This window comes from Anabaena sp. AL09, assembly GCF_001672255.1.
GTDB classification, from domain to species: Bacteria; Cyanobacteriota; Cyanobacteriia; order Cyanobacteriales; family Nostocaceae; genus Dolichospermum; species Dolichospermum lemmermannii.
The window spans coordinates 1-57,671 of the sequence record NZ_LJOQ01000106.1; the positions used below are offsets into that span (position 1 = coordinate 1).

61 protein-coding genes and 2 pseudogenes (1 of these 63 running past the window's edge) are annotated in these 57,671 nt (G+C 37.2%); 32 read left to right on the forward strand and 31 right to left on the reverse strand.

The features are described from left to right. Positions 1–34 precede the first annotated feature (34 nt). The 5 genes from AN490_RS21680 (at position 35) to wecB (ending at position 6,307) form a co-directional block, all read left to right on the forward strand. On the forward strand, positions 35–652 hold the full coding sequence (locus AN490_RS21680; RefSeq protein ID WP_300006931.1) for a tetratricopeptide repeat protein: 618 nt from the start codon (positions 35–37) through the stop codon (positions 650–652). A 66-nt stretch (positions 653–718) separates the two neighbouring features. Continuing rightward, complete coding sequence (locus tag AN490_RS21685) at positions 719–1,381, forward strand: sigma-70 family RNA polymerase sigma factor (protein WP_300006933.1); 663 nt, start codon at positions 719–721, stop codon at positions 1,379–1,381. 3 nt (positions 1,382–1,384) lie between these two features. Beyond that, complete coding sequence (locus AN490_RS21690) at positions 1,385–2,506, forward strand: DUF1822 family protein (protein WP_300006935.1); 1,122 nt, start codon at positions 1,385–1,387, stop codon at positions 2,504–2,506. A gap of 175 nt (positions 2,507–2,681) precedes the next feature. After that, a complete protein-coding gene (locus AN490_RS21695) occupies positions 2,682–5,120 on the forward strand; it encodes an ABC transporter substrate-binding protein (protein WP_300006937.1) in 2,439 nt (812 codons plus the stop codon). Positions 5,121–5,197: 77 nt separating this feature from the next. Then, positions 5,198–6,307 (forward strand): non-hydrolyzing UDP-N-acetylglucosamine 2-epimerase, encoded by a 1,110-nt coding sequence (gene wecB, locus AN490_RS21700; RefSeq protein WP_271822227.1) that lies wholly within the window; start codon positions 5,198–5,200, stop codon positions 6,305–6,307. Here the strand turns inward: wecB and AN490_RS21705 are convergent. Both AN490_RS21705 and AN490_RS21710 read right to left on the reverse strand, forming a co-directional pair. Further along, the gene (locus tag AN490_RS21705; RefSeq protein ID WP_300006940.1) at positions 6,304–6,909 is read right to left on the reverse strand and encodes a peptidoglycan-binding domain-containing protein; all 606 of its coding nucleotides are present in this window, start codon (positions 6,907–6,909) and stop codon (positions 6,304–6,306) included. The two genes, wecB and AN490_RS21705, sit on opposite strands and share 4 nt — an antisense overlap. Positions 6,910–7,077: 168 nt before the next feature. Beyond that, positions 7,078–7,926 carry a M23 family metallopeptidase gene (locus AN490_RS21710; protein ID WP_300006942.1) on the reverse strand — a complete coding sequence of 283 codons (849 nt, stop codon included), beginning with the start codon at positions 7,924–7,926 and terminating at the stop codon, positions 7,078–7,080. Between the two features lie 366 nt (positions 7,927–8,292). On the opposite strand from AN490_RS21710, the gene AN490_RS21715 reads away from it, so the two are divergent. Continuing rightward, positions 8,293–9,132, forward strand: coding sequence for a prephenate/arogenate dehydrogenase (locus AN490_RS21715; RefSeq protein WP_300007271.1), 840 nt, complete (start codon positions 8,293–8,295; stop codon positions 9,130–9,132). Positions 9,133–9,335: 203 nt separating this feature from the next. Here AN490_RS21715 and AN490_RS21720 read toward each other — a convergent pair whose 3' ends face one another. The 9 genes from AN490_RS21720 to ychF form a co-directional block, all read right to left on the reverse strand. Further along, on the reverse strand, positions 9,336–9,893 hold the full coding sequence (locus AN490_RS21720) for a cysteine hydrolase family protein (RefSeq protein ID WP_300006944.1): 558 nt from the start codon (positions 9,891–9,893) through the stop codon (positions 9,336–9,338). Positions 9,894–10,135: 242 nt separating this feature from the next. Further along, on the reverse strand, positions 10,136–10,762 hold the full coding sequence (locus AN490_RS21725) for a hypothetical protein (protein ID WP_300006946.1): 627 nt from the start codon (positions 10,760–10,762) through the stop codon (positions 10,136–10,138). Between the two features lie 222 nt (positions 10,763–10,984). Next, positions 10,985–11,548, reverse strand: coding sequence for a hypothetical protein (locus tag AN490_RS21730; protein ID WP_300006948.1), 564 nt, complete (start codon positions 11,546–11,548; stop codon positions 10,985–10,987). A 40-nt stretch (positions 11,549–11,588) separates the two neighbouring features. After that, a complete protein-coding gene (locus AN490_RS21735) occupies positions 11,589–11,993 on the reverse strand; it encodes a hypothetical protein (RefSeq protein WP_190385423.1) in 405 nt (134 codons plus the stop codon). A gap of 36 nt (positions 11,994–12,029) precedes the next feature. Next, a complete protein-coding gene (locus AN490_RS21740) occupies positions 12,030–12,872 on the reverse strand; it encodes a hypothetical protein (protein ID WP_300006952.1) in 843 nt (280 codons plus the stop codon). A 111-nt stretch (positions 12,873–12,983) separates the two neighbouring features. Continuing rightward, positions 12,984–13,415: a hypothetical protein gene (locus tag AN490_RS21745; RefSeq protein ID WP_300006954.1), complete on the reverse strand. Its 432-nt coding sequence runs from the start codon at positions 13,413–13,415 to the stop codon at positions 12,984–12,986. Positions 13,416–13,593: 178 nt separating this feature from the next. Then, complete coding sequence (locus tag AN490_RS21750) at positions 13,594–15,168, reverse strand: hypothetical protein (RefSeq protein ID WP_300006956.1); 1,575 nt, start codon at positions 15,166–15,168, stop codon at positions 13,594–13,596. A 127-nt stretch (positions 15,169–15,295) separates the two neighbouring features. Then, positions 15,296–16,822, reverse strand: a complete 1,527-nt coding sequence (locus AN490_RS21755; protein ID WP_300006958.1) for an aminotransferase class V-fold PLP-dependent enzyme — start codon at positions 16,820–16,822, stop codon at positions 15,296–15,298. A gap of 479 nt (positions 16,823–17,301) precedes the next feature. Beyond that, positions 17,302–18,393, reverse strand: coding sequence for a redox-regulated ATPase YchF (gene ychF, locus AN490_RS21760; RefSeq protein ID WP_300006961.1), 1,092 nt, complete (start codon positions 18,391–18,393; stop codon positions 17,302–17,304). A gap of 101 nt (positions 18,394–18,494) precedes the next feature. On the opposite strand from ychF, the gene AN490_RS21765 reads away from it, so the two are divergent. After that, positions 18,495–18,869, forward strand: coding sequence for a hypothetical protein (locus AN490_RS21765; protein ID WP_213719984.1), 375 nt, complete (start codon positions 18,495–18,497; stop codon positions 18,867–18,869). A gap of 147 nt (positions 18,870–19,016) precedes the next feature. Here AN490_RS21765 and AN490_RS21770 read toward each other — a convergent pair whose 3' ends face one another. Genes AN490_RS21770 through AN490_RS21780 form a run of 3 tightly spaced genes read right to left on the reverse strand, consistent with a single transcriptional unit; the run spans position 19,017 to position 21,258 of the window. Continuing rightward, on the reverse strand, positions 19,017–19,337 hold the full coding sequence (locus tag AN490_RS21770; RefSeq protein ID WP_300006964.1) for a hypothetical protein: 321 nt from the start codon (positions 19,335–19,337) through the stop codon (positions 19,017–19,019). Between the two features lie 37 nt (positions 19,338–19,374). Beyond that, positions 19,375–20,016: a HEPN domain-containing protein gene (locus AN490_RS21775; protein ID WP_300006966.1), complete on the reverse strand. Its 642-nt coding sequence runs from the start codon at positions 20,014–20,016 to the stop codon at positions 19,375–19,377. A gap of 15 nt (positions 20,017–20,031) precedes the next feature. Next, entirely contained in the window at positions 20,032–21,258 is a 1,227-nt protein-coding gene (locus tag AN490_RS21780; protein ID WP_300006968.1) for a DUF262 domain-containing protein, read from the reverse strand. A gap of 114 nt (positions 21,259–21,372) precedes the next feature. Here AN490_RS21780 and AN490_RS21785 point away from each other — a divergent pair, with 114 nt between their 5' ends. The 8 genes from AN490_RS21785 (at position 21,373) to AN490_RS21820 (ending at position 26,896) form a co-directional block, all read left to right on the forward strand. Then, positions 21,373–22,839 carry an aminotransferase class I/II-fold pyridoxal phosphate-dependent enzyme gene (locus tag AN490_RS21785; RefSeq protein WP_300006970.1) on the forward strand — a complete coding sequence of 489 codons (1,467 nt, stop codon included), beginning with the start codon at positions 21,373–21,375 and terminating at the stop codon, positions 22,837–22,839. A 155-nt stretch (positions 22,840–22,994) separates the two neighbouring features. After that, a complete protein-coding gene (locus AN490_RS21790; protein WP_015083256.1) occupies positions 22,995–23,330 on the forward strand; it encodes a cation:proton antiporter subunit C in 336 nt (111 codons plus the stop codon). Continuing rightward, the gene (locus tag AN490_RS21795; RefSeq protein WP_300006973.1) at positions 23,327–24,766 is read left to right on the forward strand and encodes a cation:proton antiporter; all 1,440 of its coding nucleotides are present in this window, start codon (positions 23,327–23,329) and stop codon (positions 24,764–24,766) included. Before AN490_RS21790 ends, AN490_RS21795 begins: the two co-directional genes overlap by 4 nt. Further along, positions 24,763–25,149, forward strand: coding sequence for a Na+/H+ antiporter subunit E (locus AN490_RS21800; protein WP_300006975.1), 387 nt, complete (start codon positions 24,763–24,765; stop codon positions 25,147–25,149). Before AN490_RS21795 ends, AN490_RS21800 begins: the two co-directional genes overlap by 4 nt. After that, positions 25,146–25,403 carry a hypothetical protein gene (locus tag AN490_RS21805; protein WP_213713698.1) on the forward strand — a complete coding sequence of 86 codons (258 nt, stop codon included), beginning with the start codon at positions 25,146–25,148 and terminating at the stop codon, positions 25,401–25,403. Before AN490_RS21800 ends, AN490_RS21805 begins: the two co-directional genes overlap by 4 nt. Further along, complete coding sequence (locus AN490_RS21810; RefSeq protein WP_015083252.1) at positions 25,400–25,678, forward strand: monovalent cation/H(+) antiporter subunit G; 279 nt, start codon at positions 25,400–25,402, stop codon at positions 25,676–25,678. Before AN490_RS21805 ends, AN490_RS21810 begins: the two co-directional genes overlap by 4 nt. Then, positions 25,671–26,237: a DUF4040 domain-containing protein gene (locus tag AN490_RS21815; RefSeq protein ID WP_300006979.1), complete on the forward strand. Its 567-nt coding sequence runs from the start codon at positions 25,671–25,673 to the stop codon at positions 26,235–26,237. Before AN490_RS21810 ends, AN490_RS21815 begins: the two co-directional genes overlap by 8 nt. Next, the gene (locus tag AN490_RS21820; protein ID WP_300006981.1) at positions 26,234–26,896 is read left to right on the forward strand and encodes a Na(+)/H(+) antiporter subunit B; all 663 of its coding nucleotides are present in this window, start codon (positions 26,234–26,236) and stop codon (positions 26,894–26,896) included. Before AN490_RS21815 ends, AN490_RS21820 begins: the two co-directional genes overlap by 4 nt. Before the next feature lie 175 nt (positions 26,897–27,071). On the opposite strand, the gene dusB is transcribed toward AN490_RS21820, so the two are convergent. Then, positions 27,072–28,124 (reverse strand): tRNA dihydrouridine synthase DusB, encoded by a 1,053-nt coding sequence (dusB, locus tag AN490_RS21825; RefSeq protein ID WP_148760110.1) that lies wholly within the window; start codon positions 28,122–28,124, stop codon positions 27,072–27,074. A gap of 110 nt (positions 28,125–28,234) precedes the next feature. On the opposite strand from dusB, the gene AN490_RS21830 reads away from it, so the two are divergent. Continuing rightward, on the forward strand, positions 28,235–28,729 hold the full coding sequence (locus AN490_RS21830) for an NINE protein (protein WP_148760112.1): 495 nt from the start codon (positions 28,235–28,237) through the stop codon (positions 28,727–28,729). Between the two features lie 4 nt (positions 28,730–28,733). Here AN490_RS21830 and AN490_RS21835 read toward each other — a convergent pair whose 3' ends face one another. The 3 genes from AN490_RS21835 to thrC form a co-directional block, all read right to left on the reverse strand. Beyond that, positions 28,734–29,219 (reverse strand): DUF2996 domain-containing protein, encoded by a 486-nt coding sequence (locus AN490_RS21835; RefSeq protein WP_300006986.1) that lies wholly within the window; start codon positions 29,217–29,219, stop codon positions 28,734–28,736. A 277-nt stretch (positions 29,220–29,496) separates the two neighbouring features. Continuing rightward, the gene (locus tag AN490_RS21840; RefSeq protein ID WP_300006988.1) at positions 29,497–29,772 is read right to left on the reverse strand and encodes a MoaD/ThiS family protein; all 276 of its coding nucleotides are present in this window, start codon (positions 29,770–29,772) and stop codon (positions 29,497–29,499) included. 89 nt (positions 29,773–29,861) lie between these two features. Beyond that, entirely contained in the window at positions 29,862–31,166 is a 1,305-nt protein-coding gene (gene thrC / locus AN490_RS21845) for a threonine synthase (RefSeq protein ID WP_168651363.1), read from the reverse strand. A 414-nt stretch (positions 31,167–31,580) separates the two neighbouring features. Here thrC and AN490_RS21850 point away from each other — a divergent pair, with 414 nt between their 5' ends. The 5 genes from AN490_RS21850 to lepB all read left to right on the forward strand — a co-directional run bounded on the left by AN490_RS21850 (position 31,581) and on the right by lepB (position 33,825). After that, positions 31,581–31,862, forward strand: coding sequence for a hypothetical protein (locus tag AN490_RS21850; RefSeq protein WP_300006990.1), 282 nt, complete (start codon positions 31,581–31,583; stop codon positions 31,860–31,862). A 77-nt stretch (positions 31,863–31,939) separates the two neighbouring features. Continuing rightward, on the forward strand, positions 31,940–32,434 hold the full coding sequence (locus AN490_RS21855; protein WP_300006992.1) for a LysM peptidoglycan-binding domain-containing protein: 495 nt from the start codon (positions 31,940–31,942) through the stop codon (positions 32,432–32,434). Further along, positions 32,431–32,613 carry a hypothetical protein gene (locus AN490_RS21860; RefSeq protein WP_213720009.1) on the forward strand — a complete coding sequence of 61 codons (183 nt, stop codon included), beginning with the start codon at positions 32,431–32,433 and terminating at the stop codon, positions 32,611–32,613. The genes AN490_RS21855 and AN490_RS21860 overlap by 4 nt, the downstream gene beginning before the upstream one ends. Next, a complete protein-coding gene (gene grpE, locus AN490_RS21865; protein WP_300006995.1) occupies positions 32,606–33,097 on the forward strand; it encodes a nucleotide exchange factor GrpE in 492 nt (163 codons plus the stop codon). Before AN490_RS21860 ends, grpE begins: the two co-directional genes overlap by 8 nt. Positions 33,098–33,252: 155 nt before the next feature. Further along, positions 33,253–33,825 carry a signal peptidase I gene (gene lepB, locus AN490_RS21870; protein WP_300006998.1) on the forward strand — a complete coding sequence of 191 codons (573 nt, stop codon included), beginning with the start codon at positions 33,253–33,255 and terminating at the stop codon, positions 33,823–33,825. Here the strand turns inward: lepB and AN490_RS21875 are convergent. From AN490_RS21875 to AN490_RS21885, 3 genes are all read right to left on the reverse strand, one after another. Further along, on the reverse strand, positions 33,782–33,922 hold the full coding sequence (locus AN490_RS21875) for a hypothetical protein (RefSeq protein WP_300007001.1): 141 nt from the start codon (positions 33,920–33,922) through the stop codon (positions 33,782–33,784). The genes lepB and AN490_RS21875 overlap by 44 nt on opposite strands. Positions 33,923–33,933: 11 nt before the next feature. Continuing rightward, positions 33,934–34,464: a ComEA family DNA-binding protein gene (locus AN490_RS21880; RefSeq protein WP_300007003.1), complete on the reverse strand. Its 531-nt coding sequence runs from the start codon at positions 34,462–34,464 to the stop codon at positions 33,934–33,936. Positions 34,465–34,568: 104 nt separating this feature from the next. After that, positions 34,569–34,940: an NINE protein gene (locus AN490_RS21885; protein WP_168634424.1), complete on the reverse strand. Its 372-nt coding sequence runs from the start codon at positions 34,938–34,940 to the stop codon at positions 34,569–34,571. 385 nt (positions 34,941–35,325) lie between these two features. Between AN490_RS21885 and AN490_RS21890 the strand changes: the two genes are divergently transcribed. The 3 genes and pseudogenes from AN490_RS21890 (at position 35,326) to AN490_RS21900 (ending at position 38,707) form a co-directional block, all read left to right on the forward strand. Beyond that, a complete protein-coding gene (locus tag AN490_RS21890; RefSeq protein WP_366925061.1) occupies positions 35,326–36,252 on the forward strand; it encodes a DnaJ domain-containing protein in 927 nt (308 codons plus the stop codon). Positions 36,253–36,416: 164 nt separating this feature from the next. Further along, positions 36,417–36,719, forward strand: a complete 303-nt coding sequence (locus AN490_RS21895) for a DUF1825 family protein (RefSeq protein WP_213720015.1) — start codon at positions 36,417–36,419, stop codon at positions 36,717–36,719. 520 nt (positions 36,720–37,239) lie between these two features. Next, a pseudogene (locus tag AN490_RS21900) lies at positions 37,240–38,707 on the forward strand (reverse transcriptase domain-containing protein). Between the two features lie 80 nt (positions 38,708–38,787). Here the strand turns inward: AN490_RS21900 and AN490_RS21905 are convergent. Then, on the reverse strand, positions 38,788–38,979 hold the full coding sequence (locus AN490_RS21905; RefSeq protein ID WP_300007005.1) for a hypothetical protein: 192 nt from the start codon (positions 38,977–38,979) through the stop codon (positions 38,788–38,790). Then, positions 38,969–40,918, reverse strand: coding sequence for a transglycosylase domain-containing protein (locus AN490_RS21910; protein ID WP_300007007.1), 1,950 nt, complete (start codon positions 40,916–40,918; stop codon positions 38,969–38,971). Before AN490_RS21910 ends, AN490_RS21905 begins: the two co-directional genes overlap by 11 nt. A 173-nt stretch (positions 40,919–41,091) precedes the next feature. Here AN490_RS21910 and tyrS point away from each other — a divergent pair, with 173 nt between their 5' ends. Next, positions 41,092–42,282 carry a tyrosine--tRNA ligase gene (gene tyrS / locus AN490_RS21915; protein ID WP_300007276.1) on the forward strand — a complete coding sequence of 397 codons (1,191 nt, stop codon included), beginning with the start codon at positions 41,092–41,094 and terminating at the stop codon, positions 42,280–42,282. A 147-nt stretch (positions 42,283–42,429) separates the two neighbouring features. Next, positions 42,430–42,546, forward strand: a pseudogene (locus AN490_RS21920) (Uma2 family endonuclease); the annotation flags it as partial. 74 nt (positions 42,547–42,620) lie between these two features. Here the strand turns inward: AN490_RS21920 and AN490_RS21925 are convergent. Next, complete coding sequence (locus AN490_RS21925; RefSeq protein ID WP_300007009.1) at positions 42,621–43,946, reverse strand: ATP-binding protein; 1,326 nt, start codon at positions 43,944–43,946, stop codon at positions 42,621–42,623. 196 nt (positions 43,947–44,142) lie between these two features. Between AN490_RS21925 and AN490_RS21930 the strand changes: the two genes are divergently transcribed. Together AN490_RS21930 and AN490_RS21935 are read left to right on the forward strand one after the other, a co-directional pair. Next, on the forward strand, positions 44,143–45,339 hold the full coding sequence (locus tag AN490_RS21930; protein WP_300007011.1) for a fatty acid desaturase: 1,197 nt from the start codon (positions 44,143–44,145) through the stop codon (positions 45,337–45,339). Positions 45,340–45,671: 332 nt separating this feature from the next. After that, positions 45,672–46,442 carry a TSUP family transporter gene (locus AN490_RS21935; protein WP_213720021.1) on the forward strand — a complete coding sequence of 257 codons (771 nt, stop codon included), beginning with the start codon at positions 45,672–45,674 and terminating at the stop codon, positions 46,440–46,442. On the opposite strand, the gene AN490_RS21940 is transcribed toward AN490_RS21935, so the two are convergent. Then, positions 46,422–46,652 (reverse strand): hypothetical protein, encoded by a 231-nt coding sequence (locus AN490_RS21940; RefSeq protein WP_300007014.1) that lies wholly within the window; start codon positions 46,650–46,652, stop codon positions 46,422–46,424. The genes AN490_RS21935 and AN490_RS21940 overlap by 21 nt on opposite strands. Before the next feature lie 597 nt (positions 46,653–47,249). Here AN490_RS21940 and pyrF point away from each other — a divergent pair. Both pyrF and AN490_RS21950 read left to right on the forward strand, forming a co-directional pair. Then, the gene (gene pyrF / locus AN490_RS21945; protein WP_300007016.1) at positions 47,250–47,966 is read left to right on the forward strand and encodes an orotidine-5'-phosphate decarboxylase; all 717 of its coding nucleotides are present in this window, start codon (positions 47,250–47,252) and stop codon (positions 47,964–47,966) included. Between the two features lie 409 nt (positions 47,967–48,375). After that, a complete protein-coding gene (locus AN490_RS21950; RefSeq protein ID WP_300007018.1) occupies positions 48,376–49,026 on the forward strand; it encodes a hypothetical protein in 651 nt (216 codons plus the stop codon). Positions 49,027–49,093: 67 nt separating this feature from the next. Here AN490_RS21950 and hemJ read toward each other — a convergent pair whose 3' ends face one another. The 6 genes from hemJ to AN490_RS21980 all read right to left on the reverse strand — a co-directional run bounded on the left by hemJ (position 49,094) and on the right by AN490_RS21980 (position 56,351). Beyond that, a complete protein-coding gene (gene hemJ, locus AN490_RS21955; RefSeq protein ID WP_148760141.1) occupies positions 49,094–49,672 on the reverse strand; it encodes a protoporphyrinogen oxidase HemJ in 579 nt (192 codons plus the stop codon). A gap of 121 nt (positions 49,673–49,793) precedes the next feature. Then, on the reverse strand, positions 49,794–50,927 hold the full coding sequence (locus AN490_RS21960; RefSeq protein ID WP_300007021.1) for a restriction endonuclease: 1,134 nt from the start codon (positions 50,925–50,927) through the stop codon (positions 49,794–49,796). Continuing rightward, entirely contained in the window at positions 50,908–51,801 is an 894-nt protein-coding gene (yhdJ, locus tag AN490_RS21965) for an adenine-specific DNA-methyltransferase (protein WP_300007023.1), read from the reverse strand. Before yhdJ ends, AN490_RS21960 begins: the two co-directional genes overlap by 20 nt. A 241-nt stretch (positions 51,802–52,042) precedes the next feature. Next, positions 52,043–52,894 carry an alpha/beta fold hydrolase gene (locus AN490_RS21970; protein ID WP_300007025.1) on the reverse strand — a complete coding sequence of 284 codons (852 nt, stop codon included), beginning with the start codon at positions 52,892–52,894 and terminating at the stop codon, positions 52,043–52,045. A 271-nt stretch (positions 52,895–53,165) separates the two neighbouring features. After that, positions 53,166–54,854 (reverse strand): TrkA family potassium uptake protein, encoded by a 1,689-nt coding sequence (locus tag AN490_RS21975; RefSeq protein ID WP_148760148.1) that lies wholly within the window; start codon positions 54,852–54,854, stop codon positions 53,166–53,168. 249 nt (positions 54,855–55,103) lie between these two features. Beyond that, positions 55,104–56,351 (reverse strand): OFA family MFS transporter, encoded by a 1,248-nt coding sequence (locus tag AN490_RS21980; RefSeq protein ID WP_300007028.1) that lies wholly within the window; start codon positions 56,349–56,351, stop codon positions 55,104–55,106. A gap of 235 nt (positions 56,352–56,586) precedes the next feature. On the opposite strand from AN490_RS21980, the gene AN490_RS21985 reads away from it, so the two are divergent. Both AN490_RS21985 and AN490_RS21990 read left to right on the forward strand, forming a co-directional pair. After that, positions 56,587–56,793 carry a hypothetical protein gene (locus tag AN490_RS21985; protein ID WP_300007030.1) on the forward strand — a complete coding sequence of 69 codons (207 nt, stop codon included), beginning with the start codon at positions 56,587–56,589 and terminating at the stop codon, positions 56,791–56,793. 193 nt (positions 56,794–56,986) lie between these two features. After that, positions 56,987–57,671 carry the 5' portion of a pirin family protein gene (locus AN490_RS21990; protein WP_300007032.1) on the forward strand. The gene runs 32 nt beyond the window's last position, so the window shows 685 of its 717 coding nt (coding positions 1–685); its start codon is at positions 56,987–56,989; its stop codon lies beyond the right edge, outside the window.

Below are 57,671 nucleotides of genomic sequence, written 5' to 3' on the forward strand. Positions count from 1 at the left end.
TCTGAAAAGTTCTTAATTGAAGAAGGAAAACAAAATGAAATTATCAAAATTAACAAGTTTGGTTTTTGTGTTAGGAGCAATATTATATAGCTCTAAAGTTAATGCACAAAATGTGCCGAATATTTTAGAGTCAGGAAGAGAATCAAGATTACTGTTAGTACAAGTTAATTCTCAAGATCCAAAATTTTACATCAAGCGTGGTGAAGCCCGATTGGAATCAGGAGATGTGAAAGGGGCGCTTGAAGATTTCAACCAAGCCCTACGTCTTAATCCTAATGATGCCGAGGCTTACAATAACATAGGTATTATTCGCTTTCAATCAGGAGATAAGAAAGGAGCAATGGAATATTTAAATAAATCCCTAAGTCTTGATCCTAATGATGCAGTAGTCTACAGCAATCGAGGCTTTCTCCGTAATGAATTAGGAGATATGAAAGGAGCAATTGAAGATTTCAACCAAGCCCTAAATTTTAATCCTAACTTTGCAGAAACCTATCTCGCTCGAGGTGCTACTTTTGCTTTATTAGGAGATAAGAAAGGGGCTATTACCGATTTTCAGAAAGCATCTGCACTATTTCAGCAACAAGGAAAAATAGCTGAATATCAATATACTCTCAATTTAATTCTGAAGATAAACATTGAGCCAAAATAGGCAAAAATGTTTTTGCTGCTTTATAGCAATCTTAAGAATATATCACGATTAAATTAACCTAATCAAATGGATGAATTAGAAGCAAAAATCCTCCAACTTATTCAACAAACCTGTCAACATCCTAGTGGTAGTATTGCTCGTCAAAAAGGACTCAATCAGATTATTTTATTAATTCAAAAAACAGGTAAATTATTGCGCGGTACAGGTATACCTGATGCCGAAGAAGCTTTACAGGAAACTTGGTGGTTTTTTTGCCGTAATCTTTGTGAAGCTACTAGCGCAAAAGAACCTTATAATCCTGATAAAAGTAGCGTGATTACTTGGATTAACAATTACTTCAGTTATCGGTTACAAGATAAACGGATTAGTTATTATGAACAAAAAAGTAAATTCGATTTTTTCTTAGAAGAAAATGAGCAAATAGATCCTGCAAGTTTAATTCCTGCACCTACAGAACCAAGACCAATATTAAATGAAATTCAAGAATGGTTAAAAACAAATTCTTCAGAACTAAAACGTATTCATATCCGAAATCGTCCAGATGTTAATAGTTACATTTTAATTACTCGTCGTTTACCACCAGAAAAATCTTGGCTAGATTTATCTGTAGAGTTTGGTATACCTGTAGCAACTCTTAGCAATTTCTATCAACGTCAATGTTTTCCCCGTCTGCTCAATTTTGGTAAATCCCAAGCTTATTTTGATAGCGAAGGTTACTTTGATATATAAATTATGAATTATCCTACTGAACAACAAAGCATTTCTATTCCTATTTCGGCAAAGTTCCGAGATACAGCTTTACAATTTGCCCAAGAACAACCAAATCCAGAAAAAGCAAAACTCGTATATCTGAATACTTTAGCTGTACAAGTTGTGAATAACTACTTGCAAATGTTAGATATTTCTACTACATTAGAAGCTAGTCATAGTTGGGATTATTGGGGAAGAATAGCTGGAAATGTAGCAGATTTATTATTAACTGGAATTGGACATTTAGAATGTAGATATATCAGAACAGGAGATCAGATTTGTTATATTCCTCCTGAAGTTTGGCATCATCGTTTTGGTTATGTGGTAGTAGAAATTAATCAAACTTGCCAAGAAGCCAAAATCAGAGGATTTTTACCCCAAGTTACCACAACAGAAATTAAACTAGAACAGTTACAACCATTAGAACTTTTCCTAGAACATTATCATCAATCTTCGGGTATACAATTAAGACAATGGTTAGAAGGAATATATACATCTCAATGGCAAAGTATTGAAGAATTAGCCTTACAAAAAACTTCGCAATTAGCCTTTCGTTCTGCAAAAGTGCGGGGGTTTGAAATAGATACACCCAAAAAAGTTTGGCAAGTGATTGAACAATTATATCCCCAGCGCAGTTGGAAGAAAATCTTACCATCAACATTATTAGAAAATTCAGATGTAGAAGTAATGGATATTCTTGTTCATCTTTTACAAACTACAAATGATGAAGAAATTCGTTGGACTCTAGCAGAGATTTTATGGACGATTAGACCAAATCATTCTGTTATAGATGCTAGAAGAATTATGGATTTGGGAATGCAGTTAGCAGGACATCCTGTGGCTTTAATGGTGGCTATATTACCCAAACTAGATAAAACTTTTGCGGTACTTTTGCGGGTATATCCCATGGGAAATCAAATTTATTTACCAGCAGATTTACTATTATCAGGATTATATGAAAATGGCCAGCCATTTTTAGAAGTTAAAGCCAGAGAACAAGGAGATAATTACATTCAATTAAAATTTTGTGCTGAAATGGGTGAAAAATTCCAAATCCGGGTTACGCTAAATAATGCAACTATTACGGAAAAGTTTGTCATTTAACCAGACAAATAAATTAGTTGTAGGTTGGGTTGAGGCTTTGCGAAACCCAAGCAATTCGCAAAGATGTTGGGTTATGCCTACGGCACGCTACGCGAACACGTTGTTCAACCCAACCTACATGAACTATTATAAAAAGTTTGTCATTTAACTAGACAAATCAATTAGGGTAAAAATAGTGGGTAAGCTGATCATATTCGAGATTGGGGAAGGTAGTTTTGAAAAAGGATTTCCTGTAAAAATCAGAATTGGGGAAGACGGTAAACCCCATTTCGCAGAAATTTCTGGCAGGTTTCCACCAGATTTAGAAATTCCTCAAACTTATTATGAATGGCAATCAGCTTATTATCAATTGCCTGGTAATTGGTTAATCACTGTACCTCAAACTCAAATTACCAATGTATCTACTACAGAAATTTGTGATACTGCTGCTAAAAAATTCCAGTCTAGTTTTAATAATTGGTTAAATCAACCATCTGTGAGAAAATTAGAACGGCAATTTTTACAAAAAATCGGTGATTGGCATAATGTCAGATTTATTTTACAAACACAAGATTCACTTTTAAGAAGACTTCCTTGGCATTTGTGGGAAATATTTCATACCAGTCATATTCAACCTGAAGTTGTCATTAGTTCTGAGTATGAACCATCCAAAATTAAATTAAAAAGTCCGGTAAAAATTCTGGCTATTTTAGGTAATAGTCAAGGGATTGATATTCAACCAGATTTACAAGCATTAACAGCAAAATTACCAGGGGCAATTATTGAACCTTTGCTGCAACCTTCGCGTCAAGAACTTGTTAATAAATTATGGTATCAACCTTGGGATATTTTATTTTTTGCCGGACATAGTTGCAGTCAAGAAGGTGATAGTTGGGGAGAAATTCAAATTAATGACAATGAAACTTTATCACTTTTACAGTTGCGTCATACTCTGGGATATGCTGTCAAAAAAGGATTGAAGTTAGCAATTTTTAATTCTTGTGATGGTTTAGGATTAGCGCGTAATTTAGCTGATTTACGCATACCTTATACAATTGTGATGCGAGAACCTGTTCCTGATATTGTTGCTCAACATTTTCTAGAATATTTTCTCACAGTTTTTGCGTCTGGTGAATCTTTATATACTTCTGTACAGCAAGCGCGTGTGCGGTTACAGGAAGAATTAGAAAATCAATATCCTTGTGCTTCTTGGATACCTGTAATTTTTCAAAATCCAGCCGCAGCATTACTCAAATATCCCCAACCCCGAAATTTACAAAAGATGGCTTTACAGTCAGCAATAGCGACGATATTATTAGTAATTATCGGTACTATTTCATGGCTGAGTTTTCAGGAAATAAAATTGCGAAATCGGTTTAGTTATGGGGAGAAAATATTATTTAATTCTCCAACTAATTTGGATAAACAAGCAGCTATAACAGCATTTTGGTGGAAAAATTATAATCTGGCAATTAAAAAATTTACCACCTATTTACAAGATTATCCTAATGATCCAGAAGCGAGAATATATTTAGAAAATGCGAAGGTTGGAAATAAAGAAGTAATCAAAATTGGTGTAGCTGTACCGATAGGTAGTAATCCTCCCGTAGCACAAGAAATCCTGCGAGGAGTCGCACAAGCTCAACAGGAGATAAACAATGATAGTGGGGTGAATGGGAGGTTTTTACAAATTCAAATTGCTAATGACAATAATAACCCAGAAATAGCTCAACAAATAGCGGCAAGATTTGTCAAATATAAAGATATTTTAGCTGTAATTGGTCATAATAGCAGTGATGCTACCGTACCAGCTTCTAATATATATCAATCTGGCAAATTGGTGATGATTTCCCCAACCAGTAGTTCTACAAAATTAACTGACCGTGAAGATCAAACCAATGGTAATTATATTTATAGAACTGTAATTAGTTCTCATGTAATTGCGGAAACTCTGGCGGAATATGCCAAAAATAATGATAAAAGTAAGATTCTTATTTGCAGTGATTCTCAAGCAACGGATCAATCTTTCATTCAGGCTTTTATTAATACTATTAATAACAGAAATTTAGAATTAATTAGTGATATTCATTGTGATTTTTCTGCTAATAACTTTCAAAGTGATAAAATTATTCAAAATGCTATTAATCAAAATGTCAACACTATTCTGCTGAATCCTCATATTGATAGAATGAATCAAGCTCTGGAAATTGCTAAAAGTAATCAAGGTAAGTTATTATTATTAGGAAATCCTAGTTTACAAACACAAACAACTTTGGCTGCTGGTAATGCAGTTAATGGTATGATTATGGCAGTTCCTTGGCAAATTAATGATTTAGAAAATAAAGAATTTGTCAAAAGTGCTAATCGGATTTGGGGTGAACAAATTTTAATTACTTGGCGGACAGCTACGGCTTTTGATGCTACTAAAACAGTAGCTATTGCTATGGAAAAAAATGGTAATACTAGAATAGGTATTCAACAAGCTTTAAGTCATAACTTTGCTTTTTCAGGTGTGACAGGGACAATCAAATTTTTATCATGGGGCGATCGCGATCGCATCGGTAAGGCTATGTTAGTTCAAGTACAAGTAGACTCCCAATCATCTACAGGCTATAGTTTTATCCGAAAGGAGTAGACAATAATTTGGTATAATTAGGTAAAAAATTAATTACCGTCTAGGAAAATTAAAAGTAAATTGTAATTATTTAACTAATGACTAATCAACACCGCATTGGCATCATTTTAGGAACTCGTCCCGAAGCTATTAAACTAGCACCAGTAATTCAAGTTTTTCAAAATTCTCCAGATTTTGAATTGCAGGTAATTCTCACAGGACAACATCGAGAAATGGTTGAACAAGTGATGCAATTGTTCAAACTCAAAGCCGATTGGAATTTAGAGATTATGCAGCGACAACAATCTCTTAATGATATTACCTGTAGAAGTTTACAAGGTTTAGAAGCATTATTTCAAGCCCAAAAGTTAGATTTTGTAATTGTGCAAGGAGATACAACAACAGCTTTTGCAGCCACCTTGGCAGCTTTTTATCAAAAAATCCCTGTCGGTCATGTAGAAGCAGGTTTAAGGACTGATGATTTATTTAATCCTTTTCCCGAAGAAGCTAATAGAAGATTAATTTCTCAACTGACCCAATTACATTTTGCTCCCACTACTTTGGCTGTGGAAAACTTACAAAATTCTGGGGTATTGGGAGAAATTCATTTAACAGGAAATACAGTCATTGATGCTTTATTAAATGTGGCTGCCAAAAAACCAGTTTGCAATATACCAGGTTTAGATTGGAGCAAATATAGGACAATATTGGCAACAGTTCATAGACGGGAAAATTGGGGATCACCGTTGCAAGACATCGCTGAAAGTTTTTTACAAATTTTAGAGCAATTTCCTGATACAGCCTTATTACTGCCATTACATAAAAATCCCACAGTTAGAGAACCATTGCAACAGTTGTTAGGGAATCATTCCCGCATTTTCTTAACAGAACCCTTGGATTATGCCGAATTAGTGGGAGCTATTGAGCGATCGCATTTAATCTTAACTGATTCCGGTGGCTTGCAAGAAGAAGCCCCCAGTCTGGGTAAACCAGTGTTAGTTCTCAGAGATACCACCGAAAGACCAGAAGCAGTCACCGCTGGGACAGCCAAACTCCTAGGGACACAAACCGCAAATATCGTCACAGCCGCTAGTGAACTACTCAGCAATCCCGACGCTTACAGCAAAATGGCCACCGCCATTAATCCGTTTGGCGATGGCCATGCAGCAGAACGCATCCTACAAATTGTCAAAAATTACTTAGGCTAAATCCCTAAAGCTCTCCGAGTTTGATAACCAACAACACCATCTACACGCAGTCCGTTACGTCTTTGGAAGTGACGAACTGCATTAATGGTTCGTGAACCGTAAACGCCATCAACTCTAATCCCTAAAGCTCTTTGGATTTCTCTGACTCGTTTGCCTCTTGCGCCATATTCTACCGTTACCCTACCCCCAACACCGTAGCCAGAACGATATCTGCGGTGAGAACGTCCAGGAGTATTACCAATCCATCTTTCAGCAGCATAGTATCCTCGGTAACGTCCCGAAGAAATTCTCGCAAATCCATTTCTAACACTACCAGTTTCACCAATGTATGTACCATTGCGGACACAGGCTACAGATGAATTTGCAGTGCTAGGTCCGGTGCGAATATAAAGACAATTTCCATTTGTGCTGGCATATTCAGCCGAAGCAAACTGCATTTGAGTCACTGTAGCTAGTAATATAGTCACACCAGCCAAAGTTAACCATGCAGAAGATTTAAAAATTTTCCGCCAATTAAATGACGATTTCGGAAGACTTAATGCAAAATTTTCATTTGTTCTTTCATCCTCTATATACATATAGGAATAAGCCAAATATTCCATAATCATCTGCTCCTTTATGTGAAATTTTGTGATACTTTTGTCTAGTTTTAATCTTCATTGATTTTATACTTCTTTATGACAATATGTTGGCTAATATATTCCGCCATTTGAACTGTCACATCAGGTATTTGTAATGAAATCATCAATTACATAAAGAGGTTAGTATTTTTATTTCCCTAAACCATGAGAAGTGAGAAAACTATCCGCACGAATTGGACTCCCATTGCGCCAAATTTCTATTTTTTCTGGACTAATTAAGTAGGAAAAAGTCCCATTATCTGCCTGATATTTGTTATTGTCAAGCTTCCAAGCCCGAATTTTTAAAACTTGACTTGGTTCTTGTTTCAATTTCCCCACATAAAATAACTGACCATTTTCTTCACAAACTTTTATACTGACCGTTGTGGTCTCCCCTGTCATAACTGTAGTTCCATCACAATCAGTATTATTACTTGCAGATAAACCTGGTTGTAGAATTGGGGTAATTGGTTTATTTACTGGTGTTTTTGCGATGGTGGCAGACGGTAATAAACTGAGAGGATTACTAGCTAAACGACCATCTGCATAAAATTCAAAATGCAAATGAGGGGCGGTGCTATTGCCTGTTGAACCCATTTCGGCAATAATTTGACCTTGTTTGACCTGTTGACCTTTACTTACTAATAAACGGCTATTATGTCCGTAAACTGTTACATTGCCATTAAAATGTTTAATTTCGATAAAATTGCCTAATCCCCAATCATCCCAACCAGCTTTCACGACTGTACCAGCAGCAGCAGCTAAAATTGGAGTCCCTTTTGCACCCGCAATATCAATTCCCTCATGCTGATATTTACGGAAACCTTGGGAAAGAATCCCTTGGGTCGGCCAAATTAAGTTAGCAGTAGGTGCGGGTGTGGGGTTAATTAGAGAAACTGTCTGAGTCAAAGCTGGGGAAACTTTACTTACAGCCACGGTACAGGATATTAAAGCCATCAAAGCATAATCACAAAAGCGGTAGATATTAACTTTTTTCATCAGTTTCTAGCCTAATAATTGCTATAGCAGCGAAAAAGAAGTCAAAGCTGACTGCTGTAAATGGAAAAATGCTATAGTTATTTGCTATTTCAGTCTCAAATGTGTCACATCGGGACAATTTGCTAGTTAAATTTACGACTCGTGCAAACTTACTATTCCCAAGATGCTTAGATTTTTTCGATTTATGGACATTACTAAAATTTGATTCTGTTAGGTTAAGACCACTAAAGTTGACAACCGATTCTGCCTAGGTTGCGATTAATTCTGCTTCTAAATTCATTAATCTACCCTGCTATTGCCAACTTTGAGAGTTGGAGTTGGTAAAGTATTGAGAGAACAAGTACAAATTAAATTTTCCAGATGACGATGAAAATTGGTATTTTAGGACTGGGACTTATAGGCGGTTGCTTAGGTTTCGATTTACGTTCGCAAGGACACCATGTTTTAGGTGTCAGTTGTCGTCAATCAACTTGTGAAAAGGCAATTAACCTTGGTAGCGTTGATCAAGCGTCGTTGGACTTGAGCTTGTTGGCATCAGCCGAAGTTGTATTTATTTGTACCCCTATAGGATTGATAGTCCCCCAAGTGAAAGAGTTGATCACTCATTTACCAAAGGCTGCTATTATTACTGATGTTGGTTCAGTTAAAATGCCTATAGTTGAGGCAATTTCTCCTGTGTGGGAAAATTTTGTCGGTGGTCATCCGATGGCGGGAAAAACAGACGCGGGTATAGAAGCAGCACAGCGAAATTTATTTGTTAATCGGCCTTATGTATTAACGCCTGTGGCAACAACACCTAGTAATGCTGTGACAATTGTAGAGGAAATTGTGCGATCGCTCGGTTCTATTATCTACCATTGTCAACCAGAACAACATGACCGCGCTGTGAGTTGGATTTCTCATTTACCTGTAATTGTGAGTGCCTCTTTGATAGCAGCTTGTTTAAGTGAAACAGATCCAGAAATCGCGGCATTAGCCCAAAATTTTGCTAGTTCAGGGTTTCGGGATACGAGTAGGGTTGGGGGTGGAAATCCCGAATTAGGGGTAATGATGGCGCAATATAATCGCCAAGCATTATTAAATTCACTATATCAATACCGGGAAAATTTAGACGAATTTATTCATATAATTGAGGGGAAAAACTGGGAATTGTTAGCAGAAAAGATTAAATTAAATCACCAAGCACTTCACAACTTTCTAGAATAGGGGCTGCTGAAAAAGTTGTAGGTAAGCTGTTACGCAGCCAAATTGTACAATCGTAATATGGCTGAATTTTGTGATGCGGGCATCATTCTCGCCATGATTATACTATACAAATTAAATGCGTTACAGCTTAATAGCGATGTCTGCATTAATTGAATGCTATCGCTAATTCAGGAAAAGAAAGGTCCAAAAATGCTGATTAAAACTTAGGTCAAAGCTGAAATGGCTATCGCTTCCTTAGTTGAGACAACCTGAGCATAGGCAAAGCCAAGTGCTGACATAAAAGCACAGTGAACTTCTAAAGCAGGTGTAATATGACCATAGAATTCAAGATTTCTAGCTGCACAAGCATCGTGAGCAACAATACAGTCGAAACCTAAATCATTTGCAGCACGAGTTGTGGCATCTATGCACATATTACTCATAGCCCCACAAATCACTAATCTTTCCACCCCAGCATTATGTAAATCATCAAGAAGAGTAGTCTGACGAAAACTGTTCGGGAACTCCTTGATAATAATCTTTTCGTTTTCCTGGGGTTTCACAGATTCATGAATCTCAGCGCCATAGGTGTCAACAACAAAAAATGGTGCGTCAGGATTCTTGGCAATATGTTGAACATGAAAAATTGGTTGCTTTCTCTCACGAAAGGCAGTTAGAAGCCTTCCAGCATTGAAAGCTGCTATATCCATGCCGACAAGTTCCCATTTACCACCGGGAAAATAATCATTTTGAATGTCAACTAGAACTAGTGCTGTTTTCACGTCATTATCTCCTTAAAATTTGACGATAACTCTCTTTTAACACAGAACTTATCAATTATCAATCTTCGTTTCCATCGGCTGATGATATGATCCCAGATTTTATTTTTACGTAGGTGAACAAAATAAAAATGAGGTGTATTGCGTTTTGTAAAATGGCTGAAACACAATCAGAATATCGCATTGAGACAACTTTACATACCGTTACATACCTTTAAATTTTCCTGTTGACCTACTTAGTCTAGCTAAATTCTATATGACATTAACTTACAACTTGTAGATTCTTTAATAGATGAAAATATTTTCTCACCTTTAAAGATATAGGAGTCATAGCTGAGTGTTACTTGTTCTTGAAAGCCTATTTTCCGAAATAGATTTTGAGATGCAATTCCAGTGAGTTCAGAAATAGCCACAGAAAAATAGTTCAGTTTGGCTAACCTTAAATTCTCCCTGATTAAATTCGTAGCAATTTTTTGATTTTTGTATTCATCTTTAACTCCTAATAAAAAAATATGTAAAGTCTGAAATAATTCCCAGTAATAATATTGATATTTATCAAAATAACTATATTTTAACTCCTGGGAAAACTTGTGAATTGCTGCAAATTTATGACTGAGTTCCTGAGTATAAGGGGGAATAGTCATCAAATGTTCTGAGATAACAAAACCAACAATAATTCCATTATCTTCCGTCGCAACAATAGAAAGTCTATCCACAATTGCTTTCCTCAAATAAGCTTCAGCTAATAGTCGAAATTCTTGATAATTTATCTGCAAACTTTTAGTTATCGGTTCATTATTCACAAATAACTGAGAGCATAAATCAACAGTTTGTTCAAAGTCCTGTGATTCAATAATGCGGAATTTTACCATTTATAGATTATCAATAATTTTAGGATTTATAACACAAATAGTTAAGGCTAAATAGCAGGGCTTGAAAAACCCAAATATTTAGCAATTTAAGTTTTGTATTGTGGGCAAAGATGCCCACAACCTATGTACAATCAGATGCAATTTAGCTCATCTAATCATTACATCTGTCTCTGATTATGTCATTTGATATAACTGACAAACCAGAAATACTACTAACAGAGATTAGTATTGTCCTGCGGACAGATCAATTATTTTCAAAGAGGGCTTTTCCTGAGTATGCAAATACAATTTCTCCTTTTTGCCTTCCTGCTCCAGTTCAAGGACAAATCTGTAATTATAAACACCAGGTTTTAAAGTGCTTAATACCGCCCCTGCCCAATAATAATAAACTGGGCAATAACGATGACGCATCATATCTGGACCACCATAAACCTTCAACTCAGTGCAGATTTTGGTTTCAGAAAATTCCTCAGCGTCGCCTTCTTGTTGACTGTCTAGGAAAACAATGTTATTAATTTTTGGCATAGGTGGCCATACGCCCTCTGGACTCTTTTCCATATCCATAGGATAGATAATCCAATTCAGAACCTGCCCTGGTTTACAGACAGTTTGTAAATGATCTGTTCCCTGTCCTTGCCCCCCTACGCTGTTGTCCATCATGTACAGGGTGTTTTTCAGGCTTCCCGTTCTCACAGCTTTATGAACGTCTATGACAGTGACTATATTCAGTTGCACTGAATTTAGCTGTCCAGGATTTTGCTTCTTGAGAGTAGACTTATCTGACATGGTTTTCCTCTTGCTTAGTTAAATTATGATTCTCGGCAGTTTAGGCATCTTTACCCACAAGATGGAGAGGGGAAGCGGTAGCTATAGACTCTGCCCGAGTTCCTACTTTAAATTTGATGGTGTAAGGAATTGATTGAATGCCCTTTTTCACCGTTCCAGACCAGTAGGAGACATCTGTACCTTCATAAACCTTCTTTTGTGGTTCACAGTATTTCTTGTCAATGATGATTTCATCAATGGCGGCATAGGCTTCACATTCTAAGAATGTTACTGTCCAAACCAATACATCTCCTACTGACACTATGGTTTTTAAATTCTCTGTACCATGGCCTGTAGAACCAGATGCTTTCTCAGTGTCTGTAAAATAGACTTGTCCGCTCAAGGAATCAGTTGCCAATGCACCCACAACATCTATTACACTGGCGATCGTTATTGTTTTTGCCATAATCTGTCTTCCATTTTTTGAAATTGCGTTTGAAAATCAAGCAGTTATCATCACTTTGGGAATTGGCAAGTATCCAATACCTGCATTTGTAAACCCATTCTTCTTAGGATCATTGGAGATCTTGATATAAGCATCATGGGTAAAATCTACTGGTACCCAAGCCCAAGCCCCATTCTCACGAGATAGTTTATACAACTGTATATGCATTGTATAAGCATAAGTCCCTGGTCTGGATGTATCTATAGATGCAGCCCAGTACCAGCCATCTGTCACCATATCAGGAGAGCCATAGGCAGCAGGATAAATGACATTTTTATCAACTGCTTCGCCGGTGATGTTTGTAACGATGGGATTGAGAGAATTGATTTCCGGAATTTTCCCATCGACCTCAGTCACAAGGTTTCCTGTGACATCCATAATTTTTTGTCCAAGATGGCCAATGTCCTGATTAACGTTACTCTTTTTACTCTGAACTTGAGTCTTGACACCGACAGCTTTCGAGATCTTTTGTAATTCCTGGACGACACTAGAGATGTTTTGTTTGTCAGCATTAGCACCGGTCAGTCTATCTGTAAGGGCTTGTATCTCTTCAAGTACCTTAAGATCGCTATTTTTCGACTTGTCTGATAAAAAGCTCTTGGGCAAAGTAGGGGGTAAAGAACCAACTCCATAGGGCAGCCAGTTCAAAACCTGCTCATTAGCTTGAGAACCATCACAGTAACTAGTACCATTAATTGCAGAAATCAATTTGCCAGTGCCTAAACCTTCAGACCCCTGCAATTTCATGTTGTCGAACAGGTAAGTATTACCTTCCAAAGTGTTGGCTTCTATGGCCGCTGCCACATCAATCAACAATATTATTCCCAACTGTTGGCTCATAAAGGTTCCTTTTTCTCTGAGTTCAAGTTTGTTTTCACTGTTTAACGCCTAGTCCAAACTGTCTATAAAGTGCTATTTTTACAGGCGTTTTTGTTGTTTATGAAGCTGAGGTTAAATGCACTTCAAAGCAGGAGTATCTACATACATCAGACAGTTTTTACCTTCATACATTTGCAACTCAAATCTATAGCGATAATCTACGCCAGGTACAAGGTAATATGGGACAACTCCAGACCAAACATTTAAATGCAGCTTATCGCTTTCCAGTTTTGTAGGGTCATCTGGAAGCGGTTCAACACTAGTACCATCTGGGTTAAGAAAGGTAATCTTTCTGATAGCTACTGGTGTCTGCAAATCAAGAGCTAAAATTGTCCAGTGAATAGTTTGTCCTGGGTGACACAGGGTAACTAAATTGGTTGTTCCCTGATTTAGACTACCCAGAGGGCTATTGTCCACCATGGAAAGATTACCATTTAACAGCGTTCCACCCGAAAGTGATTCAATGACATCAACAACACAAAATATGCTGATCTTTGACTCCATAATTTTCCTCGTTATTTTACTTGAAAAAAAACAGTCGTTGACACTCCCCCCAAGTGAGAGGATTCTTGTTAAGCTAACCTGAAAAAGTCCAGGATTTACTATTTACAAGCCTACTAGAATAATAAATCTAGGGTTCGGGCGTGACATTCCCTACCTTGTAATCCATATCCTGCCAACTTTAGAAAATATCTCTGATTAAAGGTACTTTACTTAGTGGAGTTCTATAAATCTCTTCTGACCACCTTTTTACAAGTTTTATCTCAAATTTATAGCCACTATTTTCAGTGTAATACACATTAGCTTCTCCTATATTAAAAATAGATAAAGAGTGCATTAAGGATTGGATAAATAAACGCTTGATTCCTTCAATTCCCAGCATATTATCCATTCTGATAAACAAGGTTTCTATATCGTCTACCGAAGCGATTAACTGCAAGGTTTTTGTTGTTCGATGGTTAACAAACTGCATTTCGTGAGCCAGTGCTTCCAAGTCAAAAATACCAATTGCTTTCAATTCATGACAGAGAGAAGCGTAAACTTGGGGAGCAGAATATTGTGTGTCGTTAATGTGAATAATATCTCCACTACGACCTAAAAATTCAAATTGTTGGGTTTTTAATTCTGGTTTATCTATATTAGGACGACGTATCACCCTATCTCCAGATTTGAACCTCAGAAATGGTGCTTCATGGCCATGAAGTCGAGTTACAACTAACTCACCTTCCTCTCCAACTTTAACCCAACGACCCTCACTATCCACAACCTCAACCAAATGTAACCCTGGAACAGTAGCTAAATAAGGAACTTCATGGCGCAACTGTAAGCCAATAGCTTCGTTTTGAACTGTAGCAAAGTAACTCAAAATCTCCAGATTAGGATAAAGCTCTTTTAACTCAAGTCGTTTGCGATATGGTAATACTCCACTACCGTACATTGCTACACGAAAACTTTTTCTAGCTTCTTCATGTAAACCAACACCAAGGTCACTCAGGATTGCTATTCCTGCGGAAATTGCCATAATTGCTTTTGGACCGGGATAGGACATAATGTGGTGATAAACTTCCCTCATGACCGGACCAGCACCAAGATAGTTAATTCCTGGTATATTCTGTAAAACACCTCCAACCATTGTTCCGCTACTCCACATTTGAAAATCCGCTAAGGTGGTAGCAACCCACTTAGGATCATCTCCTGCTAAGTAATCAGCTAACATATGTTCGCCGATGAATTTACCAGCAATTTTGTATGTATCTTGTAATTCTCGTAATGAGTAAACCATTTCCGCCGGTAAACCAGTTGTAGTTCCACCACTGGCGACAATTTCAAAACCGCCATGACTTAAAGGAACAACTAAACCTGGTCTTGAGGATGAGAATAACTCACTCATAGTGGTCTTGTCAGAAATCGGTAATTGCTGCCATTCTTCAAAATTGCGGGGAGCTTTTTTTAACCCTGACTTCTCAATCATGTCTTTCCAAATAGGATTGAGCATGAGAGTATTTGTCATTTGCTGTAACCGCCGCAATACTAAGGCATTTTGAATTGTCTCTTCAAGTCCACTGTATGATCTATCTAATAGGCTTTCACATTTGTTGATTTTCTCGAAAAATGAAGGCAGTTTGACTACTTCATCAATTGATTTTGGCTCTAGTTCATCAAGGGGAATTAATTTATCGATTAACTCTTCACGATAAGTAGATACTGTCTGACTTTCGGTATCTATACTTGTTTCTCTCTCTTGATATTCTAACACTTTTTTCTCCTGTTATTTATTAGGTTTACAAAAAGCTATAAAAGCAGTTTTTCGGTATTTTTCGCCTGTTTAAGCCTAATTATTGAAAATTTACAGCTTTTTACAACAGTCACTCATTTACTGACTATTAATTTTCAACTAAGTAAGTTCCGCTAATTAATTCCAATCCAATTTTTCTAATTTCATCTAGCAATTCATGAAAGTGATTAGTATTAATTCTGTGATTCATGAAAACGACACGCAAAGAGTTAATTCCATCAATTTCTACCTTAGAGATGAAAAATTTTCCTCCTTCCCTAATTCTATTTCTAATTGCTAACTGAAAATCAGACAACAGATTATCGCTCACATTAGAAGGTACATATCGGAAACAAAGGATATTCACCTCTGGTTGATGAATAGTCTGGAAATCTGGTTCCTGTTTGAGTATTTGATAGGCTTCTTGGGTCAACTGACATAAATACTCGATCTTGTTGGCAAATATGTCCTTTCCATAGAGTGCCCATAATACCCACAAGTTCATGATTAAGGGTCTTTTAGTGCATTCAAAATTCTGTTCTGCACTATCGAATTGAGTATAGATATCAGGAACTTTTTCAAAGACATAACTAGCGTTCTGACGAAATGCTCCATAGCTCTTTTCTTTATTCTTATAGAAAAGAAGGGTACACACCCCAGGTAAAAACATCATTTTGTGAGCGTCTAAGACAAAGGAATCTGCCTTTTCAATTCCTTTTAATTTGTGGCGCAACTGGTCAGAAACCAGTAAACTAGCACCATGAGCGCCGTCAATATGAAGCCAGATATTTTTCTCTTTGGTGATTTGTGCTAATTCATCAATTGTATCAAAAGCACCTACGGAAGTAGTTCCTGCTGAAGCTACCACACAGAAAATCTTTAGCCCCCGTTTCTCTGCTGCTTCTAGGGTAGGACGTACCTGGTCTATACAGATTTGTTTTTTCTGATTAATTGGTAAACGGATAATTTGATTTTCTCCGATTCCCATAATCCCCGCAGCCCGACAAATGCCATAATGTGCATCTTCACTCACAGCAATGGCCGGACGATATTGATCTCCCAATGCAGAAATACCTTCTGACCAAATCTGGGGAAATTTTTCGTTTCTAGCTGCTAAAAGAGCGGTTAAATTACCTAATGTCCCCCCGGAGGTGGTCACCATGGCAAAAGTATCAGGATTCCAACCAATAAATTGGTTAAACTCATCGGCCATAATCCGCTCAACTACGTTGGGTAATTGCCCTGCTTCATAGAAGGAGGAGGGTTGACTGACGATGGAACTAATTAAATCAATCAGACCGGCTAGGGGAATTATACCAGAAAATTGTCGGCCCATATAACCGGGTGAGTACACTTGTATTCCGGTTTTAATGTATAAATCAATAATTGCTTCTAGCTTTTCTTGATTACATAAAGCCTGATCGTTCTGTCCCTGATTCATGATCTCTTTTGCTGTTTGGGACAAGTCATAAGGATTACTGAGTGCTAGTCCTCTGATTGATGAGTCAGCTAAGTATTTTTCTAATTTGGATACAACTATCTCAGCGCTTTGCCGAAATAATTGATCATCAAAAAGCCCCTCATTGGTGATCAAGTTCTCTGTATCTTTGGTGATCAATTTCTCTGTATACTGCATAATTATCTAGCCTTAGTCTTGGTAATTGTATGCACGATAAACTTTTTATAGATTACATAGCAATTATCAGTTTGTCAAGTATATCTACTAAATTTTTTACTAATAAACGCAAAATCTGTAACTAATGCTAAGATGGATGGTCTGTACTAATAACACTTGCGTAGTATCCGTAGATATGGTGTTAAAAAAATGACTGCATCTGTTTATAGATGATATTAATGTGATTTTGTACACTATTGGCGGGCAAGATACCCGCACCATAAGAGTTTAATTATTCATATCTGTACTTTATAATAGCGGGAACTGCTGTAAGTCATTGGGACTTGTTATTAAAGATGAAGATTGAGAATTGAATTTAAGCTGTAAAAAAGACCAGGGAAGACATATATTTTCGGTGTTAGGTAGACAGAAACCCACCAGACAAGAATTTATTTGGATATATGTCTTGGCTAATTTAAACTGTGTTAATTCATTAATTGCTAGACATTAAATCGGAATAACATTACATCACCTTCTTGAACAATATACTCTTTTCCTTCACTTCTAACTAAGCCTTTTTCCTTGGCTGCACTCATTGAACCATGAGTTACTAAATCATGATAAGCGACCGTTTCTGCACGAATAAATCCCCGTTCAAAATCAGAGTGAATAACTCCTGCGGCTTGAGGTGCAGACATTCCGGCGTTAATTGTCCAAGCGCGGGTTTCTTTTGGTCCACAGGTGAAATAAGTCCGCAAACCTAATAGAGTGTAAGTTGCGCGAATTAAAGATTTTAAACCACCTTCTTTGACACCTAAAGATTCCAGAAAATCAGCTTTATCTGCTTCTGGTAATTCTACTAATTCCGCTTCTACTTGAGCAGAAACAATGACAACTTGGGCATTTTCGACCGCAGCAACTTCTCGAACTTTTTCGACAAAATCATTACCTGTGGCTAAATCTTCTTCAGAAACATTAGCAGCGTAAATAATTGGTTTATTGGTAAGTAGTCCTAAGCCTTTGATAATTTCCGATTCTTCGGCATTCAAACCAACTTGACGGACAGATTTGCCTTCATTTAAAGCAGCGGCTAATTTTTCGAGAATTTCTACTTCAACCTGGGCATCTTTGCTAGTGCGTGCGAGTTTGCGACTTCTATCAATCCGTTTTTCAATTTGGAATAAGTCAGATAAACCAAGTTCTAAATTAATGATTTCAATATCTCGCGCTGGGTCAACAGAACCGGCTACGTGAATGATATCATCGTTTTCAAAACAACGGACAACATGAACTATGGCATCAACTTCCCGAATGTGGGATAAAAATTGATTACCCAGTCCTTCTCCTTGACTTGCACCTTTGACTAAACCGGCAATATCAACAAATTCAACACGGGCTGCTAGGATTTGTGCAGAACCAGCAATTTTTGCGAGAACGTCTAACCGGTCGTCTGGTACTGAAACCATGCCAACATTCGGTTCAATGGTGCAAAATGGGAAATTAGCCGCTTCAGCTTTAGCATTAGCGACTACAGCGTTAAATAGGGTTGATTTTCCGACGTTGGGAAGTCCGACAATTCCGGCTCTTAGCATTGTAAATTTTAGATTTTGGTTTCAAGTATAAGGATAGTTCAAACAGGTGGAGGATGGTTGGAGTCATTGGTGGTATAAAAAAATCTAAAATCTAAAATGGTATGAACAAGTATCTAATTACAGCCATAATTACAACTGTTTTATGGCATAGTTTATTATCCAAGGCTTGGGGGCAAGCACCCAATTGTATTCCCCGAAGTTTGCCTCAAGTTAGCAAATCGGTGAATACTGTCCAGCAGAATAATGTGATCGTCATTGGTAAAGTGCCAAACCGCCCTTATGTGGTTGTTATTCCTGGTAATTCAGATCAATTATTAAATGTTGTCAGAAGCTATGTTTCTGACGCATTTTTAGCCAAGCATCGGCTTGGGACTTATATATACGCTGGGAGTTCTAGTAAAAGAGAAGAAGCCGAGTGTTTATCTAGCGTGTTGAAATACCATAAGATAGATGCGCGAGTTATCTATTTCCACTAAGGAGGCTGTAGGATTGACACTCTCAGGGAGCCAAGCCACTGAGATTCTACTGACAGAATGAGATTAAGAGTTTAGCCCAATCTAATCTCGCGGCGACCTCAAAAGGGCAATTATATCAACTTGCAGTTCCTTAATTTAGGTTTGAGATTATTCTTCTTTCTGACTGCTAACTGCTGCTATATCCTGATTTTCCCACAATTCTAATAAACCAACTGTACCGACAAAAAATGTATAAGTTGCATATTTGATTGCTGTCTGATTGCGTGTTGGGGCATAATAAGCGGCAATTAATGCTTCAATAAAATGAGCGGATAGGGCAATATGGGCAATGATTAAAGCAGGGGTTAAGATACTGGGTAGTTGGTTATTGAGATTCCATAATTCTAAACCAATAGCGCTGGTGATGAGTGCGGTGGAGGTGATTTTGATAATGGGGAATAGTTTTTGTTTGATATCTTTTAAGTTCATATTGTTTGATTTTTTCAAAGTAAGAATATTTTACATTTTATTCTATCAAATTATTGATTAATTCATCTATTCTTAAAAGTTCATCAGTAATTTGGGTTACAGTATTTAATTCATTTGCAGGATCTGGAGTTTGAATAGTCATGTATGATGTAGCTGATTTATGGGCTACAAGACCTCGTTTTTCTCCAAATGTATTCATGGTAGCAAGCCAAGCAGGATCTAAATCATCACTATCTATCCCTATGGGTAAAAGTAAGGACAAAATATGATCTTCTTTGACTCCATGATTTTGACTAATAACTCTTTGAAAACTTTCCACAGCTAAATCTATTTTTTTTGATATCTTGACTTTTTCCTCTTTAACTGTTTTACTTCCCTTTTGTGGTGTAAGTGTATCTGGTGGTTTATCCATAGTTAAACCAGAAAACCCAAGTAGACATATTAAAGTCCGAGTATTTTTACCGCTTTTATCCCAAATAGTTTTGGCATTTTGAACAACTTCCCAAGCTCTTTCTTCAAGATAAGATTCAATTTCAGCATGAGCTAAAACTCTATATGCAGCAGTTTTAGATAACTGACTCTCAGAATATAAACCCGTTGGGTTAATCTTAGGAAGAAATTGTTTTTTTAACCTATTTAACTCTCTAGTTAAAGTACGAAATCTAGCTGATTTTGACATATTATAGATAACAACCTATCTCAAACCATTGAAAATAATACGATTATCAACGAATTGAGGTAGGTTAAATTCTACATCTAAAACTTCTAGTAGACTTTCGCCCCAAAATCTAAAACGATTGTAAGTTTGACTAATGTTTTTGGTTGTTCCTTCAACACCTTCTTTAAAGTCGTTATTTGATGAACATAATTTTTTTAAAGCTTCTTGAACTTTGTCTTGATTTCTTTCAGCAGATTGTCTGATAATTTCATCTGAAAAATAAAATACCATCACATCTAAAATTGCTCTATTAAAGCGTCTTCTATATTTTTTATCATTGCTTAACCACATACGAAAAAAGTTTTTGTCTCCAAATATATTAATAGTTGTTTGTACTGCTTCCTCAAATTGGTTAACTACATTTTTAATATCATTATGTTTGTTATTCCAATCTTTATTAAGTTCTGTGCAGGTCATGTCAAGAAATGATTTAAGGTTTCCACTATATTTAGATAGAAAATAATGAAATCCTACATAACGTAACAATAGTTCGACATCTCTCATCCGAAAATCAGGATGTGGTGATTTGAATATTTTTTTAAGAGCTTGACTTTTAATTGATTGATCATCTAAAAAATTGATAAATGAACCATGATGTAATGCTTGTCGAAGTTCTTGTGCTGATAATGGTGTACTTTGTACATTCAAACGTAGAAAAATTTTATAAAGGAAATTTTCGTCTTTTATATTCCGCAGAAGCATAGTGCGAATAGTTTGATTATCAAGATTATCAGTATCTCTACTCAAAAATAAATCACTTCTTATGTCTTCATATTTTTTGCCAATTAAATCACGTCTAAATTCTAGATTTCTTAAAGCAAAGGCATTATTTGGTATGTTTTCATCACTCCTGCCATAAAATTGCAGAATTGTTAACAAGCGTTGCTTACCATCAAGAACAATAAATTTACCTTGTTCTTGACTAGTTGCTAATACTATTTGTGGTACTGGAAACCCAAGTATAAGTGATTCGATAAATCTACTTTTGAGTGTTATATCCCAAGCGTCTCGTCTTTGAAATCTTGGAGTTAATTGGATATTATTGCGAAGAAGCTGATCAAGTATTGTTGCTGTTGTCCAGTCACTACCAGAAACAACAATTTCTCGAATTTGCTTTAATTCAGGAATTAACTCACTCAGCGGTTGAGACTCAATTTCTTGATCTTCCTCTTCCTCAAAAAATATTTCTTCTTCGTTAGTCATAGTTTCGGTCTGCATAAAGATTTGAATTTAAATACAATATATCATATTATTTCTTTATATTCTATACTTTATCAATTTTACCTAAAGTCCTAAACACTTCCTTTTCCCCCAAAAATGCTCAATCAAAACCAAACCCCCCTGATAGATGCCTTAAAAGCCTGCACAACCCGTCCTCACGCCCCATTTTACACCCCAGGACATAAACGCGGTGCGGGCATTTCCCCACTTTTAACCGATTTAATCGGTAAAGATGTCTTTCGTGCTGACTTAACAGAATTAGCAGAATTAGATAATTTATTCAAACCAGAAAGCGTAATTCTCGCAGCACAAGAACTAGCAGCGGAGGCTTTTGGTGCAGAGAAAACATGGTTTTTAGTTAATGGTTCTACCTGCGGAATTGAAGCCGCAATTCTCGCTACTTGTAGAATGGGAGATAAAATTATTCTGCCGCGCAATGTCCATTCTTCAGTTATTTCTGGTTTAATTCTTTCTGGTGCAATTCCTATTTTTATAAATCCTGAATATGACGAAGATTTAGATATTGCATATAGCGTTACACCAGAAGAATTAAAAGCAGCATTAGCAAAACATCCAGATACAAAAGCAGTGCTGATAGTTTATCCTAATTATTCCGGTGTTTGTGGGAATTTGCCAGCATTGGTAAACCTTACCCACCAATATAATATTCCCTTAATTGTAGACGAAGCCCATGGCGCTCATTTTCATTTTCACCCAGAATTACCAACATCTGCTTTAACCGCAGGTGCAGATTTAACAGTACAATCAATTCATAAAACATTGGGGGCAATGACACAAGCATCAATGTTACATATTCAAGGTCAAAGAATTGATATGGATAGAGTGAATAAAGCTTTGCAATTAGTTCAATCTACCAGTCCTAGTTTTATCCTTTTAGCTTCTCTAGATGCCGCACGTCAGCAAATGGCAATACATGGAGAAAACCTGATGTTTCAAACTTTGGAATTAGCGAAAGAAGCAATTGATAAAATCAACAAAATTCCTAGTTTATCGGTTTTACAAATACCTCAAAATCATATAAAAAATAACGGCTTTATAGATTTAGATAAAACCCGGTTAACCGTTAATATTTCTCAGTTAGGTTTAACAGGTTTTACTGCTGAAGATATTATTAATGACAGGGGAGTAACCCCAGAATTTTCATCTTTACAAAATCTCACATTTATTATTAGCCTAGGAAACACAAAAACTGATATTGAAACATTAGTACAAACCTTAAATAATCTTACCCAAATTCCCCACTTGACAAATCGGGAAAAAATCTGTAAATATAAAAAAGATACTATAATCGCCCCTTCTATGTGCATTTCTCCCCGTGAGGCCTTTTTTGCTGATAGTGAGATCTTACCTTTCGAGAAAACCCTAGAACGGATTTGTGCAGAAATTATTTGTCCTTATCCTCCAGGAATTCCCGTATTAATGCCAGGAGAACTAATTACAAAATCAGCCTTAGAATATTTGCAAGAAATTCAAAAAATGGGTGGTTTTATTACCGGTTGTGCAGATGAAACTTTGCAAACTTTAAAAGTTGTGAAAGGATAAATTTATCTCAACAGATATTTTAAAAGTAAAGAAAACATAAATCATTAGATATACCTATGATAATCATCAGAATATTTTAGTGTCAAGATTAACTTAGCACTAGAAATTCGTGCTTATATTAAATCAGCACTTTATCATAAAATTAAATAACTCCCGTGTTAGAAGCGTGCGTACTGATAACAATATTGTGTGGTTTTTTTGGCATCATCCTCAAAAAAAACCTGGTAATGAAAATTGTCTCTATGGATGTGATGAGTACAGGTGTGATTGCCTTTTATGTACTAATTGCATCACGACAAGGCTTATTTACTCCCATTATTTCCGATGTAAAAAACATTGCTTATGCCGATCCAGTTCCGCAAGCAGTGATATTAACAGCGATAGTTATCGGGTTTTCCATTCAGGCTTTGATGCTGGTTGGTGTGATGAAATTAGCACGGGATAACCCCACATTGGAAAGCAACGAGATTGAAAAAAATAATACACCATGAATACCATTACACTAGCTTGGATTGCTACCCCATTTTTTCTAGGGTTCATCATTTTTCTAGTCCCCAAACTGAACCGACATTTGACATTGTGGGGGACTATTGCTTCTGCTGCTTATGGGTTGCAGCTATTTCTTGAACCATCACCCATCACAATGAATTTACTGGATAGTTTCGGTATTACCTTAGTAGCCGACGAGTTAAGTGGTTATTTTATTTTCACAAATGCCCTGGTAACGGCTGCTGTTGCCCTCTACTGCTGGCGCAGTGATAAAACGGCTTTTTTCTATGCCCAGATGATTATTGTGCATGGTAGCCTCAATGCTGCCTTTATCTGTGCCGATTTCATTAGTTTATATGTGGCTTTAGAGGTCAGCGGTATTGCGGCTTTTCTGTTGATTGCTTATCCCCGTAGCGATCGCTCAATTTGGGTAGGTTTACGGTATCTCTTTGTTAGCAATACTGCAATGTTATTTTATCTAGTAGGTGCAGTATTAGTTTATCAAACACATCATTCCTTTAATTTTGCCGGGTTAAAAGGATCACCCCCGGAAGCACTAGCACTAATTTTTCTGGGATTATTAATCAAAGCGGGGATTTTTGTCTCCGGTTTATGGCTACCTTTAACTCATTCTGAATCAGAAACCCCAGTTTCCGCATTGATGTCAGGAATTGTCGTTAAAGCCAGTGTTTTGCCTTTATTACGTTGTGCATTAGTTTCCGAAGAAATTGATATTATAGTCAGAATTTTTGGTGTGGGAACAGCTTTAATGGGTGTATCCTATGCTGTCTTTGAAAAGGATACCAAGCGCCTGTTAGCATTTAGCACTATTTCCCAGTTAGGCTGGATTCTCGCTGCACCGGCTGTAGGTGGATTTTATGCCCTCACTCATGGATTAGTCAAATCGTCTTTATTTTTGATTGCTGGTTCTTTACCCAGTCGCAACTTTAAAGAACTGCAAAATAAACCCATTCATACTAATATTTGGATACCTTTAGTTATTGCTAGTTTATCAATTTCTGGCTTGCCTTTGTTGTCAGGTTTTGAGGCAAAGGTATTAACGATGAAAAATGTAGAATCTTGGCAATTTATAGTTATGAATATTGCCGCAGTTGGTACAGCCATATCTTTTGCTAAATTTATTTTTCTCCCCCATACAAAAGCAGAAGAAGAAGAAGAAAAAACAAAATCCGGTTTTTGGATATCAGTAATCTTTTTAATTACTGGATTATTTGTGGCAAATATTATCTATCTTCCAGCTTATGAAATCACCAATATCACAAAAGCACTTTTAACTATTGCTGCGGGCTGGTTAGGATATCATTTCATTTTCAAGAAATTATCCATATCTCTACCTCGTGTATTTGAAGAATTTGAGCATTTAGTTGGTGTCATGAGTTTAACTTTAATCCTATTATTTTGGATGGCTTTCCCATGATTGGACATCTCATATTCAGACTATCAATTTGGTTATTACTCACAGCTAATGTGAGTTTAACAAATATTATCATCGGTGTAATTATTGCCTTACTTTTACCACGTGGTAAGTCATCACCAGAAAAATTAAAATCTTGGTTAAAGGTAATAATTAAAATCTTTGTTGCTATTCCGGTTGCTTTTATGGAGGCATTTGAAATTATCTTCCGTCCCCATAATCAAGAAGAAATTATCATGGAAAAAGTCAAACTCAACAGATCACCTTTATTGATTTTTCTTGATATATTTCTAATTACCTTTACACCCAAAACCATCGTCATGAAATACCACGAAGAAGGATGGTATGAAGTCCACCACATTAAACCCAAGAGAAAACAATCATGAAACTAGAAATAGTCTTAATGGCAATGATTTTAGCACTACTCATTCCCATTTATGAAGCTTGGAGAAGTGATGATACCTGGCAGAAAATGTTAGCTTTTGGCAGCATTTCTAGTAAAGTAGCCATCATGATTCTCGTAATTTCCGTTTTACGAGATGATTGGATGATTGGTGTAGTCGCAGCGATTATTTTGACGGTAGGAAATGCCGCATTAATGTTATTAGCACATATCCTCAGAAGATTAGGTGAAGTATGATCAACATTCTTAGTTATACCTGCATAGGTATCGGCATAGTTTTCTGGTTTTGGGGAACTTCTCATTTAGTCAGCAACAGATCAGTATTATTCAAATTACATGGACTTTCTGTTGCTGATACGTTAGGTTCAATGATGATTATTGTCGGACTATTATTGAAAATACCCAGTGAATGGCCATTACTTATTCTTGGCATTATTTCCTTAGCAATTTGGAATACTATGCTGGGTTATGTATTAGCATATTGTTCAACAGCAGAGGAAAAACATGAATGATACTTATCTCTATTTAATCATTGCTTTATTACCCTTAACTGCGGGGATGTTAGTAACTCAAACTAACCCCTATCATGCCTTAATCATTCGTGGGGTACTCGGTGCAGTTGCGGCAATGGTAGATGCAGTTTTAGGTGCAGCAGATGTGGCTTTAACAGAAGCATTAATGGGAACAATGCTATCAATTACCCTCTATGCGATCGCAGTTCGTTCATCTTTAGTGTTACGTCTTGGTGTCATGGAAAATCAGTCAATAGAAAAAAATCAGGATAGCAATTTTCAACAACTCATAAACGATTTCGGCAGCATTTTTAATGAACATTATTTACGTCTAGAACTCGTACATTATCCTACTAAAGAAACCTTACAACAGGCATTAATAGAAAAAGAAATTCATGCTAGTTGTGTGCAATTAGAAAAAAGTGAGCAAGAACAGGAAACATACCAAACTGTAATTAGAGTGGAACGCATCTATAAGATTATGAAAAGTAAACTTTCATCACCGAAAACAACTTTACAATATTTCAATATTTTAGATTCAGGAGCGCAAAATTTATGAAATTAGTTTACATTTTAGCCGGAATAGCTTTATTTGTGAAAATGCTGATTATGCCTAATTCCGAACTAAATTTACCAGATATTTCCATTGTGGAAACAGTGGTTAAAGAAAGTGGTGTTCCCAATGCAGTATCAGGGATTATTTTCAGAAATCGGCTATATGATACAATCTTTGAAGTTATTGTCTTCACTATTGCCATTCTCGGAGCTAATTTTTTATTAGCTAATGAAAAACCATCTTGCAGCATCTATCAATTCAAAGATCAACCATCCATCATTTTAGCTCGTCTAGGGGCGACAATTGCGGCATTAGTGGGCATTGAATTAGCAATTAGGGGACATTTGAGTCCGGGGGGTGGTTTTGCGGCTGGGGTGGCTGGAGGAACAGCAATCGGACTAATAGCAATTACCTCATCATACCAATGGATGCAGGACATTTACCAACGTTGGCACGCTGCTATTTGGGAAAAGATTTCCGTATTAGTTTTCATTGTTTTAGCAATGATAACTTTGTCGGGATTTGAGTTACCACATGGAGAATTAGGGGCGTTATTTAGTGGTGGAATTCTTCCTATATTAAATATCCTAGTTGCTGTTAAAGTGGCATTAGGTTCTTGGGCTGTGATTTTGATTTTTATTCGTTATCGGGGTTTATTGTAAAAGACAGGAATTTAAGAACATAGAAATTACACTTAGCTTATGTTCAACTGTTATCAGTAAAAATAATCAAAAATAGGTTTTAAATCAATGCAGATAAAAACTTTCGTTTGCATCATAATTATCCCAAATTGATTCTTTCTCCTGCTTTTTCTTTCTTTCTTCCTCCTGACTTCTTCTATAATGCAATAGTAGATTCTGTTTCTTCCTCAATTTCATAACCACAAGCTAATCTTTCTATCGCACCATCAATTAAATCTAAACCTTGTTGAACAGTTTCCATTAAACTTAACTTACCTCGTAAATCAGCAGCACCAGCAAAACCTTTAGCATACCAAGTCATGTGTTTCCGAGCTTGACGTACCCCCCTATCTCCCTTATATTCCCATAAAGCAAAAAGATGTTCTCGCGCACATTCTAAGCGTTGAATGGGGTTAGGTGGTGGTAATAATTCTCCAGTTTTTAAGAAATGATCAACCTCACCAACTAAAAACGGATAACCTAAAGTTCCACGAGAACACATTACCCCATCTGCGCCGGTTTGTTCTAAACATTTTACCGCAGCTTCCACAGAGAAAATATCCCCATTACCAATCACAGGAATTGATAAAATTTCCTTGACTTTTTTTATCCATTCCCACCGCGCATTACCATTGTAACCTTGAGCGCGAGTCCGTCCATGCACAGTAATCATTTTTGCTCCCGCGTCTTCCATTCTTTTCGCAAAATCAAGTATGGTAATTTCATGATCATTCCAACCAATGCGGGTTTTCACAGTCACGGGAACATCTACAGCTTTGACAACTTCTCGGACAATTGCTTCCGCAATTTCTGGTTGACGTAATAAAGAAGAACCACCACCATTTTTAGTAATTTTATTAACAGGACATCCCATATTAATATCAATCGTATCCGCACCTTCAGCCACTGCTTTTATGGCTGCTTCCGCGAGAAAATCGGGACGACAATCAAATAATTGAATACTAATTGGACGTTCATTAGGATCTACTTCCATAATGATTGGTAACTGCTTAACGTAATGCAAACCCGTCGCGTTTACCATTTCCGTATACACCATAGATTCTGGCGCATAACGACGCACCAAACGCCGAAATACCAAATCAGTCACCCCGGACAACGGAGACTGTAAAACTCGGCTTTTAACCTCAAATGAGCCAATTTTTAAAGGAGTGGAAAGTCTAGCTTGAAGTTCGGGAGAAAGGTAAATCATGGTTAGAATTAAAAATACAATCGTTAATTGGGGAATCGAAGGCTGACAAGGGGTAGTTAATGGAAATGTGGATTCTTAACTCAGTAAATCCTAGATGGACATAAAATAAAATGAGCATAAAAAATAACGAAAATAAAGACCGTCTTCTTGTCTCTTACCTCTTATGTGGGGCTGGTTTTTTGGGAATAAACGGTTTACATCGGTTATATAATGGCAAAACCGCTACTGGTTTATTATGGCTATTTACCTGCGGTTTATTTTACATGGGGCAAATCTATGATTTATTAATCATACCGAATATGGTTGACGAATATGAGCAGAATTTGCGGCTAAAAGCAGGTTTATCACCTCTGGGTATACCCATGAATGAAAGGATATTTATTTCCCAAGTCCAGAAACCAACTGATAAACCACTGATTGTTAAACTGATAGAAGCCGCAGAGGCTAATGGTGGTAGTTTAACTGTAATTCAAGGTGTTAGGGCTACCGGATCTGGTATTGTGGAAGTGGAAACTATACTCAGAGAAATGCTGCAATCAGATCATCTCAGAATAGGTAACGACCCCATTTCTGGAGTCGTTACTTATTATTTCGATGAATTGTAAAGTTCTAATTTCTACCTAGCCACTTTTGTCCATTTAAGCGGTACACTAGCCGAGATACCAACAATTCTAGGGTAGTTTTGCGCTCATCAATTAGAAATGATTCCAAGGTACTGGGTTTTTTACCTTCATTACAGGAAAATCCCTTTTTACCTTGAATATTTTCTTCAGGAAAATATACGTTAAACTGGCGCTGTCCCCCTTGCCAAGAACCAATAACTTGCCAACATTCTTCTGCTGAATTAAAACCAATAATAGAATACTTCTGCTTGGCAAAAGTCAGATTCACATCTGGCACACCTTCTTTAGTAATTGCCTCTTGCAACGCTGGGAGGTAATGCTGCTGCATAAACTCTTCAAAAGGCTTATCTTCCAATGCTGGGGGTTTTTCCTTTTTGGCAGCTTTAGTCTCTGCTGGGGGCTTTTCTGGGGCGGTTGCAGCAGGATTAGAAGCTACATCTCCCGCTTGATTTTGATTAGTTTCTTCTGCCATTGCTAATTTTTGGGTAGTCAGTTATTTTTATTTTGACATACTAGAGCATAGCTACAGCTATTTAGATATAAAATAAGATTTTAAGAGTAATTAACCGCAGATTAACGCAGATTAGCGCAGATAAAGACGGATGAATTAATAAGTTTCATGATTCTGTGCAGCTTGGACTATCATTCGGATAAAATCGTTTAAATAGTAACTTTTCACGAAGTATGTTGGATAAAATGGGTAATGGGTAATTTGGGACTTTTAAAATCCCATACCCTCCAGAGATGTTTCAACCACCTGCAACAGCGGGAACAATACTCACTTCATCTTTATCCTCAAGTGGTGTTTCTGTATTTTGTAAAAATCGAATATCTTCGCTGTTGACATAGAAATTTAAGAACCGTAAAGGCTCTCCGTCTGGCTTCCGCAAACGCCCCTTAATAGCAGGATAGCTTGTTTCTAAGTAATCAAACAATTCAGAAATATTACTACCACTACATTCTAAGACAGCTTGATTTTCTGTAAACTTTTGTAGAACTGTGGGAACTAAAACTTTGACAGCCATTGTTTAAACGTTAATTGTTAGTGAGTGATTTGGTTGGTAGGGGTTTAGCACTGCTAAACCCCTACTACAATTAATTGGTAGTGAAAGGATTAAACTGTAACTTCTTGCCATTCTAAGCGGTCAAGTGTGCGGGATCTTTCTAAAGCCCGTTCAAAGCTGTCTAGTTTAGCATCAATAGTTAAAGGTTCGCCAATGTAGCCTTGAATTGCTTCCTGGGTTTTCAAACCATTGCCAGTGATATAAACCACTGTAGTTTCATCTGGATCAATTTTGCCAGCTTCTACTAATTTTTTAAGAACAGCAACGGTTGTACCACCTGCGGTTTCGGTAAAGATACCTTCGGTTTCTGCTAATAGTTTGATACCTTCGATAATTTCGGCATCATTAACTGATTCAATATTACCATTGGTTTTTTGGGCGATTTCTACAGCATATACGCCATCGGCAGGGTTGCCAATCGCAATGGATTTAGCAATTGTGTTAGGTTTAACTGGTTGAATAAAGTCTCTACCTTCTTTAAAAGCTTTCGCAATGGGGGAACAACCTTCCGCTTGAGCGCCACTGAAGCGGACATCTTTACCTTCTACTAAACCAACTTCGACAAATTCTTGGAAACCTTTATAAATTTTGGTAAACAGAGAACCAGAAGCCAAAGGGGCAACTATATGATCTGGTAATTGCCAACCTAGTTGTTCTGCAACTTCAAAGGCTAATGTCTTAGAACCTTCAGAGTAGTAAGGACGCAGGTTAATATTCACAAAACCCCAACCGTGGGTATTGGCAACTTCTGAGCAAAGACGATTAACTTGATCATAGTTGCCTTTGACTGACATCAGGGTAGGACTATAAATCAAGCTACCGATGACTTTACCAGCTTCTAAGTCAGAAGGGATAAATACACAGCAATCTAAACCAGCGTAGGCTGCGATCGCTGCGGTAGAATTTGCTAAATTACCTGTACTAGCACAAGAAACAGTCGTAAAACCCAATTCTCTCGCTCTACTGAGGGCAACTGACACCACCCGATCCTTAAAGCTCAGGGTGGGCATATTGACGGCATCATTTTTAATATAAAGTTTATTTAGACCCAGGCGACGGGCAAGACGGTGGGAACGCACCAAGGGAGTCATTCCTGTTCCCACATCTATATAATCATCTGTAGCAACTGGCAAAAAGTGACGATAGCGCCAGATAGAATTGGGACCAGCTTCAATAGTTTCTCGACTAACTAAGCTTTTAAGAACATTGTAATCATATTTGACTTCCAACGGCCCAAAACACAATTCACATACATGAGTGGCTTTAAGTTCGTATTCTGCTCCACATTCTTTACACTTCAAAGCCTTGAGAATAGAAGTGTTCGCTTGGTTGAGGTTTGTAATCGCCTGAGTCATAATTTTGCGTTCCCTGGGTATCCGTCAACTTTGGAATGATACTAGCACAAGGCAAAATCCACGTCAAACATACCCGACCATTTTTATCGGGTTTGGTTACTCAAGGGTTAGAACTGGTTGACGGATTTTTAGTTAAGTTCTCATTAATAATTAAATCCCATATTCCGCACTTCATTTTGTAATATGCGAATATTTCCTTAATTTTATTTTTTATTGTCTTTAAAAATACATATTTTATCAAATATTTTAAGTTTTAATACATAAGCTTTTGACACTTATTAAGAATAATTGTTGAAAAAGCTCATACTACATTATGAAGTGTGGAATGTCGGTTAAAAAATAATCCCTTTGTCAAAGTGAGTTGTAATTTTTCAAGGGGGCAGGTAGATGAGAAAATCTATCAAGAATTAGAATATGATTCCTGAACTTCAGCCAGAACGATTACAAAACTTGAGTCAAGAATTACAATTTGCTATTAATACTAATAATATCTCCTCCATGGAGGATCACAGTCAAGAAACCAGAAGAGAAATTCGCAATTTACCTGATGAAGTCCAGTTAGTACAAGGTTGTATTCTCGCTATCCAACAAGCCAAAGCCGTTGCCCCTACTGAAGCTAATGCCATGTCTGACAAACTCTCTCGGATGTTAAATGCAGCCATCAGTGGTGATATTAATGAGGTAGATCATTTATAGCGGGAATTAAAACCAGATGTGCAACATTGGTTAAATCAAGAATTACCCAGTCATAGTATTATCACGGGACTTACGCGATGAACACCAAAACTAAAGTTGATTGTCCTGTTTGCGGGTATCAAGGAATTGAGGGCAACATTTGTCCTAATTGTGATACTGATGTTTCTCTAATTCGCTCATTGGCAGAATTACCCCAGCGGCCAAAATCCTGGACAACAGGCATCGCTATCTTAATGCTGATGATTGGTATTACTATCGGTGTAGGAGGTAGTTTTTTTGCCCTGCAAACAGCTATATATACCGCAACAGTTCCTAAACCTACAGTTACTACTACTCCTAATCTCAGTCCCCAGGTAATTACCCCTGTCATTCCTAAACCAGCATCACCACTAGCCACTTATACCGTAAAATCAGGAGATACTCTTAGTAGTATTGCTGGCAAGTTTTGTAGTAAACCTACTGATTGGCAATTAATCGTTGCCGCTAACGCTGAATTACAAAAACGGGAAAATAAATTAGATATAGATCAGGAGTTGAAAATTCCTAGTAGCTGTCAAAGGAAAACCCCATGATGATAGTTGACAGCTTCAAACAAGCTAGTCAGAAAGCTGAAAATTTTGCCCAAAAAAAACAACTGCGGGCAGCTGTAATTACTGCGGAAACGCTTTTGAGCAATCATCCTCATTCCCAAATTAACACTTGGGCTAACAAAATTCTAACTGTGCTATCTAAAGAGATTTCCCGTGCCTGACTTATCCCCAAACTATCTAATTAGTTTAGAATTACGAGAATTACTCGTCCAAAAACTCGGCATTCTGCAAAAAGATAATGTAGTATTACAGCAGTCTTTGAGAGAACAGCAAACCCAAACTACAGCCCAAACAGAAGATTTATTCTTGGAACTTTTAGAAGTTGCTGATGCCTTAGAAGCTTTATTAGACTATCTAGAAAACAATCCCAATCCTAGTCCAGAATTTATCGAACGCTTACCCAGATCCATAGGTGCAGTTAATCGCAAGTTTCTCGGTGTTTTAGGAAAGCGCCAACTTTTACCTATAGAATTACAAGAAGGCACAGAACCAGATTTTAACTTATGTCGCGTCATTGATCGGGAAGAAAGAACAGATATCCCAGACCAAACAATCACTAAAATTGTCCGTCGCGGATTTCATTTAGGTGAAAAAGTCCTCCGTCCCACAGAAGTCATTACCGCTAAATCAGATAATGGTCATTAGTCAGTTGTCCGTTGTCCGTTGTCCGTTGTCATTGGGAAAATTCTTTCCCCCCCAACTTCCCCAACTCCCCCAACTCCCCCAACTCCCCCAACTCCCCCAACTCCCCCAACTTCCCCAACTCCCCCTACTCCTCTATCCCCCTTACACTGTTAACTATGACTCCTCACGAAAGTGATATAAAAGATGCTTTTTCACAAACAAAAATCTGGAGTGGTTGGCAGGAAAATTTAGTTTTAATAACTATTGCCCTGTGTTTAGCTCTGCTAATTCGGACATTTATCGCTGAACCACGCCTGATTCCATCAGAATCAATGTACCCTACTTTACACACAGGCGATCGCTTGGTCATAGAAAAAGTATCATACCGGATTCATCCTCCTAAAATCGGCGATATCATCGTTTTTAACTCACCACCAGAATTACAAAGACGCGGATATTCTCAAAACCAAGCCTTTATCAAACGGGTAATTGGTGAACCAGGAGCAGTAATTAGCATCGCTCAAAGCAAAGTTTACCTCAACGGTACAGCCTTAACAGAAGACTACATTGCCGAACCACCAAATAGCCCATTTCCAGAAATCAAAGTCCCGGAAGGCGCATTTTTCGTCATGGGAGACAACCGCAATGATAGTAATGACTCTCGCTATTGGGGTTTTGTCCCCCGTCAAAACGTCATAGGTCGTGCTACATTTCGCTTCTGGCCTCTTGACCGTATCGGCTTAATCTAGTCCACTGACAACTGACAACTGACAACTGTACGGGCGAAGCATTTGGAGAACTATTTTTGGCAATGACCGATAATTTATCTTCCAAATGCTTCGACAACTGAAAACTGACTAAAACCGCAAATAATACATCAACTGAGCGATCGCATCCCCAGATAATTCTAAACGTTGTTGAAAATCTGCTAAACTCCGGTAAGAACCAGCAGCCAGACGGTTTTCCACAACTGTCTGTGCTAGGGATAAATCTATAAAAGGCATTTTGGCAAGACTTTCTACCGAAGCAGTATTAGGGTTAACTTGCTGGGGTTTATCGAGGGAATTTTGATCATAATAATTAAAATTCAGCAAAGGCTTGAGCGGTTCTAATCGTTGTACTGGCAAACCCAAAGCCGCAGCCACATCTTCGATACAATAGAATATCACACCAGCGCGAGAAAGTTCCACAAGCGATCGCCCTTGGTGAATTGACAACCCAGGTAAACGCAGCCAATCATCCACAGTTGCTTGATTAGCATCAATACCCAAACCCAATTCAGCTGCCATTTGTACCTCTTCCCCCGACTGTAAACGATAATAAGGATCATTCAGCAGCTTGGCGCGAAGCTTTTGCAATTTCAGATTTAAAGGTAGCCACTTATTCATTATTAACCTGATCCTTTTACCAATTACCAATTACCAATTACCAATTACCAATTACCAATGACCAATGACCAATGACCAATGACCAATTACCAACTACCAATTACCTAAATCTGATCTAACATTTGCCGACGTTTTTGCTCAAACTCGTATTCAGAAATTAATCCATCTTGACGGAGTGCTTCTAACTCACGCAAAGCATTAGCAACTGATTCTACTTGATTCCCAACTTGGGTTGATACCTTCATTACTGATTCACCCAAATTAAAATACCGATCAAAAGTTTCTTCATCTTGAGTTAAATACCAAACCCCTTCAATAGCACAAGCTACCTTGGGAATCGGTGTCCAAGACAATAGAACATACAGTATTCCCCAAAGTGGCTGTCCCAAGTAGAATTTATGTAAACCCGAAATCGTTAATGTGCCAGAAAAGGCTAAAATAGCAGCAATAGTCCGGCTTTTTCGTTTAGTTAAGATCATTTTATCTATAGCCATTCTACTTGATTCATGAACTGATTAATTCTTCAGAGGGAACAGGGAACGGGCAACACTATGGCTTACGCCACGCTTCGCTATCGACAAGCTCAGTGCATCGCAGAGAACAGAGAAAACTCATGTTTAAAAACATGAGATTGAAATAATGAAACTGTTTTTTCGGGCTACGTATATTTTAAAAACATCTTTTTTTTTGACTGAAGTTTCGAACTGGTGAAACTTTAGTTTATTATCTGTTCCCTCTTCCCTCTTCCCTTTTTTTGTAATAATATAGAATCATTGCTTGCTTGACAGTCATGCTCAAAATATCGAATGGAACTTTAAGATAAAATTCAGTAATAGTCAAGATTAATTTGTAAATAATGATATGATGTCGCTCAATTTTCTATCAACAGAATGGTTAAACCTGCTTTTTGATCCCTACGCTGTGCTAGGGGTGTCAGTGAATGCTGATGAACGTCGAATCAGTAAACGGTATTATATTCTAGCAAAGTTGCTACATCCTGATAACTATATCAAGCATAACCAACCAGATCAGGAATTAGCTCAAGCAGTATTTACACAATTGATTAATCCAGCTTATGAACAACTCAACCATACAAAAAAACGCTTAGATGCAATAAATTTACTACGCTCAGAAGCAGAAGTTTTAGATCCACAGAAAGTCCTTGCTATCAAAGCTTCTAGCATTCAGGCAATATCAACAATGTCTGCTGAAGAAGCAGAATTATTTTATGAAGACGTAGTTACATCCTATGGGTATGAGCAATATCATTCATTACCTCAGTCATGTCAGATAACACAGGAATTAAGTACGTTAAATATAGTCTATCTATCACACCAAAAACCAAACAGTCCACTAGCTAATCAATCTAAATCTATCATCCCCCAAGAAGAAAACCAGATATCTCCAGACACCTCATCTTCAACCACAATTCTCAAACCAGAGCCAATAAACTATGCTCAAGCTTACTATGAGAGAGCCGTAGAATATTATAAACAGGAAAACTGGAACTTAGCAGTAAAAGAACTGCGAGATGCTATTAAATTAGACCTAAATAACAGTGATTACTACGCACTACTGGGAGTAGTCCATTTTCACCAGAAATTTATAGGCATGAGTAAAGTCTACATCGGTCAAGCATTAAAAATTAATCCTCAACAACCACTAGCTTTAAAATACGCTGCCCTTTTGCCAATCCAAGCCAATGAAACAGTTAAGCCTCAATCAATGTCCAAAGCCTTGAGTATCGCTTCTTTCTTAAGTAAGTTTTTATCAACCAAACTTCATTAACATCCCCCCTAACTCTATCCACTTGAGGTCAAGTAGTGAAATTTCGGTAAAAACTCCTACTTGAACCGAAGTGGTTTCCCTAGATGAATCTTCTACACTAAAATGGGAACAGAGGCAAAATTTGAAGCTACTGAAGTCATAGCACTCAGTTAAAGAAAAGCAAAATGGGATTCTTCGACTCGGAAATAGTCCAGCAAGAAGCCAAGCAATTGTTTGAAGATTATCAAGCACTGATTCAGCTTGGCAACAGCTACGGCAAATTTGACCGCGAGGGCAAAAAGCTGTTTATTGAGCAAATGGAATCCATGATGGACAGATATCGCGTCTTTATGAAGCGGTTCGAGCTATCAGAGGATTTCATGGCGCAAATGACCATACAGCAACTAAAAACTCAACTAGGTCAGTTTGGCGTAACTCCACAGCAAATGTTTGATCAGTGCGATTCGTTGTTAGCTGAATCACGGTAATCAGCCCGTACATAAGCTAACCAACCCAATCCAATCATGGAAAAGGTTGAACTCTCGGTCTGATATGGGTGAAAGTCCCATCTACCAGACTCAGGTATGACTCCCTATCTGCCCACGATGACCCGACTCGGTTTCGGGAGGTCGAAGCTGGGAACAGGGCATAATCAGACATCCGTTGTGGGGTGACACTGGTGCTAATGGGGAGTTCCTACGGTGAAACACCAGCCTAGAAAAGCAACCGAACATTGAGCAGGACACAACAGCAAAATCCTGACTTCACTGGAGCATAATTCCCGCCGCATATTGGTCAGATAGCGGTACGAGTCTAGGGAATCCAGTGGTTGAATTGGCTACACCTAACGGAACTATCAATCAACGGAGGGAACGAATAAAAACGGGTTGAAGGTCTAAGGGTGGTCGAACCCTAAGTAGGCTAGACGAGCAGCGGAATCCCTTCAATTCGGGTAGGACAGACCGTAATTGGTCTGAGGTGTTCAGAATACACAAATGGTCGCAGAGCATGATTAGACACAGAGACAACTAAGCGTGAATCCTGGAAGACGTTGCCTTGGAAGAAATTCCGCCGTAACTTATTCCGCCTACAAAAACGCGTGTATAAAGCTGTTCTTGTTGGAGACAAGCGCAAAGCAAAGTCCCTACAAAAGCTGATTCTGAAATCAACCGCAGCGAGATTACTGGCTATTCGTCAAGTAATACAGCTAAACGCTGGTCAAAAGACAGCGGGAATAGACGGGAAAACCGCGCTCTCTTTTGAGCAAAGGTTTCAACTGAGCGAAAAACTCAGAACCGAATGTAACGACTGGAAACACCAGGGATTACGTGAAATACCTATCCCCAAAAAGGACGGTAAAACCCGGATTCTCAAAGTCCCCACTATTGCAGATAGGGCGTATCAATGCCTTGTTAAATACGCATTAGAACCAGCACACGAAGCAACTTTCCATGACAGGAGCTACGGGTTTAGAACGGGACGCTCGGCACACGATGCCCAGAAATTCCTGTTCAATAACCTAAATTCTCGCGTCAACGGAATAGATAAACGAGTTATAGAACTCGACATTGAAAAATGCTTTGATAGGATAAACCACACCGCCATTATGGACAGACTCATTGCTCCCAAGAGCATAAGACAAGGAATTTTCCGATGTCTCAAAGCTGGAGTTAATCCAGAGTTTCCCGAACAAGGAACACCTCAAGGTGGTGTGGTAAGCCCACTATTAGCTAACATCGCCTTAAATGGGATTGAAAGTATTCACAGATATCACAGGACATCCAACTGTAGAATCATAGACAAAACCTTCAAGGAATATATTATTGAGCCATCAGTCCGCTACGCGGATGATATGGTGATAATACTCCGTCCCCAAGACGATGCAACCGTTATACTTGATAAAATCAGTCAGTTTTTAGCAGAGCGGGGAATGAAAGTCAGTGAGAAAAAGACAAAGCTAACCGCCGCGATAGATGGGTTTGATTTCCTCGGCTGGAACTTTTTAGTCCAGAAAAACGGAAAGTTTAGATGTACCCCCTCAGTGGATAACTACAAAGCTTTTCGCAAGAAAGTAAAACACATCGTCAACAACTCGAATTATGGTGCTACCACAAAGGCTGAGAAATTAGCCCCTGTAGTTAGAGGTTACTCTAGCAAGAAATTACTAGATAAGGCGTTCCCCTCAGTTCCTTACTCCGAAAATAAACACATCAATGTCAAAGGTGAGAAATCACCCTACGACGGTGATTTGAGTTATTGGAGCGAACGTAACAGTAAACTCTATGACAGTCATACCTCTAAAGCCCTTAAACGGCAAAGCCATAAATGTGGTCATTGTGGTCTAAAAATGCTCAGTGACGAGAAGGTACATTTACATCATATAGATGGAAACCATAAGAATGGTAAACCTAAAAACCTTCTAGCCATACACGAAAGCTGCCACGATTATATCCACATGAGCAAAAGCGGAAGCTAAGAACATCGGGAGCCGGGTGCGGTGAAAGTCGCACGCCCGGATCTAACTGAGAGGGGCGAGGAATAATATCCTCCCTCGACTCAACCAATGAACGTGACATTAGAAAGGATGAAAGCGGAATTGGAACAAACAAAATAACTGGGAACAGGGGAGGCAGTGGGAAAATTCTTTCTCCCACTGACAACGAACAACGGACAACGGACAACTGACAACTGTACGGGCGAAGCATTTGGAGAACTATTTTTGGCAATGACCGATAATTTATCTTCCAAATGCTTCGCCCCTACTGAAATTTGATTTGGGACGGGGAAACTGAGAAGGAGGCTTAAACTTTTCTACAGGCACACCCTTGAGTGCTTTCATCATAAAGTCCCGCCAAATGGGGGCCACCATGACACCACCAGTTGCTCCATGAGCCAGTTGTTTGCTGTCGTCTCTACCCACCCAGACAGCAGTAGTTAACTGCGGCACAGTGCCGATAAACCAAATATCCTTTTCTGAGGATGTAGTTCCTGTCTTGCCAGCAGAGGGACGGTCTATCGCAGCATTTTTACCTGTACCTTCAGTAATTACTGAAGTCATGATATCAATGGTGGCTGCCGATGCCCAAGAATCAAGAACTTGTTTCGGTTTAGGTGTATTATCGAGAATCACATTACCAGCACTATCGGTAATGCGGACAATTACTGTAGGTGGTGACTGCCAGCCATAATTAGCCAATGTAGCATAAGCACTAGTCATTTCTAAGGGAGTGACAGCAATAGCACCCAAAGGTAAAGAGGTAACAGGTTCCATGGGACTCATAATTCCTAATGTCCGGCAGGTTTCAATCACCTTATTCATCCCCACCGATTTACCAAGTTTAATCACTGGGATGTTTCGAGATTGAGCGAGGGCTTTGCGAATTGACATCGCTCCGGCAAAGCCACCATCATAGTTTCTTGGGAAGTACCTATTATTACCATCTTGGTAGCTGACTGGAGCATCTATCACTGTGCTATCTGGTGCATATTTGCCAGTAGCAAAGGCGGTATAGTAAACAAATGGTTTAAATGAAGAGCCTGGTTGTCGTTGAGCTTGTGTAGCTCGGTTAAATTCACTGGCTTTGTAATCTACACCACCGACAAGGGCTTTCACAAAATGGGTGCGGGGATCAATTGACACTAAGGCCATTTGATTCTTATTCAACCCTTGAGACTGAAGCTTTTCATGCCAATCTCTAACGGTTTCTTCGGCCATTGCTTGGAATTTAGCATCAACCGTAGTTTGGACGCGCATTCCCCCTTTGAGCAGAGAATCACGTCCAAATTTTTTCGCCAACTCTTGGGCTACAGTATTGGTAATATAAGGTGAGGCACTACCTTGAAAAGACCTGATTTTACCCAGTTTAATTGGTTGTTTCAGGGCATCATCATATTCTTTTTGGGTAATCCAATTCAATTCGATCATTCGCCCCAGAACTTCCTTTTGTTTCTGTTTGGCCAATTTCATGCTTGCAAAAGGGCTAAACTCTTCTGGTGCTTGGATTAAACCCGCCATCATGGCTGATTCACCCAAAGTTAAATATTCTGCTGATTTATTAAAATAACTGCGGGCTGCTGTTTGCACACCGTAGTTATTATGACCCCAATAAACTTGATTGAGGTACATTTCTAGAATTTCCTCTTTGCTGAGGATTTGCTCTAACCGAATTGCTAGGACAGCCTCGGCTAACTTCCGCGTAAATGCCCGTTTTTGAGACAAAAATAAGTTTTTTACTAACTGCATGGTGATGGTAGAACCACCTTCTTTTACTCCACCTGCTACCATGTTGACTATGACGGCACGGCCAACACCAGTGGGATTAATCCCGTGATGATCGTAAAAGTGACCATCTTCACTGGCCAAAACTGCGCGTTTGAGGTTGGGGGAAACTTTATTTAATGGTACTACTTCTCGGTTAGCCTCTCCGTGGATGCCAGTTAAAAGTTTGCCTTTTATATCGTATATGTAAGTTGTTTCCGAGGGGAAAAAGTTTTTTATTTGTCTAACATCTGGTAAATTACGGAAACTAATGGCTAAACCTACCAGTGTTCCCGCCACAATAGAGCTTGTTAAGAGTGTCATGGATAGCAGCGTACCCCCAGTTATCTGACCTACTCCCTTAAAAAACTCAAATCCAGATGAATCCTTCTCTTGTGGTTGTTTGTTTGCAAAAGTCCTAGACGACACGGCGATCTCACTTCCTCACTTGTAAATTTAAATGTAATTCATTAAATGGAAAAAGACAGTTAATTTTTTGCAATTATAGTAATCTGACAGGAAAAAGAACAGATAATTGGTTTGTGAACATAACAACCTTAACTTTTAGAGTGGAAAGTATAGTTAATAGCGAATTTCTTAGTATGACGCAAAGTTTCTCTTGGTTGCATCGTGGTGTGGCAGAAATTTTTCCCCATAATGGTGATAATGATCCGGAAAGTTTGGAAAAGCGGTTACTCAATTCTGACTGTCCGTTAAGGATTAAACTCGGTATTGACCCGACTGGGGCAGATATTCATTTGGGTCATAGTATACCTGTACGGAAATTACGGGCTTTTCAAGATGCTGGTCATACAGCGGTACTGATTATTGGTGATTTTACTGCCCGAATTGGTGATCCTACTGGTAAATCTGAGGTGCGTCGTCAACTTACGGAAGCTGATGTGGCACAAAATGCCCAAACTTATCTTGACCAAGTCCGTCCTATTTTAGATTTTGATACTCCCGGTAGGTTAGAAGTCCGTTATAACTCAGAATGGCTTTCCCGTCTAGATTTGGGGAAAACTTTGGAGTTACTTTCCACAATGACGGTCGGACAAATGTTGGCTAAGGAAGGTTTTGCGGAACGTTATAAACAAGAGAGTCCTATTTTTCTCCATGAGTTCCTGTATCCACTGATGCAAGGTTATGATTCTGTGGCTGTGGAAGCTGATGTGGAATTGGGAGGGACTGATCAAAAATTTAACATCGCTGTGGGACGAGATCTACAACGTCATTTTGGTCTAAAACCTCAATTTGGACTGTTATTACCAATTTTAATTGGGACTGATGGTGTCCAAAAAATGTCTAAGTCTTTAGGTAATTATGTGGGTTTAGGAGAACATCCTTCCCAAAAGTATCAAAAACTTCAAGGTATACCAGATAATTTACTGTCGCAGTATTTTGAATTGCTGACGGATTTACCTTTGGATAGTCTGCCAGAAAACCCGCGCTACGCCCAAGAGTTTTTAGCTTGGGAAATTGTCAGTCAATATCACGGTGAAGCGGCAGCTAATCAGGCTAGAGAGGCTGCTAAAACTGGTGGAAGGGAGGGAGCATTACCGGAGTATTCTGTGGCTGCTATTCCTCAATTCCCTGCGAAATTAGCGTTTATTTTAGGTGCTACCGGTTTATGTAAAAGTACAGCCGAAGGTAAACGGAAAATTCAGGAGGGTGGAGTGAGGATAAATGGTGATAAGATTGCTGATGCGGATTTAAGTTTTTTTACACCTGATGATTTATATGATAAGGTGTTACAGGTGGGTAAGAAGAATTTTGTGCGGTTGGTAAAGTAGCTATCAGCTATCAGCTTAAAATGCAAAACGGAAAACATCACGAAAGTAGGGGTAATTCATGAATTACCCCTACGAAACAATTAGGTTTTTGATTACTTCCTGGGTAAGTCTTAATAATGTTGTCATTATCAATAATTCTTAAAAGTCATGATTCAAACCTTAACTAAAATTGTTACACTCGAGGAATTTGTTAACTGGCTTCCTGACAATTCCGATATACGTTATGAATTACATCGTGGAGAAATTGTTAAAATGGCGCAACCAATAACGAACCACAGAGGCACAGAGAACACAGAGAAATGAGGTTTTGAGGAATATTTTGCGTAAGTCCTGTAATCTTAACAAAAATTTCTGACATATTCCCTGAAAATAGGAGATAAATGAAAAAATATGTTATCCTCTATAATTTTGTGAATTAAATACCTTTTTTGTAGAGATTCTAACCCATTAATAAAATTAGTAGAAGATAATTCTAAGGTAATTTTTAAATCTTTTCTAGATACAGGTTGATTACATTTACTCAATGCTAAAATAATCTGTTGTTCAATGGGTGATATTTTGTTAAATATTTGACTAAATAAAGATTGCATTTCTTGAGTAATTACTAATTCATTTTCTGCTAAAAATTCACCAACTTTACCATTAAAAATCTTTTTAATTGAGATGGTAATAGTTTTTAGAAACAATGGATGACCTGTATATAATATCATTAAATTTAACCAAGTATCTTCATCTTTTAATCCGGTATTTTTGAGAATATCTATATTTTCTAGTCCTGATAATTCTAAAGACTTAATGGGATATAATTCTTCATCTAAAGATTCCATTTCTGGACATTGTTCTTGACTCATTAATATGACGCTACTTTGATGTTGGGTTTCTGTAATCATTTTGAATAAGGTTTGATAATCTTGATATTCTGGTTGATATTTTCCCGCAAATTGATGAGGAGTAAAGATATTTTGTACATCATCAAGGATTATTAAGCATTTTTTATTTGTGAGAATATCAAATAATTGTTTTAATTTATCATTTATAGTTGCTTTGGGTTCTTGTTGACAAGTATTTAATAAGTCGTTAATTAGTAAATTTAGGGATTTTGGAAATTTTAAACTTCTCCAAATAATAACTTCAAACTTTTGTTGATGTAAGTCTATAAATCTTTTAACGAGTGTGGTTTTACCAATACCAGATAATCCTAAGATGGAGATTAAATTAGTAGTTTGGTTTAATATCCAATTAAATAAAGTATCAATTTCGGAAATGCGATCGCAAAAACGATTAATTTTAGGAGCAATAGTTAAATCATAATAGAGTTGATTCTTAATACCTTGTTCTGTATTTTCAGAAAATTCTTTATTATTATGGCAATAATTAATATTGTTATTTCCTAAAATAAACTGATTGTTTGCTACTCTTTCGATTGTCCAACAAAAATTATGCTTATTAACATCTTCTCCTAAAGATTCTGATAAAATTTGCCATAGTTTACGTCCAACACTTCTAACGCGACTTTCGCTGCGATGACATTCATCCGCTATTGTCTCATAAGTTTTTCCATCATAAACTCCTGTAATTACAGTTTTTTGCAGATCATCTAAACGTTTTCCTGTCTTATTTAAGATCAATTGATCAGCAAATTGTAAAATTTCTGCAACATCCATAAGATTAGGTCATGATAAGATTCTCAGCAATTATAGCGTATTCTTACGCATCATTGTAAGCTATTTTAATACATTTCCTTGACAGTTCGTTACAAAACACAGTCTTAAACAGTCTTTTGGATTATAAAAAAAGATGATACATATAACCTGTGGTCAAAAATTAAAAATTTGCTGTATTGATACTTAGAGGTAATTTATGCTACCAACTTATAATGTTGTCATGAAAAGGTTCGCAACAGATAATATTGAATCGATCCATTCGAGAAATTGTCATCTGAATGAACAACTTCTAGAAGATGACGTTAGAGAATCGATGCGAAGAGATTTGCCAAATTGGCTTCAACCTTTACTAACTAATCTGACGGCAAAACCCTATCAAGGTGAAAAATCTTATCAGCAAACGGCGTTGAGTAATGTATGGTCAACCTTTTTCGCCTTAATCTTAGGAATTTGTGTTAGTGATTTATCTGTAAATCAGTCTGGTTTTTATCTGTTATTACTTCCTTTAGGATGGTGCCTGACAATTCACGGTTTACGTAAACTTCGACTTACTATTGTGCATGCTTGTAGTCATTATTCTATTTTTGAATATAAAAAATTCAATATCTGGCTAGGCTCGTTCATTTCTATCCTAACATTGACTCTTAATTTCAAAGACTACCAGAAAGGCCATATCAAAGCTCATCATTCAAAAAATTTATTGTTACTAGGAGACGAAACGTATGAGTATCTCATCACTACTGTAGGTTTTCGTTTAGGAATGACAGTGGATGAGGCTTGGAGACACTTAATGAAAACGATAATTTCCCCTTCCTTTTATTTACGCCGTTTTTACTCTCGACTTAAAGAAAGTTTTTTTTCAAACTCTTGGAAAGATAATTTACTATCTATTGCTTTTTGGTTTAGCATATTAATTATTATTGTCATTACCGATTCTTGGCTAGTTTTTTTGATTGCTTGGCTTATTCCCCTTTCAATCTTTTTTGAAACCAGTAGCCTTCTAAGACAATGTGTAGAACATAAATTTCCAAATACGCATGAACGTGACTCAGAAATTTTACAACAGATGACGGCAGCTATTTTCTGTGGTGAGCGTACTCCTAATTATGATTATAATACTTCATGGATTAGAAAATTTATGGCTTGGAGTCACTGGTGGCTACGGCTATTTTTCTATCATTTGCCATCTAGATATTTAATTCTTACTGGTGATACTCCTTGTCATGATTGGCATCATCGTTACCCAAGAAACTTAGAGTGGTCTAACTCTATATTTGAACGGCAAAAAGATCTTGAAACTGGAGAGCTAGGATGGAAATATCAACATAGTTGGGGGTTAATTGAAGCTATGAATAAAACTTTTGAGTCTCTAAGCTATAAACAGTCTACTTAATTTTTCAAGTCAACAACCACCCATTACAAGCGGATGGCTTGTGAAGGCGGGCTGAAACCCCCCTTTTGGAAGTAGGTTTAGCGTTAAGTCGATAGCATCGGTAAAGTTCGTCGTTACTTAGATAGTGTCCGAGCGTAATTTATATCAGCGTGATTCGTCTCGGTATAATCTTTTTTTACTGTTTTAAGGCTATTCACTCGGATTTGAATTATACATTGAATTTGTGAGGAATATCGGGATATTCCAGAAAACGCCACCACTGTGAGGCCTTAGACAGTATGTTGTTAGCCGATATAGAAACGACCAAAAAAGTTTTTTGGAGATCTGCGTAAATGGAATTTAGCATTCAAATTGAAATATTACTATTCTTAGTAGCAACTCTTGCTGGTTGGGTAGATACAATTGCAGGAGGAGGAGGATTAATAACCATACCAACAATGTTAATACTTGGTATCCCACCTTCAGTTGCATTGGCTACTAACAAATTACAGGGAAGTAGTGGAACATTAGTTGCTTCATTATATTTTATAAGGAAAGGGATTGTTAATTTAAATAACAGTAAATTATTGCTATTCACAACTTTCATAGGTTCTGTCTTAGGTGGAAGAATGTTATTATTTATTAATTCTGAAGTTTTAAGGGGCGTTATCCCTATATTGTTAATATTAATGGGTTTATATTTTCTTTTTTCACAAAACATTGGAATCGTTGATCGTAAACCCCGAATTTCTTATATATCTTTTTCTGTTTTCGTCGCACCAATCTTAGGATTTTATGATGGTTTTTTTGGGCCTGGAACTGGAACATTTATGACCTTAGCATTTGTTAGTTTATGTGGTTATAACTTATCTAAATCAACTGCAAATGCTAAAATTTTGAACTTTACCAGTAATTTTTCAGCTTTGATTTATTTTGTCTTTTTTGGTGAGATTTACTGGAAAATTGGTATTTTCATGATTGCGGGCCAGATTATCGGCTCATCTATAGCCGCAAAAATGATTTTGGAAAAAGGGACAGCTTTAATTCGACCAGTAGTAGTTTCTGTCTGCTTTTTAATGTCTGCTAAGTTATTGTTTGAGTTTTTAAAGAGTCAATTTTTCTAAAGGTATTCTTTTTCCCGCTTTCGCTTCTTGTAATGCTGTTTTTAAACTTGCTTTAATTTCCATAACAGAGGTATCATCAGAATCAGATTCAATTTCATCTGGTACAAGGATAATGACTCTGACTTGTTTAAGTGCATGAATTTCTAAAGGTTTATCTAATAATAATTGACCTTTTTCATCAAATTTTCCCATGACTTCAAAAGCTTTCATTGTTTGACCTCAAATAGATAAGAATACAATTATCGCCATATCATAAACTGTCTATTTTCTCAACCCACCCTTGACGTTGCTTTACAAAACTACATCAAGGTATTTCTAAATTTGTCCAAAAAATTCTCTATCACTCCTCAATATTTTCCCCGTTCTCACTTTCCCTATTTCTCAAATACCTATAAATAAAGGATTTCCAGATTGTACTTCCTACAATTTTAGAAAATTGATATACTACGCCTAGATTTTGAAATTTTACCAAATCGCTGAAACTATTGCAAGATCGTTGATAAATAGAAATTATTCTCAATAAAATATTAAGAAAATATAAATATGAAGTTATATTAATTTTTATAGGATAGAAATATTTAAACTATTTTTCAAATATCTATAATTTAAACTTATAAATTAAGGAAATAACAGGGTTAAGAGCAAAATTTTTGTTGTACTCTATTACACAGTATTTATATGTTATTAAACACTTGTAGGCTTTAATTAAGTAAATCTAATTGTTAAACTACTCAAAAGTAGTCATATTAAACATCGCTATTAAAGTATAATAAATTGGATAATATGTAATAAGTAATAACCAGAATTATGAATGATGAAAAAATAATTGTTCCTTTAGATGTACCAGATTTAGAGAGTGCGATCGCTCTTGTTGATAAACTTCCCCAAGTCACTTTCTGGAAAGTTGGTTTGGAGTTGTTTACTAGCACTGGTCCCAAGATTCTGGAAATCCTCAAATCTCAAGAAAAGCGAATTTTCCTAGATTTGAAATTTCACGATATCCCCAATACTGTCGCCGCTGCTTGTCGCGCTGCTGCTGGTTATGGGGTGGATTTATTGACAATTCACGCAACTTGTGGTAATGATGCTTTAAAAGCTGCTGCGGAAGCGGTGCAAATTGGGGCGGAAAAAGCCGGAACAAAACCACCGAAATTAATCGCTATTACGTTGTTAACCAGTATTTCGGCGCGACAATTGGCGTTTGATTTAAAAATTCCTTTAGAATTGCCAGAATTTGCTTTAGAAATGGCACTTTTGGCGCAAAATTCTGGTCTGAATGGGGTCGTTTGTTCTCCCCAAGAGGTGCAACAATTAAGAGCAAGTTGTGAAAAAGACTTTTTGCTGGTTTGTCCAGGGGTGCGGCCAACATGGGCTGAGAAGGGAGATCAAAAGCGATCGCTCACTCCCTCCCAGGCTATCACAGCGGGTGCAGATTATCTAGTTATCGGTCGTCCCATTACTGCGGCTGCTGTTCCTGAGTTAGCTTGGAATCAGATTGTTGAGGAGTTAAAAATAGGTTCATGAAATAGACCACAACTAGTCGGTTTTAACCGACTTTAGCTCTGAGACAGGGAATTTATTCCCTGGACTAAAGACTCTTCTACGTTGGCTAACTAAACTTAATTATCAAGATAGTTCTTCCTCGTCGTTCTCATGATAACAAATTCAAAATCAATTGTCAACCCTCTTAATACTATTTTTTTCCTTTTTTTGGGGTAAGTTAATCACGAGCAAATAGATTATTTAAATCAATACCTTGTCCATTTTTTGTAGGTTGGGTTAAGCGACAGCGCAACCAGACGCATTTGTTGGGTTTCCTTGCGTCAACCCAACCTACAAATCAAGACTTTTTTCGATTTGGACAAGGTATTGTTAAATCAAATCGGTTTTATGTTTTACGTTAATTAGACACCAATTGTAGCAAAAATGAGCAATGCTAAACCCTGACTGTAGTTTAGGAATTCCAGAGGAAAAAAGCAAAAGGAAGAAGAAAGTAAATTTCTCTCCTGCTTTTTGGTGCTTATATTTGATAGCCTGTAATTGCTGGCTGTTTATTTCTCCTGGATTTCATTACTCCGCTTATGCTAAAAATATTCCTCCCAAACCTGTAAATCCCAAAATTAGTAATTCTTGTTCTGAGCAAAGTTTAGAAACTTTAACAACTCAGCTAATGTTAGATTTACCTAGCTATACTAATCGTGTTATCCAGCGTGCGCGTATTCTGAACAGGAGTGTTGATACTTTTTCCTATATATTAGTTGCTGGTAAACCAGAATTTGAACCTTTACCATTAAATCCAAGTATTGATAATGGGGATAAGTATAACGCCGAAGGAGTAAAACAGGTTTTCTTTACTACCCTAGAACGGACATATATCCACAAAAAACCTGTGGAATTACAAGAATTTCACAGGCTATTTTTGACAAAAACGAACATTGGTTGGACTGTGGTAATGATGTTTACCCAAGACGGTAGTTATCCAGTCAAACCACCTATCGCACCACCGAGAAATAGTAGTAACGGGGCGATCGCTCAAGGTGTTAAACTATGGTTACGGGATTGTCAAGCTGGCAGTGTTCGATAATCATATCATTGTTTTTGTTTCGCGCAGAGGCGCAGAGAAGCAAAGGCGCAAAGGAAGAAATACATGATTACCCTTGGGGAATTTGATTTAATTCTGCTGTCAGTTTTTCTTGATTGCGTCTGCGGATTTTGGCGTAAAGTTGAATACTCACAGCCATGAAAATCACTAAACCAAAAATTAACCAAGCTGTAATATCCGTTGGTAAGTTATTCTTAAATGTCGCCAACATCACAATTACAACTAATAAAAGTGTTGGTGCTTCATTTAATGCGCGTAAACTTTGACCAGTCCACTTACATTCATTCGCTGCTAACTGCTTCATTAATCTTCCACAGTAGTAATGATAGCCAATTAAAATCCCTACAAACCCTAATTTGAAATGTAACCAGGGTTCTTGTAACAGTTCCATGTTTGTAGATAAGATTCCAATGGCCATTGCTACCGTTACGCACATACCTGGAGTGGTAATAATATCGTAAAGACGCTTTTCCATGATTTGATACTGGTTTTTCAGTATCGTTCTTGCTGGTTCTGGTTCAAGGTTCGCTTCAACGTGGTAGATAAACAACCGCACTAGGTAAAATAACCCCGCAAACCAAACCACAAAGCCAATAATATGAAATGCTTTAAACCACGAATAAGCCATGAATCCTAACCTACCTTCATCAATTTACAAATGATTGCATCTACTCTCATTATCAGGTTATGGTGATTTTACAGCAAGGATGCAGGTAGGTTAAGAAGTGTAAATCTTATATTTATCATCATCATATTTCATCCTCAACTACTTCTTCTTCCATATTGAACTCAACTCGACTTTGTAAAACTATTTCTTCAATTACTTGAATACCCCTTTGAAAATCTAAGACTTTATTAAAACGAAGTATTAGTTCTGGAATATTTATCACTTCCTCTATACATTCCATATATTTCTTAATAATAGCTTTGATTTGATATCTTATCCTGGCTTGTTCCTCAATATTTTTGAGTAAATATTCAACTTTATCCTCAGTTTTGATTACAAAAGTAACTGGATATTTTTGTACCTTATCAATATCTAAAAAATATTTTCCCGTATCTAAAGTTTCTGTAACTTGAAAAAACCTTCCCAGAGGCTTCATAACAAAATCTATCCCACCATCATTTGCATTTGTGCGTCCAGTCTTATACAAAATCAAATGATCAACATTTAATTCATATTGTGACCAACCCCAGTATATTTTTTGCTCTGCATAATACTGTTTTAAAATCGCATAACTCACAATTTCAAATACTCTAGCATCTACATTTGACTTTAATAGACTTCTAATAAATTCAATTGCTGCTTCAGATGACTGATTTTGAATTTCCATCATTTTTTGACAATAAATCATGAATTCATTGAATGATTTCATTCTGGCTTGAATATAAGCATCAATGATATCTTTAACAGATTCAGAAATATTGATTAATTGCTCACCAATTTCGATTTTTAAAAGATTTTCATTAATCCAATATCTATTTGTTGTTGAATCTCTTATTATTGGTAAATAATCTGAGGTGCGAAAATATTTTTTAAATTCTTCATTTAAACGATGATTTAGAGCATGATTTTGAAGTTTCCTTCCAAAAGGTAGTTCTCTTTGTCTCATTAATAGAGTAGTATATTGTGCGCCTTCATAATCTTCATAGCCATTCTGTATATGAAAGTTATTTTGCAAATCATCTTCAATTAAAACATATATAGCATAATGATTAGCAAAGCTGGCTCTTGATTTTGAACCACGATTTGCAGCTTTAGTTTTAAGATTGATATATTGTAATAATTGACTATTGTTTAAAATGATATCTCCATCTCCAGGAAAATATTTATTAAGAATATTAATTATTGTTTTCGTGAAATCATGCTGTAGTATTTGCATCAAAGATACTCCCTTGGATAAAATCTAAATCTACTTTTTTACCATTTTTATTTTTGATATTATGGTTTTTATGTGGTGGTAAGAGTTTTTCTCCTTTATATTCTGCCATTTTTAAAACCCTTCTTAACCCAATTTTTAGATATTCTTCTTGTAGTTCAATACTGATAGATTCCCTACCTAAAACTTTAGCTACAGCAGCAGTTGTAAAAGTTCCAGCAAAAGGATCAAGTATTAAGCTTCCTTCATGGCTACTTGCTAAAATAATTCTTTCTAATAATGACGCTGGTTTTTGTGAAGGATGGTTTTCGTATTCTTCCATGCGATATCTCACACGAGGAAAATACCAAGCATTACCGGGTACTTTTTCTGTATTATAGGGAGTAGGAACTGATTTTCTGTAATCAATTAATTTACGTTGTGCGCCTGTTTTTGCTTCAACTTTGATATCATCTGCATTAAAAATATAATTATTTTTATTTTTGACACAATGAAGAATAGGTTCATACATTGAACCAAAGTATTTTGTAGCTTGAACTCCAGAACTATCATAATGCCATATTATGCGACTGAGAATAGTTAATTTTTTTCTCAAGTAAATATCAAAATAAGGCATTGCTTGGGTACTTGTCATCACATAAATTGTACCATTTTGTTTGAGAATGCGAATACATTCATCAAGCCATTGATATGACCAATTTATATATTCTGCTTCTGATTCCCATTTATCATGGAAATTACCAAATTTCTTACCTATATTATAGGGAGGATCGATAAAAATTAAATCTACTGATTCTGAAGCAATATGATTTGATAAAATGCTAATAGCATCACCATGAAAGATGGTATGTTGTTGATTTGTATATTGTTCAATCATTATTTTAAATAGGTAGAAAAGATTTTGAATGTGCAGATCAAAAACTGATATAGTATTTCCTCGTCTAAAGAAGTACAAAAACATCTGCGTTTGTCTGCGTCTATCTGCGTTTAATTATTACTTCTTTTACCTCACTTGAATAGGAATTGCTATAAAGTAATATATCATGTGACTTTACTATCCTTCTTCTCAGAAATACATAAAAGAGGGATAGCAGAGAACAAGAAACACAGGTTTATAACTAATTCGACTGGGAACGCCGGACAAATGGTAATAAATCCTGTAAAATCACTTCATGATAATGTTCTTGGGGATAATGTCCCACATTATTCAGTTTGATTAATTCACCATTAGCTACAGATTTTACAAAACTTTCCGCCATATCTACAGATAACCAAGGATCAATCATTCCCCATTGTGCTAAAATAGGTTGTTGCCATCCTTTAAAGCCATTTTCTATTTCTATCATCGCTTTTTCTAGTTGGAAATTGCGAATTGTTGCTAATAGACTTCTTCCAGAAGCAGAACTTTTCAAAAATGGTTTTCTATAAATATCCAAATCTTCATCTTCAATGCGGTAACGACTACCCCCTTCCAAGGTTCTATCAACCAACAAAGGATCTTGGGTAATGATATCTCCAGCTAAAGGTAAACCCATTTGTTTGATTTTCCAAGGTACTTTAGCTGTTGTGGAAATAGGTGTATTTAAAATCGCTATATTAGCAACCTGTTCAGGATGACGTAAGGCGTATTGTAACCCAACTGAACCTAAAAATCCTTGGACAACTAAGGAAAATCTTTCTAGTTCTAAAGCTTTAACAAATCCATCCAAAGCTGTGATAAATGCGTCCGGAGTATAAGCAAAATCCTGTTTTTCGGGTTTACCAGAAAATCCGTAACCAATCCAGTCCGGTGCGATCGCTCTATTTCCCTGTGCTGCTAAACTGGGGATAACATTTCTCCAACTATAACTTTGAGAAACTAACCCGTGTAAGCATAACACAGGGATTAAATCAGTTCTCCCAATCGGTTCAGCTTCCCGATAAAACCATTCTAAAGAATCTACCGTAATTTTATGTTCTTGAATTGACACGCTATTTTCCTATTTGGGAATGCAATAACACTGTACAAGTGCTACATTATCATCCTACAAATAGGTAACAGGTGAGCAAATTCAACCTTTGCGCCTTTGCGCGTGCCTCTTTCAGAGGAACTTCGTTAACGCGCAGCGTGCCGTAGGCATAATATAATTACCAAAAAAAGAAAAAAATTTCGCATTTTATAGATAAAGGGGGTTGACTTGCGGCTGGGAATCTGATATAATTTAAAGTGACGAGGAAGAACTATCTTGTCATAAAAATCAATTAAACTCCAATACCTTTTCCTTCTTCTCGCCATAACTGATTTAACCTATTAGCGGGCATGGTTAAATACAAAACATCTCCAGGGGCGAGAATCGTTTCTAATAAATCCCAGCCTTGTACAGTTTCGTGGTTGATTTCCACATACAAAGGCACAAAATCCGCCAACTTGGCCACATCTTTCACCCACTCATCACAAAAAGGGTGTATTGGTGTAATTGTGGTGGCGAAAGCTACCCATAAATTATCAGCAATAATGCCATTACCAATAATCCTACCACCTAGGGCAGCAGCAGCGAAGGCAGGGGCAGCTAGTTCAGCGGGACTGAGTACAGCTTCAAAGTCAAATACCTGTTGTGCTATACCAGCAAAATCGGGATCAGCATAGTTGACAATCACAGGAATATTCGGTGCTAAAGCCTTAGCTTTGAGAGCAATTTCCAAATTAGTAGCATCATTGCTAGTGACAGCTAAAACTGCGGTAGCTGTGTTGATATTACTTGACTGTAGAGTAGCGCGAAAACTGGCATCAGCAAGGATGACAGGAATACTCATACCTCTAGCAGTAGTCACATATCTATTATTAGCGTCTGTTTCAATTACTACTACTTCATGGCCACTCAGATGTAATTGTTGAACAATTCTAATGCCGATACCACTTAAACCGCAAACAATATAATGATTATGTTGGGGAATTCTCGCTGCGTCTAAAAATTGTTTTAAGCGACTACCCAGGATAAAATCTGTCAGCGTAGCGTACCAAAGCCCAATTACCACAGCCCCAATTAGCATAATGACAACGGTAAATAATTTGATGCTATCAGGGGCATTTTCTACGACTTTATCATTACCACCAGCCCCTGTAATCATGCCGACAGCAAAATATAAAGCATCAACAAAAGAGAGATTATGCTTACTGGCAACATAGGTAAATGTGGAGAGTAAAATAATTACTAATAAAGCTATTGCCATGCCGACAACTGATTGGGCGTGTTTCTGAAATTCCCTAATATTAGCAAAAGCTTTGATTAATTTTCTAATAAATGATTTACGTTGTGGACGAATGCGGGGTTGAGTGCCAATAATTAAGCGATCACCTACTTTTAATTGTTGATCTAATAACACTGCTGAAACTACATTCATTTTCCCTTGGATAGGGACATAATAAATCAGCATTCGCGTTGGATCTTCCCATAAACAGCTAATTTTTCTACCCTTCCAAGCATGATTTTCGTGAATATATTCTTCTTGAATTGGCCAAGTTTGCTCAAGTAATTTAATTTGGCCAATGGCTTTGTTTCCTAAAGCGGCAAAGGTAAATACTGGTGCGGCTAAACCCACAACACTCAAACTTAAATGATTTGACAAAGTTTGATCAAGACGTTCACCTAAATTCGTATTATAAAAACGGTTAATAATCCGAATTTGGGGATTAAGTACCCGTGCTTGCATCATGATTGATAAATTTAGGGCATCATCAGAAGTCGCAATTACTAAAGTATGTGCTTCGGTAATTCCCGCTGCTTGCAAAGTGGCAACTGCCTGTAACTCACCAACAATTACATTAGCAGCAGTTTCACCAGCAACGGGTTTGCGATGAATACCTACTACTAAAGCCCCATGTTCTCTCAGTAACCGAAATATTTTATATCCGGTACGCCCTAAGCCGCAAACAATAATTCGAGGTTTCATAAAACCGCAGCATAAAATTTATATAAATGGCTACATATCAGTTATCAAAAAAGAATTCAGGAGTTGGAATTGAATTCAATAATCTCTATTCTTGCTTAACTAACGGGATAATAACTGTAACTGAACACACTATCTTTATATATAGAGAATTAAAATTAAAAATAATTAGAAAATGCACATAATAATCCGACGACCCTCTAACTAATGTGGGAAAGCACAAGCAAAGAGGGGATGTCGAAAACGAACAAATTATGTTACTAAATCGGCATTGGCAGAAGTGCGTTTCAGCATGAATACAGCCACAATAATTCCCACAATGGCTAATCCCGCAGTTGGATAAAAGAAATTAGTGTAACTGCCGAAAATGTCTCTAATTTTGCCAGCTAATAAAGTTCCACCCAAAGCCCCCATACCGTAAGCAGTGAAGACAATACCGTAATTTTTAGCATAGTCTTGGGATTGAAACATGATTAAAGTAGAAGTGGGAGCGATCGCTAACCAACCCCCCAAAGCCAAGTAAAATAGCGAAAAAGCGACTATATAAGTGAGTACACTGCCCTTACCCGCACTCAGCATCATAATCGAACCAATCAAAATTAAAACAAAGGAAACAATTGCCCCCAACTTTGGCGTAAATTTGTCCGTAAACCACCCAAAAAACAACCGTCCCGCACCATTAAAAATAGCAAACAGAGAAACTGTATTTGCGGCTGTGGCTGCATCTAATTTAATAATTTCCTGTGCTAGAGGACTAGAAATACCAATAGCTGCCAGTCCCGCAAAAGAACCAATGGTATAACACAACCACAAGCCATAAAAACTGGAAGTCTGAAGAATTGATCCTGAAGTTGTCGTGTGAGAATTTGTTTGCACAGATCCGGGTGGAGTCCATCCTTCTGGTTGCCAACCTGGAGGAGGAGTTGTGAGGACAGTAGAAATAGCCGTAATAATAACTGCAAAAGCAATACCTAAAATTACAAAAGTTTGCTGAACTCCAAAAGCATCTATCAGAAACTTGGCCAAAGGTGCAGTAATTAAAGGTGACAAACCAAATCCAATCACAGTAGCGCCCACAGCCAAACCTTTTTTATCAGGAAACCACTTAGCCACCACAGCCAACGGTACACCGTAAGTGATACCCACACCCATACCAGCAATCACACCATAGGTAATAGTTAATGTAGGAATATTGCCACCCAAACTAGAGAGAATATAACCTACTGCCGTAATTAAACCACCAACACCTGTAATCAAACGAGTATCAAAACGATTGATATAAAAGCCAGTGATTGGCATTAAAATTGCGAATACAACCAGCAGCACCGTAAATGGTAATAGGCTATCAGTTGCACCCACACTAAGAAGTTTTTCCAAAGGTTTTCTAAAAATACTCCAAGAATAAACTGTACCCAAGCACAGCAGGATAGTTATACTTAAAGGTATCAGTAGCCATCGCCCTTTCTCAGCAGGCATACCAAATAATTGTAGTTTTTCCATTTGTTATTATGTGAGGTGAATATATAATTTTTTTGCAGTATCTCACTTTTTGGCTAGATTAACACCAATCTTTTTTTAGATTGATGTGAATAAATAGATTAGCGTGAAAAATTAGCTAAATCGTTTAGAGGGTGTTTGAAAAGTTATGGTTGATGTATCAAATATTTTTTACCCCACCCTAACCCTCCCCTTGTAAAGGGGAGGGAACTGGATTGGGACTAAGGGGGGTAGCAATGTGATGAAAATTACGGAATACCACTTTTCAAACATCCTCTTACCAGATCAGAATCAATGGCAACCATTGGCTGATATTGTTCCCAATCCTGGATTATTCTGGTCAGGTCAAGTGATCTGCTTCAAAACTAACCCCCTTGAATGCACATTGTTAGCTCCTTGGGATTTTGAGTACCAAGACCCTTGGTTGATTTTGACCGACCTATAACCTATAGACCTCTTGCACAATTGTTTCTATGGTACAATTGCAGGTTTTAGGTTTTATGTGTGTTTGGGTATTGTTGTGATCGCAAATGTCAAGATAGGCGTTTAATTCTAACTTTTGAATAAAATTAAGGGCAACGCCAATTGTAACATAAAATGAATTCTGCAAGATGTCTATTAAATAGCAATGTGAAATCATGACTCAAAATACCATTAATTATGTAATTCATGATGGCAATTTCCGTGGACATAATCATATTGATTGGCTGAATAGTTATCATACATTTTCCTTTAGCAGTTTTTATGATCCCAACCGAATGGGATTTCGTTCTTTGCGAGTGATTAATGATGATCGCATTGCTGCTGGTGCAGGATTTCCGACTCATGGACATAAAGATATGGAAATTCTCACTTATGTTTTATCAGGTGCGGTTGAACATAAAGATAGTTTAGGTACAGGTTCGGTAATTCTTCCCGGTGAAGCACAAGTTATGAGTGCAGGAACTGGAATTATGCACAGCGAATTTAATCCTTCCCAAACTGAAGAATTACACTTGCTGCAAATTTGGATTTTACCAAATCAGCAAGGACTAAAACCTAGATATGAACAAAAAGCTTTTCCTAGGTCAGAGAAGCAGGGAAAACTGCGTTTAATTGCGGCAGAAGATGGACGAGATGGGGCTGTAACTATTTACCAAGATGTCTCTTTATATGCGGGAATTTTAGCACAAGGTGATGTGGTAAATTATCATGTCCAAAACCATCGTTATGCTTGGTTGCAAATAGCTAAAGGTGAAGTAATTTTCAATAATCACGAATTGAAAGCTGGAGATGGAGTAGAAATTACAGGAGAAGAGAAATTAACAATTAGCAGTAATTCAA

Excerpts from the sequence above, each read along its gene's own strand:
- AN490_RS21680 (WP_300006931.1), top strand. The coding sequence starts at position 35 with ATGAAATTATCAAAATTAACAAGTTTGGTTTTTGTGTTAGGAGCAATA.
- AN490_RS21685 (WP_300006933.1), top strand. The coding sequence starts at position 719 with ATGGATGAATTAGAAGCAAAAATCCTCCAACTTATTCAACAAACCTGT.
- AN490_RS21690 (WP_300006935.1), top strand. The coding sequence starts at position 1,385 with ATGAATTATCCTACTGAACAACAAAGCATTTCTATTCCTATTTCGGCA.
- wecB (WP_271822227.1), top strand. The coding sequence starts at position 5,198 with ATGACTAATCAACACCGCATTGGCATCATTTTAGGAACTCGTCCCGAA.
- AN490_RS21705 (WP_300006940.1), bottom strand. The coding sequence starts at position 6,909 with ATGGAATATTTGGCTTATTCCTATATGTATATAGAGGATGAAAGAACA.
- AN490_RS21710 (WP_300006942.1), bottom strand. The coding sequence starts at position 7,926 with ATGAAAAAAGTTAATATCTACCGCTTTTGTGATTATGCTTTGATGGCT.
- AN490_RS21715 (WP_300007271.1), top strand. The coding sequence starts at position 8,293 with ATGAAAATTGGTATTTTAGGACTGGGACTTATAGGCGGTTGCTTAGGT.
- AN490_RS21725 (WP_300006946.1), bottom strand. The coding sequence starts at position 10,762 with ATGGTAAAATTCCGCATTATTGAATCACAGGACTTTGAACAAACTGTT.
- AN490_RS21730 (WP_300006948.1), bottom strand. The coding sequence starts at position 11,548 with ATGTCAGATAAGTCTACTCTCAAGAAGCAAAATCCTGGACAGCTAAAT.
- AN490_RS21735 (WP_190385423.1), bottom strand. The coding sequence starts at position 11,993 with ATGGCAAAAACAATAACGATCGCCAGTGTAATAGATGTTGTGGGTGCA.
- AN490_RS21740 (WP_300006952.1), bottom strand. The coding sequence starts at position 12,872 with ATGAGCCAACAGTTGGGAATAATATTGTTGATTGATGTGGCAGCGGCC.
- AN490_RS21745 (WP_300006954.1), bottom strand. The coding sequence starts at position 13,415 with ATGGAGTCAAAGATCAGCATATTTTGTGTTGTTGATGTCATTGAATCA.
- AN490_RS21755 (WP_300006958.1), bottom strand. The coding sequence starts at position 16,822 with ATGCAGTATACAGAGAAATTGATCACCAAAGATACAGAGAACTTGATC.
- ychF (WP_300006961.1), bottom strand. The coding sequence starts at position 18,393 with ATGCTAAGAGCCGGAATTGTCGGACTTCCCAACGTCGGAAAATCAACC.
- AN490_RS21765 (WP_213719984.1), top strand. The coding sequence starts at position 18,495 with ATGAACAAGTATCTAATTACAGCCATAATTACAACTGTTTTATGGCAT.
- AN490_RS21770 (WP_300006964.1), bottom strand. The coding sequence starts at position 19,337 with ATGAACTTAAAAGATATCAAACAAAAACTATTCCCCATTATCAAAATC.
- AN490_RS21775 (WP_300006966.1), bottom strand. The coding sequence starts at position 20,016 with ATGTCAAAATCAGCTAGATTTCGTACTTTAACTAGAGAGTTAAATAGG.
- AN490_RS21780 (WP_300006968.1), bottom strand. The coding sequence starts at position 21,258 with ATGACTAACGAAGAAGAAATATTTTTTGAGGAAGAGGAAGATCAAGAA.
- AN490_RS21785 (WP_300006970.1), top strand. The coding sequence starts at position 21,373 with ATGCTCAATCAAAACCAAACCCCCCTGATAGATGCCTTAAAAGCCTGC.
- AN490_RS21795 (WP_300006973.1), top strand. The coding sequence starts at position 23,327 with ATGAATACCATTACACTAGCTTGGATTGCTACCCCATTTTTTCTAGGG.
- AN490_RS21800 (WP_300006975.1), top strand. The coding sequence starts at position 24,763 with ATGATTGGACATCTCATATTCAGACTATCAATTTGGTTATTACTCACA.
- AN490_RS21805 (WP_213713698.1), top strand. The coding sequence starts at position 25,146 with ATGAAACTAGAAATAGTCTTAATGGCAATGATTTTAGCACTACTCATT.
- AN490_RS21810 (WP_015083252.1), top strand. The coding sequence starts at position 25,400 with ATGATCAACATTCTTAGTTATACCTGCATAGGTATCGGCATAGTTTTC.
- AN490_RS21815 (WP_300006979.1), top strand. The coding sequence starts at position 25,671 with ATGAATGATACTTATCTCTATTTAATCATTGCTTTATTACCCTTAACT.
- AN490_RS21820 (WP_300006981.1), top strand. The coding sequence starts at position 26,234 with ATGAAATTAGTTTACATTTTAGCCGGAATAGCTTTATTTGTGAAAATG.
- dusB (WP_148760110.1), bottom strand. The coding sequence starts at position 28,124 with ATGATTTACCTTTCTCCCGAACTTCAAGCTAGACTTTCCACTCCTTTA.
- AN490_RS21830 (WP_148760112.1), top strand. The coding sequence starts at position 28,235 with ATGAGCATAAAAAATAACGAAAATAAAGACCGTCTTCTTGTCTCTTAC.
- AN490_RS21835 (WP_300006986.1), bottom strand. The coding sequence starts at position 29,219 with ATGGCAGAAGAAACTAATCAAAATCAAGCGGGAGATGTAGCTTCTAAT.
- AN490_RS21840 (WP_300006988.1), bottom strand. The coding sequence starts at position 29,772 with ATGGCTGTCAAAGTTTTAGTTCCCACAGTTCTACAAAAGTTTACAGAA.
- thrC (WP_168651363.1), bottom strand. The coding sequence starts at position 31,166 with ATGACTCAGGCGATTACAAACCTCAACCAAGCGAACACTTCTATTCTC.
- AN490_RS21850 (WP_300006990.1), top strand. The coding sequence starts at position 31,581 with ATGATTCCTGAACTTCAGCCAGAACGATTACAAAACTTGAGTCAAGAA.
- AN490_RS21855 (WP_300006992.1), top strand. The coding sequence starts at position 31,940 with ATGAACACCAAAACTAAAGTTGATTGTCCTGTTTGCGGGTATCAAGGA.
- AN490_RS21860 (WP_213720009.1), top strand. The coding sequence starts at position 32,431 with ATGATGATAGTTGACAGCTTCAAACAAGCTAGTCAGAAAGCTGAAAAT.
- lepB (WP_300006998.1), top strand. The coding sequence starts at position 33,253 with ATGACTCCTCACGAAAGTGATATAAAAGATGCTTTTTCACAAACAAAA.
- AN490_RS21880 (WP_300007003.1), bottom strand. The coding sequence starts at position 34,464 with ATGAATAAGTGGCTACCTTTAAATCTGAAATTGCAAAAGCTTCGCGCC.
- AN490_RS21890 (WP_366925061.1), top strand. The coding sequence starts at position 35,326 with ATGATGTCGCTCAATTTTCTATCAACAGAATGGTTAAACCTGCTTTTT.
- AN490_RS21895 (WP_213720015.1), top strand. The coding sequence starts at position 36,417 with ATGGGATTCTTCGACTCGGAAATAGTCCAGCAAGAAGCCAAGCAATTG.
- tyrS (WP_300007276.1), top strand. The coding sequence starts at position 41,092 with ATGACGCAAAGTTTCTCTTGGTTGCATCGTGGTGTGGCAGAAATTTTT.
- AN490_RS21925 (WP_300007009.1), bottom strand. The coding sequence starts at position 43,946 with ATGGATGTTGCAGAAATTTTACAATTTGCTGATCAATTGATCTTAAAT.
- AN490_RS21930 (WP_300007011.1), top strand. The coding sequence starts at position 44,143 with ATGCTACCAACTTATAATGTTGTCATGAAAAGGTTCGCAACAGATAAT.
- AN490_RS21935 (WP_213720021.1), top strand. The coding sequence starts at position 45,672 with ATGGAATTTAGCATTCAAATTGAAATATTACTATTCTTAGTAGCAACT.
- AN490_RS21940 (WP_300007014.1), bottom strand. The coding sequence starts at position 46,652 with ATGAAAGCTTTTGAAGTCATGGGAAAATTTGATGAAAAAGGTCAATTA.
- pyrF (WP_300007016.1), top strand. The coding sequence starts at position 47,250 with ATGAATGATGAAAAAATAATTGTTCCTTTAGATGTACCAGATTTAGAG.
- AN490_RS21950 (WP_300007018.1), top strand. The coding sequence starts at position 48,376 with ATGCTAAACCCTGACTGTAGTTTAGGAATTCCAGAGGAAAAAAGCAAA.
- hemJ (WP_148760141.1), bottom strand. The coding sequence starts at position 49,672 with ATGGCTTATTCGTGGTTTAAAGCATTTCATATTATTGGCTTTGTGGTT.
- AN490_RS21960 (WP_300007021.1), bottom strand. The coding sequence starts at position 50,927 with ATGCAAATACTACAGCATGATTTCACGAAAACAATAATTAATATTCTT.
- yhdJ (WP_300007023.1), bottom strand. The coding sequence starts at position 51,801 with ATGATTGAACAATATACAAATCAACAACATACCATCTTTCATGGTGAT.
- AN490_RS21975 (WP_148760148.1), bottom strand. The coding sequence starts at position 54,854 with ATGAAACCTCGAATTATTGTTTGCGGCTTAGGGCGTACCGGATATAAA.
- AN490_RS21980 (WP_300007028.1), bottom strand. The coding sequence starts at position 56,351 with ATGGAAAAACTACAATTATTTGGTATGCCTGCTGAGAAAGGGCGATGG.